Source organism: Ruegeria sp. HKCCA4008 (assembly GCF_013033125.1).
GTDB lineage: Bacteria > Pseudomonadota > Alphaproteobacteria > Rhodobacterales > Rhodobacteraceae > Ruegeria.
This window is the reverse complement of the sequence record NZ_WQDM01000002.1, coordinates 570,032-625,659: the sequence shown is the minus strand read 5'-3', so window position 1 is coordinate 625,659 and position 55,628 is coordinate 570,032. Positions and strand designations below refer to the sequence as shown.

Annotated in this window: 59 protein-coding genes and 1 tRNA gene (2 of these 60 running past the window's edge); 27 read left to right on the top strand and 33 right to left on the bottom strand. The window is 57.7% G+C overall.

Annotation, left to right across the window (positions count from 1 at the left end; translation table 11 throughout):
- Positions 1-551, top strand: partial view of a cation diffusion facilitator family transporter gene (locus GOW60_RS07370; RefSeq protein ID WP_171228774.1) — the 3' portion only. Its footprint begins 340 nt before the window's first position; the window shows 551 of its 891 coding nt (coding positions 341-891); its start codon lies off the left edge, out of view; its stop codon occupies positions 549-551.
- Positions 552-707: 156 nt separating this feature from the next.
- Positions 708-1,550, top strand: a complete 843-nt coding sequence (locus GOW60_RS21005; RefSeq protein ID WP_217355495.1) for a hypothetical protein — start codon at positions 708-710, stop codon at positions 1,548-1,550.
- A gap of 256 nt (positions 1,551-1,806) precedes the next feature.
- Here GOW60_RS21005 and GOW60_RS07360 read toward each other — a convergent pair whose 3' ends face one another.
- Genes GOW60_RS07360 through GOW60_RS07335 form a run of 6 tightly spaced genes read right to left on the bottom strand, consistent with a single transcriptional unit; the run spans position 1,807 to position 8,994 of the window.
- The gene (locus tag GOW60_RS07360; protein WP_171228773.1) at positions 1,807-2,748 is read right to left on the bottom strand and encodes an ABC transporter permease; all 942 of its coding nucleotides are present in this window, start codon (positions 2,746-2,748) and stop codon (positions 1,807-1,809) included.
- Complete coding sequence (locus GOW60_RS07355; RefSeq protein ID WP_171228772.1) at positions 2,745-3,788, bottom strand: ABC transporter permease; 1,044 nt, start codon at positions 3,786-3,788, stop codon at positions 2,745-2,747. The genes GOW60_RS07360 and GOW60_RS07355 overlap by 4 nt, the downstream gene beginning before the upstream one ends.
- A complete protein-coding gene (locus GOW60_RS07350) occupies positions 3,778-5,298 on the bottom strand; it encodes an ABC transporter ATP-binding protein (RefSeq protein WP_171228771.1) in 1,521 nt (506 codons plus the stop codon). Before GOW60_RS07350 ends, GOW60_RS07355 begins: the two co-directional genes overlap by 11 nt.
- The gene (locus tag GOW60_RS07345; RefSeq protein WP_171228770.1) at positions 5,295-6,653 is read right to left on the bottom strand and encodes an amidase; all 1,359 of its coding nucleotides are present in this window, start codon (positions 6,651-6,653) and stop codon (positions 5,295-5,297) included. The genes GOW60_RS07350 and GOW60_RS07345 overlap by 4 nt, the downstream gene beginning before the upstream one ends.
- 16 nt (positions 6,654-6,669) lie before the next feature.
- A complete protein-coding gene (locus GOW60_RS07340) occupies positions 6,670-7,653 on the bottom strand; it encodes a BMP family protein (protein ID WP_171228769.1) in 984 nt (327 codons plus the stop codon).
- Between the two features lie 27 nt (positions 7,654-7,680).
- Entirely contained in the window at positions 7,681-8,994 is a 1,314-nt protein-coding gene (locus GOW60_RS07335; RefSeq protein WP_171228768.1) for an amidohydrolase family protein, read from the bottom strand.
- Between the two features lie 24 nt (positions 8,995-9,018).
- Here GOW60_RS07335 and GOW60_RS07330 point away from each other — a divergent pair, with 24 nt between their 5' ends.
- From GOW60_RS07330 to GOW60_RS07320, 3 genes are all read left to right on the top strand, one after another.
- Positions 9,019-9,375 carry a hypothetical protein gene (locus GOW60_RS07330; protein ID WP_171228767.1) on the top strand — a complete coding sequence of 119 codons (357 nt, stop codon included), beginning with the start codon at positions 9,019-9,021 and terminating at the stop codon, positions 9,373-9,375.
- A gap of 16 nt (positions 9,376-9,391) precedes the next feature.
- Positions 9,392-10,411 (top strand): AraC family transcriptional regulator, encoded by a 1,020-nt coding sequence (locus tag GOW60_RS07325; RefSeq protein ID WP_171228886.1) that lies wholly within the window; start codon positions 9,392-9,394, stop codon positions 10,409-10,411.
- Between the two features lie 194 nt (positions 10,412-10,605).
- Entirely contained in the window at positions 10,606-11,784 is a 1,179-nt protein-coding gene (locus GOW60_RS07320) for an acyl-CoA dehydrogenase family protein (RefSeq protein ID WP_171228766.1), read from the top strand.
- Positions 11,785-12,219: 435 nt separating this feature from the next.
- On the opposite strand, the gene GOW60_RS07315 is transcribed toward GOW60_RS07320, so the two are convergent.
- Entirely contained in the window at positions 12,220-13,245 is a 1,026-nt protein-coding gene (locus GOW60_RS07315; protein WP_171228765.1) for an IS30 family transposase, read from the bottom strand.
- A 184-nt stretch (positions 13,246-13,429) separates the two neighbouring features.
- Here GOW60_RS07315 and GOW60_RS07310 point away from each other — a divergent pair, with 184 nt between their 5' ends.
- Positions 13,430-14,197 carry an SDR family oxidoreductase gene (locus GOW60_RS07310; protein ID WP_171228764.1) on the top strand — a complete coding sequence of 256 codons (768 nt, stop codon included), beginning with the start codon at positions 13,430-13,432 and terminating at the stop codon, positions 14,195-14,197.
- Here GOW60_RS07310 and GOW60_RS07305 read toward each other — a convergent pair.
- Positions 14,194-15,063, bottom strand: coding sequence for an acyl-CoA thioesterase II (locus tag GOW60_RS07305; protein WP_171228763.1), 870 nt, complete (start codon positions 15,061-15,063; stop codon positions 14,194-14,196). The genes GOW60_RS07310 and GOW60_RS07305 overlap by 4 nt on opposite strands.
- Positions 15,064-15,114: 51 nt before the next feature.
- Positions 15,115-16,347: a serine hydrolase gene (locus GOW60_RS07300; RefSeq protein ID WP_171228762.1), complete on the bottom strand. Its 1,233-nt coding sequence runs from the start codon at positions 16,345-16,347 to the stop codon at positions 15,115-15,117.
- Between the two features lie 197 nt (positions 16,348-16,544).
- Between GOW60_RS07300 and GOW60_RS07295 the strand changes: the two genes are divergently transcribed.
- Positions 16,545-17,174: a 2-hydroxychromene-2-carboxylate isomerase gene (locus GOW60_RS07295; RefSeq protein ID WP_171228761.1), complete on the top strand. Its 630-nt coding sequence runs from the start codon at positions 16,545-16,547 to the stop codon at positions 17,172-17,174.
- A 28-nt stretch (positions 17,175-17,202) separates the two neighbouring features.
- Here the strand turns inward: GOW60_RS07295 and GOW60_RS07290 are convergent, their stop codons facing one another.
- Positions 17,203-18,021: an SDR family oxidoreductase gene (locus tag GOW60_RS07290; protein WP_171228760.1), complete on the bottom strand. Its 819-nt coding sequence runs from the start codon at positions 18,019-18,021 to the stop codon at positions 17,203-17,205.
- A 456-nt stretch (positions 18,022-18,477) separates the two neighbouring features.
- Between GOW60_RS07290 and aroQ the strand changes: the two genes are divergently transcribed.
- Complete coding sequence (gene aroQ / locus GOW60_RS07285; protein ID WP_171228759.1) at positions 18,478-18,927, top strand: type II 3-dehydroquinate dehydratase; 450 nt, start codon at positions 18,478-18,480, stop codon at positions 18,925-18,927.
- The gene (locus GOW60_RS07280) at positions 18,924-19,679 is read left to right on the top strand and encodes an autoinducer binding domain-containing protein (protein WP_152457973.1); all 756 of its coding nucleotides are present in this window, start codon (positions 18,924-18,926) and stop codon (positions 19,677-19,679) included. Before aroQ ends, GOW60_RS07280 begins: the two co-directional genes overlap by 4 nt.
- A 367-nt stretch (positions 19,680-20,046) precedes the next feature.
- Here the strand turns inward: GOW60_RS07280 and tsf are convergent, their stop codons facing one another.
- The 5 genes from tsf to GOW60_RS07255 all read right to left on the bottom strand — a co-directional run bounded on the left by tsf (position 20,047) and on the right by GOW60_RS07255 (position 23,853).
- Positions 20,047-20,922 (bottom strand): translation elongation factor Ts, encoded by an 876-nt coding sequence (tsf, locus tag GOW60_RS07275; protein WP_171228758.1) that lies wholly within the window; start codon positions 20,920-20,922, stop codon positions 20,047-20,049.
- Positions 20,923-20,998: 76 nt separating this feature from the next.
- Positions 20,999-21,799, bottom strand: a complete 801-nt coding sequence (gene rpsB, locus GOW60_RS07270; protein WP_152457971.1) for a 30S ribosomal protein S2 — start codon at positions 21,797-21,799, stop codon at positions 20,999-21,001.
- A 166-nt stretch (positions 21,800-21,965) separates the two neighbouring features.
- Positions 21,966-22,820, bottom strand: a complete 855-nt coding sequence (locus GOW60_RS07265; protein WP_171228757.1) for a 1-acyl-sn-glycerol-3-phosphate acyltransferase — start codon at positions 22,818-22,820, stop codon at positions 21,966-21,968.
- Positions 22,807-23,562 carry a GNAT family N-acetyltransferase gene (locus tag GOW60_RS07260; protein ID WP_171228756.1) on the bottom strand — a complete coding sequence of 252 codons (756 nt, stop codon included), beginning with the start codon at positions 23,560-23,562 and terminating at the stop codon, positions 22,807-22,809. The genes GOW60_RS07265 and GOW60_RS07260 overlap by 14 nt, the downstream gene beginning before the upstream one ends.
- Positions 23,563-23,670: 108 nt before the next feature.
- Positions 23,671-23,853 carry a DUF3553 domain-containing protein gene (locus GOW60_RS07255; RefSeq protein ID WP_050602459.1) on the bottom strand — a complete coding sequence of 61 codons (183 nt, stop codon included), beginning with the start codon at positions 23,851-23,853 and terminating at the stop codon, positions 23,671-23,673.
- 43 nt (positions 23,854-23,896) lie between these two features.
- Between GOW60_RS07255 and GOW60_RS07250 the strand changes: the two genes are divergently transcribed.
- Positions 23,897-24,493 carry a histidine phosphotransferase family protein gene (locus GOW60_RS07250; protein ID WP_171228755.1) on the top strand — a complete coding sequence of 199 codons (597 nt, stop codon included), beginning with the start codon at positions 23,897-23,899 and terminating at the stop codon, positions 24,491-24,493.
- Here the strand turns inward: GOW60_RS07250 and GOW60_RS07245 are convergent.
- From GOW60_RS07245 to GOW60_RS07205, 9 genes are all read right to left on the bottom strand, one after another.
- Complete coding sequence (locus tag GOW60_RS07245; protein WP_171228754.1) at positions 24,490-25,752, bottom strand: glutamate-5-semialdehyde dehydrogenase; 1,263 nt, start codon at positions 25,750-25,752, stop codon at positions 24,490-24,492. The two genes, GOW60_RS07250 and GOW60_RS07245, sit on opposite strands and share 4 nt — an antisense overlap.
- A 33-nt stretch (positions 25,753-25,785) precedes the next feature.
- Positions 25,786-26,892: a glutamate 5-kinase gene (gene proB, locus GOW60_RS07240; RefSeq protein WP_171228753.1), complete on the bottom strand. Its 1,107-nt coding sequence runs from the start codon at positions 26,890-26,892 to the stop codon at positions 25,786-25,788.
- Positions 26,880-27,914 carry a GTPase ObgE gene (gene obgE / locus GOW60_RS07235; protein ID WP_171228752.1) on the bottom strand — a complete coding sequence of 345 codons (1,035 nt, stop codon included), beginning with the start codon at positions 27,912-27,914 and terminating at the stop codon, positions 26,880-26,882. The genes proB and obgE overlap by 13 nt, the downstream gene beginning before the upstream one ends.
- 38 nt (positions 27,915-27,952) lie before the next feature.
- Positions 27,953-28,489, bottom strand: coding sequence for a GNAT family N-acetyltransferase (locus tag GOW60_RS07230; RefSeq protein WP_171228751.1), 537 nt, complete (start codon positions 28,487-28,489; stop codon positions 27,953-27,955).
- Entirely contained in the window at positions 28,486-29,094 is a 609-nt protein-coding gene (locus tag GOW60_RS07225; protein ID WP_171228750.1) for a LysE family translocator, read from the bottom strand. The genes GOW60_RS07230 and GOW60_RS07225 overlap by 4 nt, the downstream gene beginning before the upstream one ends.
- Positions 29,095-29,189: 95 nt before the next feature.
- Complete coding sequence (gene rpmA / locus GOW60_RS07220; protein ID WP_171228749.1) at positions 29,190-29,459, bottom strand: 50S ribosomal protein L27; 270 nt, start codon at positions 29,457-29,459, stop codon at positions 29,190-29,192.
- An 11-nt stretch (positions 29,460-29,470) separates the two neighbouring features.
- Positions 29,471-30,082 (bottom strand): 50S ribosomal protein L21, encoded by a 612-nt coding sequence (locus GOW60_RS07215; RefSeq protein WP_152457962.1) that lies wholly within the window; start codon positions 30,080-30,082, stop codon positions 29,471-29,473.
- Positions 30,083-30,301: 219 nt separating this feature from the next.
- Positions 30,302-31,102, bottom strand: coding sequence for a DUF2059 domain-containing protein (locus GOW60_RS07210; RefSeq protein WP_171228748.1), 801 nt, complete (start codon positions 31,100-31,102; stop codon positions 30,302-30,304).
- A complete protein-coding gene (locus tag GOW60_RS07205) occupies positions 31,102-31,944 on the bottom strand; it encodes a DUF2059 domain-containing protein (protein WP_171168195.1) in 843 nt (280 codons plus the stop codon). The genes GOW60_RS07210 and GOW60_RS07205 overlap by 1 nt, the downstream gene beginning before the upstream one ends.
- Positions 31,945-32,067: 123 nt before the next feature.
- Here GOW60_RS07205 and GOW60_RS07200 point away from each other — a divergent pair.
- The 9 genes from GOW60_RS07200 (at position 32,068) to GOW60_RS07160 (ending at position 40,865) form a co-directional block, all read left to right on the top strand.
- Positions 32,068-32,157: transfer RNA gene (locus GOW60_RS07200), tRNA-Ser, on the top strand.
- 260 nt (positions 32,158-32,417) lie between these two features.
- Positions 32,418-32,975: a hypothetical protein gene (locus GOW60_RS07195; protein ID WP_171228747.1), complete on the top strand. Its 558-nt coding sequence runs from the start codon at positions 32,418-32,420 to the stop codon at positions 32,973-32,975.
- Positions 32,976-33,175: 200 nt separating this feature from the next.
- Positions 33,176-34,204 carry an alcohol dehydrogenase catalytic domain-containing protein gene (locus tag GOW60_RS07190; protein ID WP_171228746.1) on the top strand — a complete coding sequence of 343 codons (1,029 nt, stop codon included), beginning with the start codon at positions 33,176-33,178 and terminating at the stop codon, positions 34,202-34,204.
- Between the two features lie 75 nt (positions 34,205-34,279).
- Positions 34,280-35,155 carry a branched-chain amino acid ABC transporter permease gene (locus GOW60_RS07185; protein ID WP_171168199.1) on the top strand — a complete coding sequence of 292 codons (876 nt, stop codon included), beginning with the start codon at positions 34,280-34,282 and terminating at the stop codon, positions 35,153-35,155.
- 3 nt (positions 35,156-35,158) lie between these two features.
- On the top strand, positions 35,159-36,256 hold the full coding sequence (locus GOW60_RS07180) for a branched-chain amino acid ABC transporter permease (protein ID WP_171228745.1): 1,098 nt from the start codon (positions 35,159-35,161) through the stop codon (positions 36,254-36,256).
- Positions 36,253-37,017: an ABC transporter ATP-binding protein gene (locus GOW60_RS07175; protein ID WP_171228744.1), complete on the top strand. Its 765-nt coding sequence runs from the start codon at positions 36,253-36,255 to the stop codon at positions 37,015-37,017. Before GOW60_RS07180 ends, GOW60_RS07175 begins: the two co-directional genes overlap by 4 nt.
- Positions 37,014-37,787: an ABC transporter ATP-binding protein gene (locus GOW60_RS07170; protein WP_152457954.1), complete on the top strand. Its 774-nt coding sequence runs from the start codon at positions 37,014-37,016 to the stop codon at positions 37,785-37,787. The genes GOW60_RS07175 and GOW60_RS07170 overlap by 4 nt, the downstream gene beginning before the upstream one ends.
- A gap of 5 nt (positions 37,788-37,792) precedes the next feature.
- A complete protein-coding gene (locus GOW60_RS07165) occupies positions 37,793-39,679 on the top strand; it encodes a long-chain fatty acid--CoA ligase (protein WP_171228885.1) in 1,887 nt (628 codons plus the stop codon).
- A gap of 25 nt (positions 39,680-39,704) precedes the next feature.
- On the top strand, positions 39,705-40,865 hold the full coding sequence (locus tag GOW60_RS07160; RefSeq protein WP_152457952.1) for an ABC transporter substrate-binding protein: 1,161 nt from the start codon (positions 39,705-39,707) through the stop codon (positions 40,863-40,865).
- Positions 40,866-40,935: 70 nt separating this feature from the next.
- Here the strand turns inward: GOW60_RS07160 and rpsI are convergent, their stop codons facing one another.
- Together rpsI and rplM are read right to left on the bottom strand one after the other, a co-directional pair.
- Positions 40,936-41,421: a 30S ribosomal protein S9 gene (gene rpsI / locus GOW60_RS07155; RefSeq protein ID WP_171228743.1), complete on the bottom strand. Its 486-nt coding sequence runs from the start codon at positions 41,419-41,421 to the stop codon at positions 40,936-40,938.
- Between the two features lie 6 nt (positions 41,422-41,427).
- Entirely contained in the window at positions 41,428-41,886 is a 459-nt protein-coding gene (gene rplM / locus GOW60_RS07150) for a 50S ribosomal protein L13 (protein ID WP_170354147.1), read from the bottom strand.
- A 243-nt stretch (positions 41,887-42,129) separates the two neighbouring features.
- On the opposite strand from rplM, the gene GOW60_RS07145 reads away from it, so the two are divergent.
- Positions 42,130-42,495: a nuclear transport factor 2 family protein gene (locus GOW60_RS07145; protein WP_171228742.1), complete on the top strand. Its 366-nt coding sequence runs from the start codon at positions 42,130-42,132 to the stop codon at positions 42,493-42,495.
- A gap of 3 nt (positions 42,496-42,498) precedes the next feature.
- On the opposite strand, the gene GOW60_RS07140 is transcribed toward GOW60_RS07145, so the two are convergent.
- Complete coding sequence (locus GOW60_RS07140) at positions 42,499-43,902, bottom strand: PLP-dependent aminotransferase family protein (protein ID WP_171228741.1); 1,404 nt, start codon at positions 43,900-43,902, stop codon at positions 42,499-42,501.
- A 99-nt stretch (positions 43,903-44,001) separates the two neighbouring features.
- On the opposite strand from GOW60_RS07140, the gene GOW60_RS07135 reads away from it, so the two are divergent.
- On the top strand, positions 44,002-44,229 hold the full coding sequence (locus GOW60_RS07135; protein ID WP_171115969.1) for a DUF1127 domain-containing protein: 228 nt from the start codon (positions 44,002-44,004) through the stop codon (positions 44,227-44,229).
- Positions 44,230-44,290: 61 nt separating this feature from the next.
- Here the strand turns inward: GOW60_RS07135 and GOW60_RS07130 are convergent, their stop codons facing one another.
- Positions 44,291-44,734, bottom strand: coding sequence for a PaaI family thioesterase (locus tag GOW60_RS07130; protein WP_171228740.1), 444 nt, complete (start codon positions 44,732-44,734; stop codon positions 44,291-44,293).
- A gap of 58 nt (positions 44,735-44,792) precedes the next feature.
- On the opposite strand from GOW60_RS07130, the gene GOW60_RS07125 reads away from it, so the two are divergent.
- The 4 genes from GOW60_RS07125 (at position 44,793) to gluQRS (ending at position 48,702) form a co-directional block, all read left to right on the top strand.
- Positions 44,793-45,578, top strand: a complete 786-nt coding sequence (locus tag GOW60_RS07125; RefSeq protein ID WP_171228739.1) for an enoyl-CoA hydratase — start codon at positions 44,793-44,795, stop codon at positions 45,576-45,578.
- A 253-nt stretch (positions 45,579-45,831) separates the two neighbouring features.
- Entirely contained in the window at positions 45,832-47,172 is a 1,341-nt protein-coding gene (trmFO, locus tag GOW60_RS07120; RefSeq protein ID WP_171228738.1) for a methylenetetrahydrofolate--tRNA-(uracil(54)-C(5))-methyltransferase (FADH(2)-oxidizing) TrmFO, read from the top strand.
- Between the two features lie 37 nt (positions 47,173-47,209).
- Complete coding sequence (locus tag GOW60_RS07115) at positions 47,210-47,824, top strand: class I SAM-dependent methyltransferase (RefSeq protein WP_171228737.1); 615 nt, start codon at positions 47,210-47,212, stop codon at positions 47,822-47,824.
- Positions 47,821-48,702 carry a tRNA glutamyl-Q(34) synthetase GluQRS gene (gene gluQRS, locus GOW60_RS07110; RefSeq protein ID WP_171228736.1) on the top strand — a complete coding sequence of 294 codons (882 nt, stop codon included), beginning with the start codon at positions 47,821-47,823 and terminating at the stop codon, positions 48,700-48,702. The genes GOW60_RS07115 and gluQRS overlap by 4 nt, the downstream gene beginning before the upstream one ends.
- Positions 48,703-48,712: 10 nt before the next feature.
- On the opposite strand, the gene hisI is transcribed toward gluQRS, so the two are convergent.
- Complete coding sequence (hisI, locus tag GOW60_RS07105; RefSeq protein ID WP_171228735.1) at positions 48,713-49,102, bottom strand: phosphoribosyl-AMP cyclohydrolase; 390 nt, start codon at positions 49,100-49,102, stop codon at positions 48,713-48,715.
- 48 nt (positions 49,103-49,150) lie between these two features.
- Between hisI and GOW60_RS07100 the strand changes: the two genes are divergently transcribed.
- Together GOW60_RS07100 and GOW60_RS07095 are read left to right on the top strand one after the other, a co-directional pair.
- Positions 49,151-49,603 (top strand): iron-sulfur cluster assembly scaffold protein, encoded by a 453-nt coding sequence (locus GOW60_RS07100; RefSeq protein WP_171228734.1) that lies wholly within the window; start codon positions 49,151-49,153, stop codon positions 49,601-49,603.
- Between the two features lie 59 nt (positions 49,604-49,662).
- Positions 49,663-50,301 carry a MarC family protein gene (locus GOW60_RS07095; RefSeq protein ID WP_152457939.1) on the top strand — a complete coding sequence of 213 codons (639 nt, stop codon included), beginning with the start codon at positions 49,663-49,665 and terminating at the stop codon, positions 50,299-50,301.
- A gap of 183 nt (positions 50,302-50,484) precedes the next feature.
- On the opposite strand, the gene GOW60_RS21315 is transcribed toward GOW60_RS07095, so the two are convergent.
- The 4 genes from GOW60_RS21315 to ctrA form a co-directional block, all read right to left on the bottom strand.
- Positions 50,485-50,607: a hypothetical protein gene (locus GOW60_RS21315; RefSeq protein WP_256367496.1), complete on the bottom strand. Its 123-nt coding sequence runs from the start codon at positions 50,605-50,607 to the stop codon at positions 50,485-50,487.
- Positions 50,608-50,719: 112 nt separating this feature from the next.
- Complete coding sequence (recG, locus tag GOW60_RS07090; RefSeq protein WP_171228733.1) at positions 50,720-52,810, bottom strand: ATP-dependent DNA helicase RecG; 2,091 nt, start codon at positions 52,808-52,810, stop codon at positions 50,720-50,722.
- On the bottom strand, positions 52,807-55,059 hold the full coding sequence (gene ligA / locus GOW60_RS07085; protein ID WP_171228732.1) for an NAD-dependent DNA ligase LigA: 2,253 nt from the start codon (positions 55,057-55,059) through the stop codon (positions 52,807-52,809). The genes recG and ligA overlap by 4 nt, the downstream gene beginning before the upstream one ends.
- 123 nt (positions 55,060-55,182) lie before the next feature.
- Positions 55,183-55,628 carry the 3' portion of a response regulator transcription factor CtrA gene (gene ctrA / locus GOW60_RS07080; RefSeq protein WP_152457936.1) on the bottom strand. 271 nt of this gene lie beyond the right edge of the window, so the window shows 446 of its 717 coding nt (coding positions 272-717); its start codon lies off the right edge, out of view; it ends in the stop codon at positions 55,183-55,185.

Genomic DNA, 55,628 nt, shown 5'->3' with positions numbered 1-55,628 from the left:
ATGTCATTGCAACGGGTGTGAATGGCGCATGGGCCTACTTGTTGCTCAAAATCGGCAGGCGCGAAGGTTCACCTGCATTGGAGGCAAGCTCGCGGCACATATTTACAGATGTCATGACGTCAGCGGGTGTCATCGCGGGGCTCATACTTGCACTTGTCACAGGCTGGCTGATCCTTGACCCGATCCTAGCGATACTGGTCGCGCTGAACATCCTGTGGGAAGGTTGGAAAGTCATTCGTGCGTCCGTTGACGGGCTGATGGATGTAAGCCTTTCTGACCATGACTTGCAGGTAGTTTCCAGCACCATTGAAAGCAACCTAGGTGCTGCGCTGGAATATCACGACCTCAAGGGGCGCAGATCCGCGAATGTCATCTTCGTCGAGTTTCACCTCGTTGTGGACGGCGCAATGTCGGTCAGCGCAGCCCATGACATCTGCAATGAAATCGAACACGCATTGGAACGTCTTTATCCGGGCTCTGTCTTTTTCATTCATCTCGAACCCGATGACGAGTTGAAGGGCAACGGAGCAAAACCCAGCCAGGTTTCTTAAACCACTCGGTGCAATCGAATGCGACGCAAGTCGTGGTCATGGATGGGACGTTCGGCCCGCAATTCATCAGACTTAAGCCCGATGTCGGGACGCAAAGCCCCGGATAATCTGTCACCGACACCATGAATTGGGTCGAACAGAACTGGAGGCGAAAAAATGAAACTTCAAGGAAAACTGGGCCAGCTTCTCAGCACAGCAGCACTGGCTTCGTTGATTGCCGCGACGCCTTACGTGCCGAAGTTTGACACGGAAGGTCGCTTGACCCTTGAACCAGCCTATGCCTTTGCCAAAAGTGGCAGCGGAAAAGATGGAGATGGTGGCGATGATGACCGGGGGGATGATCGTGGCGGCGAACGGGACGACAACTCGGGGTCGGGCAACAGTGGTCGCGGTGGTGATCGCGACGACGACAGGGACGGTGATAGGGACGACGACAGGGATGATGACCGTGACGATGATCGGGACGACAATTCCGGATCCGGCAAAGGTGGTCGCGACGACGATGACGATGACGACGATGATGATGACTCGAAGCGTTCAAATCGAGGCAGCGGCAAAAAGGATCAATCCCGGTCAGGCGGCGGATCATCACGCTCTGCCGGCATAACGAAGGTTGAGACGAACGCCAACGGCATCGAAGTGCGCTATGCCGATGGAACCAAGGAAGAAATCGAAAACGGTCGGTATGAAAGAAAGAATGCTCAGAACCGCACTGTGGAAGAACGGCTGGCGACAGGCGCCGATGTCTCAAGGCTCCGGTCATTGGCTAATGGTATCTCCATCGACAACGTGCGCTCTTCAGGGCAAGGCGGCACTGCTGGAAGTCGACCCACAAAAATCGAACGCCAGGGCAACAACATCGAAGTAAACTATGCCAATGGCTGGAAAGAAGAGATCGAGTTTGGCCGGTATGAGTTGAAAGACCCATACAACCGGACTGTCGTTGAGAGAAATGCAACCGCCGCTGACCGTCGGAGATTGCAGTCGGCAGGCAACTAGGCAACTGCGTCAGAACGAAAGACAAAGGGCGGCTTCTCATCGTCAGAAGCCGCCTTTCATTTACGTCATTGCCAGCGGTTATTGGCGTACTGCATTGGGATCAATGGCTTCTTGCCCAAGGTGTTGGCTCAAAGTCCCCCCAACATGAAAGGGACGGGCACCAACTCCGCAAACCGGCATGAGCGATGTGTTATGTAAGTCCTGCCCCCTTTCTCGCTTGCAACGACCAGTCATCCACTGGTTGTGAACCCTGATCCTAACGTTCACCGCGCCGATAGGGTGCCATCAGCGCGGCAGGCACCTCGGCCCTGCGGGCGACGAGAACGAGCGCGACGATGGAAAGCACATAGGGCGCCATCAGGAAGAGTTGATATGGCACGCCTTCAATCGACGTTTGCAGCCGCAGCTGGTATGCATCGAAAAATGCAAACAGCACGGCACCGATCAACGCCTTGCCCGGTCGCCAACTTGCGAACACAACCAGCGCGATGCAGATCCAACCGCGTCCTTGAACCATGCCCGGGAAGAAACTGTTGAACGCCGTTGTCGTCAGGAACGCGCCGCCCACTGCCATCAACGCTGATCCGACGACCACTGCACCAATGCGAATGCGAATGGGGTTCAGCCCCTGCGCCTCAACCGCGTGCGGGTTTTCACCGGTCATGCGAATGGCCAGCCCCAGCGGTGTCCGGGCAAGGACGTAGGCCATCACAGCCACCGCAAACAGAGCGAGGTAGGTCGGCAGAGCGTGGGAAAACAGGATCGGACCCAGAATGGGGATATCGGAAACACCCGGAACATCGAGTGGTTGGAAAGGTTCTATCGTCGGGGGCAAATCGCCCACTTCGACAAGCAACCGGTAAAGGTAGTAGGCCAGCGCGGATGCAAACAGCGTGATGCCAAGCCCCGAGACATGTTGCGACAATCCAAGCGGGACCGTCAGCATGGCGTGCAGCAATCCCAACATCGCGCCGCAAAGTGCCGCGATCATCAGGCCAACCAGCAAGGGCGCGCCCATGTAGACGGCAAGCCAACCGCTCATCGCGCCCATGGTCATGATCCCCTCGATCCCCAGATTGAGAACACCCGAACGTTCACAGAGCAACGCGCCGAGGACTCCGAAAATAAGCGGCGTTGCAATGCGCAGCACGGACGCCCAGAGGCTGGTGTTCAGCAGCAGTTCAATTGCATCACTCATCGACGCACCCGGTAAGTTGTGAAAAGAAGGGCCACGATCATGGTGAGCAGGCAGAGCGCCACGATCACGTCGGCAATGAAGCTGGGAACGCCGGTTGCGCGGCTCATGGCGTCGGCCCCGACAAAGACGGTGGCGACGAAAATCGCGGCGGCGACCACACCCGCCGGATGCAACGCGGCCAGCATTGCGACGACGATGCCGGCATATCCGAATCCGGGGCTCATGGTCGTGGTGACCCCGGCTGTGACGCCCATGACTTCGACGGATCCTGCCAGCCCTGCCAAAGCGCCTGAAAGCAGGGCCACACCCATGATCGTTCTGGGAAGGGAAATTCCGGCAAAGGCGGCGGCACCGGCGTTCAAGCCTGCGGCGCGTGTTTCAGCCCCAAAAACCGTGCGGGCCAGGATCAGCCAAACAACACCTGCTGCCGCGATGGCAAAAAGCAACCCGATATGAAGGCGCGTGCGGGGAATAAGATCCGGCAGGCGGTACTCTGCGCTCACGGGCACTGAGGAAGGCCAGCCAAAGGCCATCGGATCGCGCATCGGACCCTCGATCATGAGGCCGACGAAAAGGATCACAATGAAGTTGAGCAGCAGGGTCGTCACCACCTCATCCACCCCGAAACGCAGGCGCAAATAAGCGGGGCCCGCCAACAGGGCTGCACCCGCCGCCATGCCCGCCAGCATCAAAATCGGTATACCGATCCACCCGGGAACCCCGAGAGAATGCCCGATCCAGGCGGTAATCAGTGCGCCGACAAAGAACTGCCCCTCGCCGCCGATGTTCCAAAGACGCGCCCGAAAGGCGACGGCCGCGGCCAGCCCGGTAAATATCAGCGGCGTGGCGCGGGTCAGCATCTCGGTGATCGAAAGGCGCGAACCAAGGGCGCCGGTCAGCATTTCACCATAGGCAGTCAGCGGGTTCACACCTGCCGCTGCGATTAGACCCGAAGCCAATAACAGCGCGGTAAAGACCGCGGCCAGCGGCGCAACGACCACAAGGTACAGCGGTACATATGTGCGTCGTTCAAGCCGCATCATCATCTTCCTTCCAGACACCTGCCATCATCAGGCCAAGGCGTTGCGGGTCAGCCTCATCAGCGGATATCGGTTTCGACAATCGACCCTTTACGATGGCCTGAATCCGGTCTGAAAGAGCTACGGCTTCTTCAAGTTCTTCTGAAATAAGCAGGATCGCAGCACCCTCGGCCCGCGCGGCCAGAAGCTCGGCATGAACTGCGGCAATTGCCCCTTCATCAAGGCCCCGCGTCGGCTGGTTGGCCAGCACGAAACGCGGTCCGTTGGTCAGGACCCGCCCCAGGATCAGCTTTTGCATGTTGCCGCCAGACAGCAGCCGTGTGCGCGTGTCGGGACTGGCCCCTCGGATATCAAATCGTTCGATAAGCCCTGCGGTGTATTCTCGGGCGGCGCGTTGTCGGACAAAGCCTCGGCGCGAAAACTCCGGTGTGCGCAGACGTTCAAGAACTGCATTTTCCCACAGGCTCAATTCACCCACGACACCTTCTGCATGGCGGTCTTCCGGTACCCTGCCAGCGCCAGCCTGGATCATGCCGCGCGGGCCCAGATGGCCGATATCCTTGTTCAGCAGTGTCAACTGCCCGGCGCTGGGGTGGATCAATCCAGACAACAGCCCGCCAAGCGAGGCCTGACCATTGCCTGATACGCCGACGATACCAAGGATCTCGCCAGCGTGGACAGTGAATGACACGTCATCCAGCCGCAATTCACCGTCTTCTTCCACGCGCACGTCGTTTGCGACCAGAACCGGCGCGCCAATCTCGTGGTCTTGACGAACGGGTCGTTCCACTTTGCGGCCAACCATCAGTTCCGCCAACTCTCCGGGGGTGGTTTCCGAAGTCCTGCGTTCCGCGACCAACCTACCGCCACGAAGAACGGCCACACGGTCAGAGGCCGCCATGACCTCATGCAGTTTGTGACTGATGAAGATAAGCGACAGACCCTCTTTCGTCATGTCGCGCAGCGTCTCGAACAGGTGCATTGCCTCGGGCCGGGCCAGAACGGCCGTGGGTTCATCCAGGATCAGTATGCGCGCGTCTCGGTACAGCGCTTTCAGAATTTCGACGCGTTGACGTTCACCCACGGAAAGGGACTTGATCCTGTCGTCGGGGTTCACGGGCAGACCAAACCGATCCGCGATCTGCAACAACTTTGCACGCGCTTCGCCACGCACGGACCGTGCGCGTGTCAGGGGTTCTGAACCCAGCATGACGTTTTCAAGAACCGTTAGGTTGCCCGCAAGCGTAAAGTGCTGGTGTACCATGCCCACACCCACCTCGATCGCTGCGCGGGGCAGACCCGGAGGCAACGCTTTGCCAAACACCCTGACAGAGCCTTCGTCTGCCGCGTAATGGCCGAACAGGATGTTCATCAGCGTCGTTTTGCCTGCGCCATTTTCACCCAACAATGCAAGGATTTCACCCTGGGCCAATGACAGGGTCACATCATCATTGGCGGTAAGCGTTCCAAAACGCTTTGTTATGCCGTGAAGTTCCAGAACCTTGTTCATGTGGGCAGGCCTGCGATTGGAGACGGAAAGGTAAGTTCGGGCGCACGCGCCTCGATCAGAGCCCCAAGTTTCAGCAGCGCAACATCCGAGCCGGGTGGTCCCATCAGTTGCACACCGATTGGCAGGCCATTTGCCATACCAAAAGGCAATGCCAAAGCCGGCAAGCCTGCAACATTGGCAAGCGCTGCGTTCGGGGCAAAGGCCTCCAGCCGCGCCATGTGTTCATCTGCGGAGCCGCCAGACAGATCCAAACTGCCAATAACGGGCGGTGCAGACGATAGGACCGGCATCAGGACAGCATCGACAGAACTGAAAATCTTGCGAGCACGATATGTCAGACGAGCAAGCTGCCGTGTGGCCGCAAAAAGCGCGGTGGCAGATGTGGCACGGCCCTCGGCAGCCATGGCGGCGGCAAGCGGTGGAACCTGGTCATCAGATATCCTGAGTGCAATGAGCCACTCGGCCAGCGAAACAGCCAGTATCGTGCGTGCAATTGCATGAGCCTCGGCCCCCATCTCGTCCGGGGTACAAATGTCATACACCTCGCAGCCTGCATCGCGCAGAGTGTCAGCCGCATCCTTGGCGGCTTTGCACTGGTCAGTTCCGCAACGCTCGGGCAGTGCCAATGCAATGCGGGGGCGGTCCGCCGGATATACCGGGGCCATGGGCTGGGCTACGGCTTGAAAGGCGGTTTCCACATCGCGAACGGACCGTGCCAGAACCAGTTCTGACGCTATCCCCATCAGGTGATTGGTAAAATCAGGGCCTCCGGGCACCGCACCACGTGACGGCTTGAGCCCGGTCAAGCCGCAGCACGCGGCAGGTACTCTGATGGATCCGGCCGCGTCCGTGGCATGAGCAATGGCGACGATGCCGCCTGCAACCGCAGCCGCGGCGCCGCCAGATGAGCCACCGGGCGTCAACGCGGGATTCCACGGATTGCGGGCCGCAGCCATGCCATCTGGTTCACATGTCAGGGAAAGGCCGAATGGCGGTGTTGCCGACACGCCAAAAGGGATAAGGCCGGTCTGGCGCAATTCATGCAGCAGGCAGCTGTCAGTTTCGGGTTTTAGCCCTTGCGCGCGGATTGCTGCGGATCCGGCCGCAGCGGGTAGTCCTTTTGCGAAACCACCGAGGTCTTTCACCAAAAACGGAACCCCATGAAACGGACCCCGTTGGTCAGATGGCAATGCGTCTGCTGCCCTCGCCCCGGCGAGAGCCATGTCTTCGTCCAGAAATGCCACAGCCCCCAAATCCGCCTGCGCGTGGCAGGCAGAAAGACTTGCTTCCATCGCATCGGTGGCAGTGATCTGCCCCGCAGAAACGGCAGCAGCAAGAGCCGTGGCGTCGGTCACGTCAAAGCCGCCGGGATCAGGAGGGTTCGCTTTCGTCGATCGGAACGTCCCATTCGCCGGATTGGATCGCGGCCTGTTTGGCCTCCATCGCAGGGATGGCGTCGGCAGGCACTTCGTCGGCGACATAGATCAGCTCATTGCCGCCATGAGCCATGAAGGAATATTCGGTATAATTGCGCCCGGTGGGATTGCCGGCCTGAACATCCGCCACGATGGCTTCGATGGTTGGCCCATAGTTCCATATCGCGTTGGCAAAGACCGTGCCGGGATAGCGCGGCGTATAATCTATCAGTGAACCGATCGCCTTCACGCCGCGCGCCTGAGCGGCATCTGCGGTGCCAATGCGTTCACCAAACAGGATGTCCGCACCCGCATCGATCTGGGCAATCGCGGCTTCCTGCGCGCGAGCCGGATCAAACCATGCTCCGATGAAACCGTTAAGGAAAGTGGCGTCAGGGTTCACTTCACTGACGCCCATCCGGAAAGCATTGATCAGCAGGTTCACCTCGGGGATCGGATAACCGCCGACCGAACCATAGACATTGCTTTCCGACATTCGGCCGGCAAGCATTCCGGCCAAATAGGCCGCCTCGTGGTTGCGGGTGCCGAAGACACCAAAATTGTCGCCCTCCGGTCCGCCGGAGGACCCCATCAAAAACGCGGTATCGGGGTAGTCACCAGCCACTTCGCGTGCTTCGCGTTCCACCGCGTAGGACTCGCCCCAAATGATTTGAGCGCCGCCTTCGGCATATTCGCGCATCGCACGGGGATAGTCGGTCGGAGCCACACCCTCTGAAAACTCATATTCGATCAGACCAGCCTCGGCGGCTTCCTGCATCGCCACGTGGATCCGGCTGTTCCATGCATTTTCGACCGGAGACATATGCACGCCAGCGACGCGGATCGCAGATTGTGCATTGGCGCGGCGGATATAAGCCGGCAGGGCCAGCGTGGCCGCGGCGCCGACCATCAGTTGACGACGTGTAGTGGTGAGTTTCATCGGAGTATCCTCTTCTGTTGGTGGCAATTATTGTTGTTCTTGGTCTTCCTGAATATTGGGCCTCGGCGCGTAATCCGCGGGATCCAGGGTCGAGGGGCGACCGGGCAGGGAAAGCGCGGCCAGTCTTGGTTCGGTGCGCGCCAGCACCTTGCCGTTTTTGATGACGGCAAGACGTGTGGCTTTCATGCGAACAGCTTCAATCTGGTCACGCGCTTGCAGCACAACCATGTTGGCTGGGCCGCCTTTGCGAATTGTCGGGTCAGGCAGACCCATGGTCTTGGCACCGTTCTGGGTAACGGATGTGAAAGCCCATTCCATCGCTTCGCGGGATGTCATCGGCACCGCATGCACGCCCATATGGGCCACTTCCAGCATGTCGGCGGACCCAAGAGAATACCATGGATCCATGGTGCAATCCTGCCCGAAGGAAACGTTCACACCTGCTGCACGCAATTCTGGTACGCGTGTCAGGCCACGGCGGCGCGGATAAGTGTCCGAGCGGCCTTGCAGCGTGATATTGATAAGCGGGTTCGGCACGACGTTCATGCCGCTTTCCGCGATCAGCGGAACAAGCTTCGAGGCATAGTAATTGTCGTATGAATGCATCGCGGTGACGTGGCTTGCAGTCACACGTCCCCCGAGCCCGAGGCGCGTGGTCTCATAGGCGAGGGTTTCCACATGGCGCGACATCGGATCGTCGCTTTCATCACAGTGCAGGTCCAGCATCAGGCCGCGATCCGCGGCAATTTCGGCCAGCCTGGTGACCGATCGGGCGCCTTCCGACATCGTGCGTTCAAAATGCGGGATGCCGCCCACCACATCGACCCCCATATCGAGCGCCCGGATCAGATTTTTCTCTGCATTTTCCGCGCGATACAGTCCATCTTGCGGGAATGCCACCAATTGCAGGTCAATATAGGGGGCAACCTGCTTGCGCACTTCCAGCAAAGCTGCGACACCCACCAACGGAGTTGACGAAACATCCACATGCGAACGGATGGCCAGCAATCCCTGCGACACGGCCAGATCGCAATATCGCATGGCCCGCTCGATCACCGCTTCGGGCGTCAGAAGGGGCTTCAGTTCTCCCCAAAGCGCGATGCCCTCCAAAAGCGTGCCCGAAACATTCATACGTGGCAACCCGAGGCTCAGGGTGGCGTCCATATGGAAGTGCGGGTCGACGAACGGAGGTGAAACCAGGCGGCCCGTTGCATCAATTTCTTCGCGCGCCTCCCCCGTGATGTCAGCGGCAATCTCCGCAACACGGTCGTCCTTGATCGCAATATCCACCGGTTCGCGGCCATCCGGCAAGCTGGCCTTTCTGATGATGATGTCAAACATTCATCCGCCCCCTAATTTGACCACATGGTAAAAGTATTCAAAAAAATTGCTATTTATTTTTGCGGTGTTCTGGAATTGGTGCCTGTGCCAGCCTCTCAGCTGCTCATTATCAAAGCCCGACTGATTAAATTTTGGCCGTTTACAGCCCGGGATTTGGGGCATTGGACGCCCCGAGCCAAAAGAGAGCCCAGTACATCCGCAAGATTGCTTGCCGATGCAAACAAAAGCTCTGCACGCCACCGCACAGCAATATTCGATGACCGGTGCGGCGAACAGGGGCGACAGCCCACTGAAATAAGCTCAACCAGAGCGTTGTTTGGTGAAGACATTGACGATCCGCCATCTGAAAGTGCCGTGTTTCATCCCGACCGGAATTGGTGATACCTCCTTGCACGTCATGACCAATGTCGCGCCAACGATCCTGTCCACGGTTTCCAGCCAGTTTATCGATGACTGGTTGGCGGCATTGCGTACGCTATGCCCCGAGGCTCAGATGGCGTCGCTTCTCGGCCGGTCGGGTATGGTCGCGGATACGCGTCACCCACATGGTCGCGTCACGTTGGATCAAATCGTATGTCTCTATCAACTTGCCGCAGTTGAGACCGGTGATGAGATGATGGGGCTTTGGAGCCGCCCGATCCGGCCGAGAGCCCTGCAACATCTTTTGACGACAGTCCGGGAAGCTACGTCTCTTTCATCGGCACTTTATCGCTTTTCGACCTTCTGGAACTTGTTGCTGGATGACTATCGGTTTGATCTGGATGACGCCGACAACATGTTGGTGCTTACCCTGAAGCCACGGGGCGCGGCCCAGGTTCAGCGGTTCGGGCACATGCTGATACTCAAACTTGCCCACGGGCTCATGTCTTGGCTGGCGGGGCACGAAGTTCCGGTCAAGGCTGTCGATTTCGTGTTTGAGCGCCCCGACTTTGATCAGGATTACGCGGTCATCTTTCCGGCACCGCTGCGGTTCGGCCAAGGTGCCACAGCGATTTCGTTCGATCCGAATGCGCTGGGTCCGATGCAGGCGCGCAGCACAAATGACCTTGACAGATTTTTGCAAAACGCGCCCCGAGACTGGATCTTTACCAGTTCGCGAGAGCACACTCAATCGCTGCGGGTGCGCACCTATCTGGTCCAATCGGGATGGGATGCGGCAACCCTGACCCAGACGGCATCCGCAATGCACATGACCCCCCGCACCCTGATCCGCAGGCTGCATGCGGATGGTACATCGTTTCAGGCCATCAAGGATGCCCTGCGGCGTGACATCGCTATCCGTGATCTTCAGGCGGGGCGCAAAAGCGTTGAAGCCATCGCACATGATGTCGGTTTTTCGTCGGCGGCCAATTTCCACCGGGCCTTTCAGCGTTGGACGGGAAGCACGCCAAGCTCATACCGCAGGGTGCAAATGTAGGGTGCCCGATTTGTCACTTTTGGACAATGATCTGTCATTGCACGAGATGGTCCCCAGCGGGCAGGCTCGCTAGATCTTGTTGTAGATAAAACTTCTTATCGGAAGTTTTGCCCTCCAAAACTCATCATCCCGCTCATCCATGGCTTCCCGGTTGTGGCGCCATCTGAGAATGACCGTCGTGAAAGGATCCGCCAATGTCAGACAAACTCGCCACCATACTCCAAGCCGCACGCGGCCACGCCGAGCAGGTGATCCTGCCCAATGTGGATGCCTGGAACGCCGCGAAGAAGTGGCCGCGCGATGCTTCGGACAAGGCCGGGTCCGCTGGTCTGACGGGGCTCTACGCCCCCGAAGAGTTTGGCGGGCAGGCCTTGCCGCTGGCAGAAGGCATACAGGTTTATGAACAACTGGGACAGGGCGATGGCGCATATGCTTTTGCGCTGTCGATGCACAACATCTGTACCTTCGCGGGCTGCGGCTATGGCACGGATGCCTTCAAGGAAAAGTGGGCGCGGGACCTGACATCTGGACGCAAGCTGGCGAACTTTGCACTGACCGAACCACAATCCGGATCGGACGCAACAAACATGTATTCACGCGCCGTGGTCAATGACGACGGCACATGGACGATCAGCGGCGCGAAGGCATGGGTCAGCCTGGCGACCGAGGCGGATATCTATTTCACCGTGGTCAAGACCAGCGACGCACCCGGCCACAAGGACATGGCGATGATCGCCATTCCCGCCGGTGCACCGGGCCTCAGTTTTGGGCCGCTTTATGATACCCCGTCCTACAACTTCCTGCCCTTGGCCGAAATGTACATGGACAAGGTCGTGGTCGATGAAACCAACATCATCCTGCCCATTGGTCAGGGTTTACAGGGCGCGCTCATGGCCATCGACATTGCCCGTGTTTCGATTGCCTCGGGATGTTGTGGATTGATGCAATCCGCGCTGGATACGGCGTTGTCCTATTCCAAGAACCGCAAGATGTTTGGCGGCAGGAACCTTGATCTGGACGGGATCCAGTGGATGCTGGGCGAGGTTGCAACCGACCTTGAAGCCTCAAAGCTTCTCTACCGAAAGGCGGCAGACTCCCTTGGCACGCCCGAAGGCCCCTTGATGGCCGCCCATGCAAAAAGGTTCGTGCCCGATGCCGCCGTGAAAGCTGCAAACACCTGTACGCAGGTCCTGGGTGGTGCGGGGCTGTTGCAGCCCTACGGTCTGGATCGTTTGTCCCGCCTTGCGCAAATGCTGCGGATCGTGGACGGGACGACGGAAATCAGCCGTGTGGTCATCGGGCGGGCCTTGCAAAAACGTGCGGCAACTCTGCCTGATCTGCCGGTACAGAAAGGGTGTGGCGAGACCGACTGAATGTCCCGCACCGGTTCGATTGGCGCCAATTTGAGATTCTGCGCAGACATCAGCAAGATCAAAAGGCCGGCCGCATTATTGCGGCCGGTTGTGTGAATGGTTGACCGTGGTGCTAACTCGCCATGAACAAGGTCGCGCAAAGGCTATGAAGCTTTGCTTTCTGACGGCACTGACATGTGGGACGGTGACCAGCGAAGGGCAGGGGCACCGGGGTCGAGAACATCAATAATCCCGACCACTCAATCAACCCCCAAAACAAGCCAATCGCGGTTGCGGAACATTGCAGTCTGAGGAACCCGGGATCTGCCAAAGCAGGTATGCTCCATTGGGTATTGCAGTACCCCAGTCAATTGGGTCCACCGATATGTTTGGAAAACGAAGGGCTTGAAGGTGCCCACAATCTCTGAAGTGTGAGCGATACCTGAACTGCGACTCCTATTGCCTTTGAGGGTAGGGGGCTCGGCCCATTTCCTCCAACATCTTTTCCCGGAACACCTCGGCGGGCGTCTTCCACCCCAGGCATTTTCTGGGCGTTGCGTTGAGGCGGTCGCAGATCATTTTCAATTCATGATCTGAGACTGCCGTGATGTCGCGCTTGCGGGGAAGCCAGCGCCTCACCCTGCGGTTGGTGTTTTCGACGGTGCCTTTTTGCCATGGAGAGGATGGATCGCAAAACCACGTTTGCGTCCCGATCTCGGCCTGAAGGTGTGGCCAGCTGACGAACCCGGTGCCGCGGTCGAAGGTGATGGATTTCCGTGCCAGATGGGGCAGGTCGCGCACCGCCTTCATGATCTTGCCCATCACGGGCTTCGTGCGCTTGTTCGGGTTCTTCAGCATCACCGTGAACCGGCTGACGCGTTCGACCAGTGACGTGACATTTGACTGGCCAAAAGCCTGTTTGAACAGCATCAAATCACCTTCCCAATGACCGAACTGGCGTCTGTGTGCGACGTCATCCGGGCGAAACAGGATGCTCACATCACGGTCAAACTTGGGGGGCTGGCGCTTTCTGGCGCGGCGTGGCCGACGATACATTCGATGCTCGGGCAGATACCACCAGAGCTCGTCGGCCATGCCTTCTCTGGAATAGATGTAGCGGTAGATTGTTTCCTGACAGACGCGCAGCTTTGCGCCTTCATAGATCATTCGGTTGCCGATCTGCTCAGGCGTCCAGCCATTTTTCAGCCGCTCGACGACACGCCTGCGCAACTCGGGATGGCGGATCAGTTTACGTTGCCGGGCGCGCCGATCCGCAGCTTTCCGATGCGCAGACGCGCCGTAGTAGCCATCGCATTTCGGCAGACAAGGATCCGAGAAGAAGTTCCGCTTGATCTCTCTGTGAATAGTGGCTTTCGAGCGCTTCAACACACGTGCCATCTCTCGAACAGGGACTTCCGCGTGCCTCCAGCGCTCAATTCTACGGCGCTCTTCGATGCTGAGTTGCGAATACACTGTCCCCATGCCATGATCTCCTCATTAGATAACCCATTGGTTTCTAATAGGAGTCGCACTTGGAAGTAGCGCGCACCCCGGGCGGTAATCTGTATTCGTATAATCGGTATTATGGTAAATACCGATCACTTGTAACTTGGCCGCAAAGTGAACACTCTGCCCGGAACACGCAAAACTTGATTTGGAATGCGCCATGGAGCTCAGAGATAAAACTGTCATCGTGACCGGTGCAGCAGATGGCATTGGCCGGGGTCTGGCGGAACGTTTTGCTCAGGAAGGTGCGCGCGTCATCTGTTCGGATATTGACGAAGCCGGAGCCCGTGAAGTCGCAACCCAAACTGGCGGTGTTGCGTTCACATGTGACGTTTCGGATGAGGAACAGATCAAGGCGTTGATTGATTTCACCGAAGATACTGTTGGCCCAATTGATCTGTTCTGCGCAAATGCCGGCATCCTGACGCTTGGCGGTCTGGATGTTCCCGATGATCAATGGGAAAAAATTTGGAAAATCAACGTGATGTCGCACGTGTGGACCGCGCGCCATTTGGTGCCTCGTATGATCGGTCGCGGCGGCGGATATATTCTGACGACGGCCTCTGCGGCGGGTTTACTGAACCAACCGGGTGCGGCGCCATACGGTGTCACGAAACACGCGGCAGTTGGATTTGCCGAGTGGCTGTCGCTGACATATGGCGCCAAAGGTCTGCGGGTTTCGGTTCTTTGTCCTCAGGCGGTTCGGTCAAAAATGACTGAAGGACATGAGGTTTCAGTGGCATCGATCGACGGAATGCTGGAGCCCGATGACGTCGCTGAAACCTGCGTACAAGCCATCCGGGAAGAACGATTTCTGGTTCTTCCGCATCCGCAGGTTTTGGATTATCTGCAACTCAAAGCGGCTGACTACGATCGCTGGCTGGGCGGGATGCGAAAGTTGAATCAACAGTTTACGCCAGATACTTAACGTTTTCTCTGAACCTTCCTCATAAGACCTTCCTGAGCCACCGACGCGACCAGGGTTCCGTCTTCTGAATAGATCGATCCGCGATTGAAGCTGCGTCCCTGCCCCGTCCACGGAGAATCCATCACATACAGATGCCAGTTCTGAAATTTCACGGGTGCATGAAACCACAAGGCATGGTCCAGACTGGCGCCGTTGAACTCTCCGGAAAACCAGCTCAGCCCGTGCGGTCGCAAACCTGACGACATCAGGTTCATATCTGACGCATAGGCCAAAAGCAGATGTTGAGTTTTCGCGTCTGCAGACACGGCAGCCGCCATGCGAAACCAGGTTTTATTGCGGTCGTCCGACACTTCGGGGTTGAACGGATCCAGATGGTCCACCTCGCGGACTTCGATCGGGCGTTCACGCAGAAGCTCACCGCGAGAACCTTCGGGCACGCGATCCATATATGCGTGTCGAAGCTCGGAACGTGATGGGTATGTCTGCGGAGGATTCACGGTTGGCATCGGATGCTGATGATCCCAACCTTCATCCTGAACGTGAAAGGAAGCTGACATATTCAGGATCTGCTTGCCATTTTGAATGGCAACAACGCGACGGGTTGTGAACGACCCCCCGTCACGCGCCCTATCCACCTGATAAATAACAGGTTTATCTGGATCCCCGGGTCGGATGAAATAGGCGTGCAGGGAATGGCACAACCGGTCTTCCACGGTTCTGTATGCCGCGGCCAGGGCCTGCGCAATGACCTGACCGCCGAAAATTCGGGTCGGTGTTTCTCCACCCGATCCTGTGCCGCGGAAAAGATCGACTTCAAGCCGTTCGATATCCAGAAGGTCCAGTAAGATGCGTTCCGCTTCGGTCATTGTCTGCTCATGGGCTAATTGATCGAAACCCGGGTATCAGCCTAGGCAAAATCATTCAATCATGGCGGCGTGCACCAAGGCCTTGAGTTCAGCCCGGGATGGATAGGAACTGGACGGCGACAATTGCGTGAAGAACACAGCCGTCAGATCGTTCTGCCAGTCGATCCAGAAATAGGTCGAGGCCATGCCACCCCAGCTGAAATCACCAACGGATCCGGGCACGCGCACCCGACCCGGATTCAGGACAATAGATCCTGCAAGGCCAAATCCCATGCCTTCCATGGGCTGTTCCGCAAAGCTCTTTGGTCCCATCGAAGCGATATCGCCCGGCAAGTGGTTGCGCATCATGAAGTCCACCGTTTTCGGGCCAAGCAGTTGATGCCCGTTGCCGGACCCGCGATTGCTAAGCATGTCGACGAATTTGACATAGTCATCGATTGTGGAAACCAGCCCGCCGCCGCCCGAGAACGTTGTCGCATTCGCAAATGGTGAACCTTCGTGGGCATCCACCAGCCGCAAGGTATCGCCTCCCTGATCCGCGGAATTCAACGCCATCGCATCGCCGGCCAGCGGCGTATAAAGCGAGGCGAACCGGTCCCCTGCCCCGTCGGGCACGGAAAACCCGGTTTCGCGCATCTCGAGGGGCGCCAAGATTTCCTGCCGGAAGAATTGTTCCAGGGTCTGTCCCGAGACGACCTCGACAACGCGCCCAAGCACATCGGTTCCAACCGAATATTCCCACCGTGTTCCGGGCTGGAAAGCCAAGGGTAACTCTGCCAGTTCACGTACGCGATCGTTCAGAAGGCCCTGATTTGGTTTGAATATAAGGTCCTTTTCATCCATCGCCTCCGGCAGTATCCCGGGGTTGAATGGATAGCTGAAACCGCTGGTATGGGTCAGCAACTGATGAAGGGTCGGGCTTGCCGCGTCCTCGGTTTGATCCAGCTTGTCCGCGCCGGGTACCAGAGCCTGCATCTGTTTGTACTCGGGAAGGAAATCCGACAGCGGCGCGTCGAGGTGAAACAGCCCACGTTCCGCCAGCATCATCAAGGCAACAGACGTGACGGGTTTGGTCATCGAGTAGATGCGCACCAGCGTGTCGCGTTGGAACGGCAAGTCCTGTTCAAGATTTCGCAGGCCGCTGGAGTGGAAAAAGACCTCATCCCCCTTGTGCTTCAGCAAAAAGGACGAACCCGCGTATTTGCGCTGCTCAACATAGCGGTCCATCCAGATGCGAATCCGGTTCAGGCGCATTTCATCGAATATGACTTGTTTTCGAAGCATTTTTGAGTTCCACCAGAAGTTGACTAACATCGTGTACGCGTAGGGCCTGAAACAACAGCAAAACCCGGGCTGAAATGAATGGTTATACAAGCAGAGCCAAGAGGCACGCCTTAAACCCAAGTGATACAGTGAAACCGTCACAGATTCGCTTGTAAATTGCTGGACGGCGACGTGCCGAATTGGCCTGGAGGAATAGCATGACGCAAAGCATAGATTTCGTTTACGATTTTTGCAGCCCAAATGCCTTTCTGGCCCACAAGATGCTGCCAGAGCTGGCCGCGCGGCATAATGCCAAGATCACGTATTCCCCTGTCCTACTGCCTGTTGTTTTCAAGGCAACGCACAACCAGAGCCCGTTTCAGGCGTTTTCCGAAAACCGCCAGAAAACCGCCTATCTTACTCATGACTTGCATCGGTTCGCGCGGCGTCGCGGGCTGAGCTTTCACATGAGTCCGCATTTTCCGATCAATACGAAATTCGCGATGCGCGGCGCTCGGTTCGCCAGTGGTAAATCATGGGAAATCAAATACATAAACGCCATCTTTGATGCCATATGGGTGCATGGGCAAAAGGCGGATGAACTGGCCGTTCTGATTGACATTCTACAGGAAAATGAACTGCCCGTTCGCAAGCTGCGCGAGGCCATGACAAGCCCTGAAATCAAACAGGACCTGAAGGATCAGACCAAATCGTTCGTGCGCCGCGGCGTTTTTGGCGTTCCCAGCCTGTTTTACGGATCTGAAATGTTCTTTGGCAAGAACAGCTTGCCGAACCTGGAAATTGAACTGTCGAAAAACAAGAAACGACACAAATCCAACACGTTGTGAACAGGATCGGTTTTGATCGCAGCGCGTCTCAGAACGCTTCGGCAAAGATATTGCCCGACGTTACAACGTTGATCCCACCAGAAACCGGGATGATCGAACCGGTTACATAACTGCCGCCGCGTCCACACAGAAACAGCACGCACCCCGCTATGTCTTCATCACAGCCGACGCGCCCAAGAGGCACTGACTTGCCGACCTTTTCACGCTTGTCCTCATCCGCCGTAGCAAAGGCTGTCATCCGCGATACGAACGGCCCCGGAGCCAGCGCGTTGACCGTCACGTGGTAAGGCGACAGTTCCTTGGCCATGATTTTTGTCAAATGCAGAACCGCAGCTTTCGAGGCTGAATAGCTATAGGCGCCATCCCCCATGGGAACCTCTCCCATCACGGATCCAACATTCACGACCCTGGCCGGATCGTCTGCGGTTCCGGATTGCATCAACATCGGCAGCAGCCTCTGAGTAAGCTCGAATACCCCGGCCACGTTGACCGACATCACCTTGTCCCACGCGTCATACGGAAACTGGCCCAAGGGTGCCCCCCAGGTCACGCCAGAGTTATTCATAAGAATATCAATCCCTTCCGTCCGTTCCTGAATGTCCGAAACCAGTTTAGCGATACTTGCCTCGCTGCTGATGTCTCCGGCAAACCCTTCGGCACTTCCCGGTGCCTCCAGTGCATTCAGCTCAGCGGCGGCCGCGACACAGGCGTCCCCGTTTCGAGAAGCAATCAACACGCGCGCGCCGGCCCTGACCAACGCCTCTGCGGCCATCCGACCGATACCCGTGGCGCCTCCGGTGACCAATGCGGTTTTGCCGGGCAGCGAGAAAAGGGTATCGGGGGTCATTGTCGTGTTCCTCTGCTAAATCTGATTTCGGTTGCATTCCGAACCGGTTCAAAGCCTCGTTGTCTTTAAGGCAATCAACCGCCCGCCGCGTTGGCACGAAACCGGGTTGCACCAAAATTCCACATGACAATCTTCAATCGCATCAGAAACGGTTTGCAAGGATTACTCAGCGTCGCAAAGGGCCAGCCGATAAGCCCGGATAGTTTCAATGTTCCGATACTGAAACCGACGACAATGCGCCCGAAAACCTGTTTTCCCGCAATCGAAAAACGGACGTAAATGTACGGCCCAAGTCCAAACGGACGCGCTGTGTCGTCATGTCGAATGACTGAACTTGGTTTCCTCTTCCATCTCAAGGACTGTTTTCAGGGCAACTGTCTGTATTCAATCCACCAAAGTCAGGTAGACAACCCGGCCTTTTCGCGTCTATGAACCAAGTATGGGGATCGTGAAAACATGCATAACGTTTTGGTATTGAATGGCCCAAACCTCAACCTGCTTGGAACACGGCAGCCCGAGGTTTACGGCAGCACGACACTACATATGATCGAGGATCGTTGCGTTCAGCATGGCGCCTCCATCGGGCTGGACGTCACCCACCTGCAATCCAATCACGAAGGTGTGTTGCTTGACGCCATTCACGCGGCCCGCGGTGTTCAAAGCGGGCTGATACTGAACGCGGGCGCGTTCACGCATACGTCGATTGCCCTTATGGATGCGATTGCATCGGTGGAACTGCCGGTTGTCGAAGTGCACCTTTCCAACATTCATGCCCGGGAAGCCTTTCGGCACAGGTCCTACATAGCCCCTGTCGCACTGGGTCAGATCTGTGGATTCGGTGCCCACAGCTATATCCTCGCGCTGGATGCGCTCGCGGCTCATCTGAAAGCAGGCAGCACGACATGAAGCTCAAGGAATATCTTCGGTTTGTCAGCTACGCCAAAACCCTGGAAGACCTGTGGGATGCACATTGCCGCCAAATGGCTGAATTTGGTTTTACCCGCCTGATCTATGGGTACACGCAATTCCGGACGGCCACGTCTCTGGGTGATCCAGAAGATTTCGTAATCCTGACGAACCACAAGCGGGCCTATGTGGACGGATTCATCAAGGATGGTCTGTATTTTCACGCTCCGATGTTGAAGTGGGCCTTGGACAACGAAGGCGCCGCCAGCTGGAAAATGTTGCAGGACATGAACTCGGGCGGGACGATGACCGCGAAGGAACGCGAAGTATTCGAGTTCAACAAATCCATGGGCGTGGTTTCCGGTTATACCGTCAGCTTCAACTCGGTTTCCATGCGCTCAAAAGGGGCGATTTCCCTGTCGGCCAATAATGGGTTGAGCCAGGAAGATGTGGATGCGGTCTGGGAAGAGCATGGTGACGACATTCTGCTCATGAACAATGTCGCCCACCTGAAAATCCTGACATTGCCGTTCCATCCGCCGAACCGGGCACTTACCAAACGCCAACGCGAAGCTTTGCAGTGGGTTGGTGACGGGAAAACCACTCAGGATATCGCGCTGTTGATGGGACTGACATCTGCAACGGTGGAAAAGCACCTGCGACTCGCGCGCGAGGCGCTTTCGGTCGAAACGACGGCGCAAGCGGTTCTCAAGGCGTCACTGCACAACCAGATGTTCATTATGGAAGCATAACCGCAATATTTTGACGCTATCTCGCGTCAGTTTACCCTAGGTAAGGAAATCACTACTTTTCAAACCAATCCTAAAAGTTGCAAAGTGAGAGTGTTCCGTGAGTGGTGGCTTTAGCCAGGGAACATTGGATTGGATCTTTGCAATAACAAAGCTCTCCGATCACTCTGACAAGGGGGCGCCTATTTGTCCGCGTACCGGTGTCGGAATTTTGGGGGGCCTCGACCATCCCCATCATGCGGGGCCCTCCAATTCTTCTCTACATTTCAGAATTTTGAAATCCGCCGATGGCAGAAAAAAAGGGTTACGCAGTGCGTAACCCTTTAAATTTGTTGGGAAAGGCCGTTGCCGGTTCTTTCCCTGTGCCCTTTTAGCCTTGCGCGGCTTTGGCGACTTCGGCGGCGAAATCTTCTTTTTCAACCACGATACCTTCGCCAACTTCCAGACGGATGAAGCCGGTGATGGTCGCGCCTGCTTCCTTGGCCGCTGCTTCGACGGTCAGGTCAGGGTTCACGACAAATTGCTGGTTCAGCAGAGTCGATTCCGCGACGAATTTCTTCATGCGGCCTTCGATCATCTTTTCGATCACCTGCTCCGGCTTGCCGGATTCGCGGGCGATGTCCATCTGGACCTGTTTTTCCTTCTCGACAACTGCCGGGTCCATGTCTGCTTCGGACAGGGCCGCCGGGTTCACGGCCGCGATGTGCATTGCAACCTGCTTGCCGATCGCTTCGTCGCCACCGGTCAAAGCAACCAGAACGCCGATTTTGCCCATGCCGTTGGTGGCCGCATTGTGGACATAGGACACAACGGTGTCGCCCGACAGTTTCGCCATGCGACGCACCGACATGTTTTCACCGATGGTGGCGATTTTGTCGGTCAGGGTGTCCGCGACGGACTTGCCGCCCAGATCCGCTGCCAGCAGCTGCTCTACGTTGTCGACGCCTTCAGCCGCATATGCAATCTTGCCGACCATTTCCTGGAACTCGGCGTTTTTCGCGACAAAGTCGGTTTCCGAGTTCACCTCAACAGCAACACCGTTGCCGCCATCGACATGCACTGCAACCAGACCTTCAGCTGCGGTACGGCCCGATTTCTTGGCCGCCTTTGCCAGACCTTTGGTGCGCAGCCAGTCAACGGCTTCATCCATGTTGCCGCCGGTTTCAGTCAGCGCTTTTTTCGCGTCCATCATGCCTGCGCCGGTCGAGTCGCGCAGTTCTTTAACCATTGCTGCTGTGATTGCCATCTTTAGGCTCTCCTCAATTCAAATGGAATTGGGGCAGGTCTACCCTGCCCCATATGTCATTTACGTGACGGGCAGCTTACGCTTCGGCTTTGGCTTCCGGAGCAGCTTCTTCAGCGGGTGCTTCTTCCGCAACGGCTTCTTCAACCGGCGCTTCTTCGAATTCACCCAAATCAACGCCAGCGGCACCCAGCTGAGCGGTCATACCGTCCAGAGCGGCACGTGCGGCCAGATCGCAGTACAGCGAGATCGCGCGGGCTGCGTCATCGTTGCCAGGGATGATGTAATCAACACCGTCGGGCGAGCAGTTGGTGTCTACAACAGCCACAACCGGGATACCCAGCTTGTTGGCTTCGGCGATGGCCAGTGCTTCTTTCTTGACGTCGATGACGAACAGCAGATCAGGTACGCCGCCCATCTCGCGGATACCGCCCAGCGAAGCCTGCAGCTTGGCCTGGTCACGCTCCATGCCCAGACGCTCTTTCTTGGTCAGGCCTTCGGCGCCCGATTCCATCGCTTCGTCGATCTGGTTCAGACGGTTGATCGACTGGGAAACGGTTTTCCAGTTGGTCAGCGTGCCGCCCAGCCAGCGGTGGTTCATGTAGTACTGAGCCGACTTTTCAGCCGCTTCTGCGATCGGGCCAGCAGCCTGACGCTTGGTACCAACGAACAAAACGCGGCCACCTTTGGCAACGGTGTCACGAACGGCCTGCAAAGCCTGGTCCAGCATCGGAACGGTCTGGGTCAGGTCCATGATGTGGATGCCATTGCGCGAGCCGTAGATGAACGGGCCCATGCGGGGATTCCAACGCTGTGTCTGGTGGCCGAAGTGAACGCCAGCTTCCAGCAGCTGACGCATGGTGAACTCGGGAAGAGCCATGCTGTGTTTTCCTTTTCCGGTTTACGCCTCGGCGGGGGTGAAAGAAGCAAATGCTCCAACCGGCGGGCCAGATAGGGATGTCTCCCCTACAAGGCCCAAACCCCGCCTGCGGGTTTGAATGGCGCGCGTATACGGCAGGTTTGAAGGCAGTGCAAGGGTCAAAGCCTTATTTTTCAAGTCGCGCCAATGCATGCGCGTGGCGCACTGCCGCCTCGCAATGGGCCGCCAGTTCCTTGCGGTTGGCGAAATCCCTGACCCGGGCGGGAGAGTGATAGATCAGTTCAACGGCCCCCTGCCTGCGCGCGCCCAATGTCTTGAGCAGATGAGGCGCGAAATCCATATCGCCCCACCAGCCATAGAACCGGTCAGGCTGACCTTTCGGCGCGTGAAACACCACCGAGACCGGTTGAACATACATGAAATCCCGCAGCTCGTCTGCGAAGAAAGAGGCAAAGAGCGTTGTTTTAAATGGCAAAACACGCAATCCGTCGGTCGAGGTGCCCTCGGGGAAAAACAACAGCTTATGTCCGGCCTTCAGACGTTCTTCGAAGATCGCCGTCTGCTCGCGCGCCTTTTTGCGATCCCTTTCGATGAATACGGTCCCGGTGGCCCGTGCCAACCATCCGATACCCGGCCAGTTCGCAACTTCTGCCTTGGACACGAAGTAGACCCTTTTGCGGGCGTTCAGGGCAAAGATATCCAGCCAGGATGTGTGATTGGCGACAACGGCACCGTGTTCCTTCATCAACGCGCCCGAGCAGCGAAATCCGATTCCCAGGATTCGGAACGCGTTTCGGCACACGAACTGGCTGATGAACGGTGTAACGGGGCGACGAACACCACAAAGTGGCAACTCGATCAGTCGAATGGCCAACAGAACAAGCAGTCCACCGAACACAAGGATGGCCAAGGGCAAGCCCCTCAGGATCACCAGAAGCCAGCCGACAAAACCCAGTTCGATCGGATCCGGTGCATCCTCACTGTTCCAAAGCGGGTCATTCACCGGATCAAGCTCCGCCATAGATGCGCTTCTGCCGCTCGTTCATACGGCTCGTATCCAGGATCAGGCACACATCGGTGGTGTTGAAGGAATGATCGATGAACGCCCCCTCACCCACAAACCCGCCAAGCCTCAGATAGGCTTTGATCAGGGCCGGAACCTGTACCATGGCACGGCGACGATCCAGCGCGTCCGGTGCGACAAGATCCATGGTCTGAAACACGCTCGGCTGGGCGCGCACCCGCAGGTCTGGCGGCGCCAGATGATTGTGATGCAGCATCGACAGCGGCTGGGCCAGTTCCTGAACATCCGTGCCGTGAAAGCTGGCGACGCCGAACAGAACTTCGATCTGGCGTTCGGCCACATAGCGAGAGAGACCATTCCAGAGATGAAACATGGCCGTACCGCCCCGGTAGTCCCTGTGCACGCACGACCGGCCCAGTTCCAGCAACTTGCGGCCACTTTGCTTGAGAACGCTCAGATCGTATTCATCCTCGGAATAAAACTGCCCCAATTCAGCAGCGCGATCACCCGGTAACAGCCTGTAAACGCCGACAACTTCTCCGGTCGCATCATCAATGGCCAGCATGTGATCGAAATAGGGATCAAACCGGTCCCGTTCCAGCCCGGCCACATGATCGACCAGCGCCCCTCCGCCGCCGAGTTCGCGCACAAATACGTCATAACGCAACCGCTGCGCTGCGCGCAGTTCGTCCTGGGTTTCCGCCAGTTTGATCGTGAACGAGGGGCCAGCGTCCGGCATGTCAAACTTATCAATCCTGTATTTTAAACTGGGCTGATACCTCAGTTCTTCGGGGGAAGGCAACAAGTGGAGATCTGGTCTTTTCCGTTAACTCTTCTTAAACCAGTTTCACGGATCAAAGACCGGCATCAGGGCGATGCGTGTTCCGTCGATTACCACTTTCCCCTGCTCGCGAAAGTTTACGGTGATCTTGCCTGCGATGTTGGACTGAACCTGTCCGACACCCCATTCGGGGAAATCCGGGTGGCGAACAAACATGCCCGGTGCAAGAATAGCATTCATGTCTGTCATTTGGGGCTTCCAGTTCCTGCGGCAGATACCGCAGGAGGTACGCATGGGCAACACGAACGTCAACCTGGCTGAATTGATCGGCTCACGGATCTGCCACGATTTGATCAGCCCAATCGGGGCAATCACCAACGGGCTGGAACTGTTGGGCATGGTTGGCGCTGTCCAGGGCCCCGAGATGGAGTTGATCTCGGGCAGCGTCGGCAGTGCGGGCGCGCGTATCCGGTTTTTTCGGGTTGCCTTCGGATCAGCAGGAGAACAGCCGCTGGGCCGGGCCGAAGTGGCCGAACTGCTCAAGGACATCGAACGCACCGGACGGGTGCGGGTAAACTGGTATATGACCGAGCGCATGCCGCGCAACCAAATCAAGCTGGCGTTCCTTGCGCTCATGTGCTGCGAAAGTGCCATGCCGATGGGCGGAGAGGTTGAGATCGAGAACCAAGGCACCAATTGGACAGTGACCGGAACTGCCGACAAGTTGAACGTAGACAATACCTTATGGAAACACGTCGCAACCGGCCGGTTTCCCAACAAGATTACCCCCGCGCAGGTCCAGTTCGCTCTGCTGCCGGAAACGGCAAACGCGATGGGTCGACGCATTTCCGTTGAAACCGCCGCGACCCGCCTTGTGCTGCGTTTTTAATCCCGAATCGTTCCGTTCCCGCGCACCAGATATTTGAAACTGGTCAACTGTGCGGCCCCCACCGGGCCGCGGGCATGCATTTTGCCCGTGGCGATACCGATCTCGGCGCCCATCCCGAACTCGCCACCATCGGCGAACTGAGTCGAAGCGTTGTGCATCAGGATCGCGCTATCCAAACGCTCAAAGAAACGGGCCACGGCCGTGTCATCCTCGGTCATGATGCAATCGGTATGGTTCGACCCGTAATGCTGGATATGCGCAATGGCTGCATCGATATCGGCGACGGGTTTGGCCGCGATCACGCTGTCCAGAAACTCTTTTCCCCAATCCTCCTCCGTCGCGGAAATTGTACCCTCGACCGCAAGTGCGCCTTCGGCGTGAACCTCGACCCCTGCTTTCAGCAGCGCGGCGATCACGTCACGCCCCAGCGTTTCGGCGATGTCCTGGTGGATCAGCAAGCATTCGGCAGCGCCGCAGATCCCGGTACGGCGTGTCTTGGCGTTCAACACCACGTCCAGCGTTTTCTGCGGATCAGCGGCCTTGTCGACATAGATGTGCACGATGCCTTCAAGATGGGCAAAAACAGGCACACGGGCCTCCCGCTGAACCAGCCCGACCAACCCCTTGCCGCCGCGCGGAACGATGACGTCGACATAGTCGGTCATGGTCAGCAATTCCTGAACCGCCGCACGGTCACGTGTCGGCACCAGTTGAATCGCATCTTCCGGCAGATCGGCGGCCTTCAGCCCCTCGACCAGGCAGGCATGAATCGCGGTCGAAGAATGAAAGCTCTCGGAGCCGCCACGCAGAATGACGGCATTTCCGGATTTCAGACACAGCGCACCTGCGTCGGCCGTGACATTGGGGCGGCTTTCATAGATCACGCCGATCACACCCAGCGGGGTGCGTACGCGTTGGATCTTCAATCCGGTCGGGCGGTCCCATTCGGCCAGCACTTCGCCCACCGGATCGGTCTGTTCAGCCACCGCGCGCAGACCATCGACCATGCCCTGAACACGCGCCTCATCCAGCATCAGCCGATCCATCATCGCCGGGCTCAGACCTTTCTCGCGGCCGAACTCCAGATCCTTCCGGTTGGCTTCGATGATCTGCGCCCGATTGGCCCAAACCGCGTCGGCCGCTGAAATCAGGGCGGCATGTTTGCGTTCTGGGCTTGCAAAAGCCAGATCGCGCGATGCCGCTTTGGCACGTTTCCCAAGATCAGCCATCAGAGCGGGAATGCTGTCGAAACCTTTCATGTCGCGTGCCTTTCAGGTCATCTTTTTCAGTATTTACAGGGCCAGGTCATCCCGGTGAATCAAGGCCGCACGGCCGGGATATCCAAGTGTCGCCTCGATCTCGGACGACTTGCGCCCCTTGATCGCGTCAGCCTCCTGCGCGGTGTAACGGCTGATCCCCTGCGCCAGCCGGCGGGCTTTGGGGTCAAGGATCGCGACGGGGTCGCCGCGCCCGAAATCGCCGGTCACTTCGACAATACCCGCTGGCAACAGGCTTTTGCCATTTGCCAGCGCGTTGGCAGCCCCTTCATCGATGGTGATTTCGCCACGCGGTTTCATGGCTGAAATCCAACGTTTGCGCGCAGCATGCGGGTCCAGCGTTGCGATAAACCATGTCGAGTTCGCGCCATTTTCCAGCGTTTTCAGAGGGTTCAGAACCGATCCTTCCGTGATCGCCATCGCGCATCCGCCCGCGGTGGCCATCTTGGCGGCCAGCAGCTTTGTCTTCATTCCGCCCTTTGACAGGCCAGAGCCCGCATCGCCCGCCATGGCTTCGATCTCGGGCGTGATCTTGTCGATCGTTTCGAAACGCGTGGCCGAGGCGTCCTCGTTGGGGTTGCCCGAATAGAAGCCATCGACATCCGACAGCAGGATCAACTGATCCGCCCCCACGGTCACGGCAATTTGCGCGGCCAGACGATCATTGTCGCCATACCGGATCTCATCCGTTGCCACGGTATCGTTTTCGTTGACGATCGGCACGACACCCAAACCCAGCAGCGTTTCCAGGGTCGCGCGTGAATTCAGATAGCGGCGGCGATCCTCGCTGTCTTCCAATGTCACCAAAACCTGCGCCGTGGTGATCCCATGAGGGGTCAACGCCTCTTCATATGCGCGCGCCAGACGAATTTGCCCGACGGCAGCGGCAGCTTGCGACTTTTCCAACGGCAATGTCGCCATGGGCAGACCCAAAACGCCGCGGCCCAGTGCAATCGACCCGGACGAGACGAGGATTACATCTGTCCCCTGCCCCTTGAGCCATGCGACATCCTGCGCCAACGAAAACAACCATTCCTTGCGCAACAGGCCGGTTTCGCGATCAACCAGCAAAGCTGACCCGATTTTGACAACCAATCGGCGCGCTGAAGTCAGGGTTGCCAAGGCTGCGCCTCCTCAGCGGGTTTCTGACGCACACGATTGTCATCGATCTGGCCGCGCAACGCGCGCAAAACCTCGGTTACACCTTGATGAGCAACACCGGACATCATCATCACCGGGCCGCCAACGGCCTCTTCAAGCTCGGCTTTGGCCAAATCACGTTCTTCGTCATCCAGAGCATCGACCTTGTTCAGGACGGTGATCCGGGGTTTCTGGGCCAGCTCGCCGCCATAGGCCTCAAGCTCGTGGATAATCGTGCGGTAGTCATCGGCAACCGTTTCCGAGGTACCATCGACAAGATGCAGCAGCACGGCGCAGCGTTCAACATGACCAAGAAAGCGGTCTCCGATCCCGCGTCCTTCATGCGCGCCTTCGATCAGGCCGGGGATGTCGGCCACGACGAATTCCACGTTGTCGACCCCCACGACACCCAGATTTGGGTGCAGCGTGGTAAACGGATAATCCGCGATCTTGGGTCGCGCGTTTGACGTGGCTGCAAGAAAGGTCGATTTGCCTGCATTTGGCATGCCCAGCAGACCCACATCGGCGATCAGCTTCAGACGCAGCCAGATCGTGCGGTCAATGCCCGCCTGCCCCGGATTTGCACGCCGGGGGGCCTGGTTGGTGGCCGATTTGAAGTGCAGATTGCCGAAACCGCCATTGCCCCCTTTGGCCAGCAGAACGCGCTGACCCACCTCGGTCAGATCGCAGATAACGGTTTCTTCATCCTCATCCAGGATCTCGGTACCGACAGGCACACGCAGGACAATGTCATCGCCATCCTTGCCGGTACGTTGCTGGCCCCTGCCCGGCTGGCCGTTCTTGGCAAAGAAATGCTGCTGATACCGGAAGTCGATCAGGGTGTTCAGCCCGTCCACGACCTCGGCCCAGACAGACCCGCCCTTACCGCCGTCCCCGCCATCAGGGCCGCCGTATTCGATGTATTTTTCGCGTCGGAAGCTGACGCAGCCGCTACCGCCGGCCCCGGACCGGATGTAGACCTTTGCAAGATCGAGAAATTTCATGGTCTGTCCCCTACTGCAAAGGCCCCATCGGCCACAAGTCAGAGTTTTTTGCTGTATGTCCAGGTGGGCACATTCGCATCACGCGCCACCGAATAGCTTTCTGCATCACCAAGATACTGGAACCCGCAATGGGTCAGGACCCGGGCCGAGGCCGGATTGTCCTGAAACACGCTGGCAAACATCGTCGCGTTTTCCAGCGGGTTGGCATTTACCAGTGCTTCGACAGCCATCGACGCAATGCCGGTGTTCCAGTAGATCGGCGCCACCCAATAGCCGACTTCGGACTGGTTCCGATCCAGCCGCTTCAGCGTGATCAGACCAATCAGTTCCGGACCGCCGTCCTTGGTGGCATCCATGACCCAGACGTCCTCGTCCCGGTCCTCGGCCATCGAGCGCGTGACAAAGGCCTCGGTCGAGCCGGGGGCCAAAGGATGCGCGATACTCGTCGTCATGCGCGCCACACGCTCATCACCGGCATAGTGCTCGATCAGCCCCATATCCGACCGACGCAGAGGGCGCAGATCGAACCGCTCGGTTTCTATGACCGGCTGATTTATTATTGTTTCAAGTTTCATGGGTGTGTTCCTCCTCCGAACAACACGAAAAGTACGGACGCAACCGTAAGGCCTGCCAACGTCCACATCAGATATTTTTCAACGGGTCGTCCTTCAACCGCATGGGCAATTCTATCGCCCGCAAAAGTCCAGATCGGATGAAGAACCACCTGGCAAAACAACAAACACAGAGCAATCGTAACCGTCGCTTCGAAACTGGGGGTACCCGCAGCCACGAACCCGGTGAACCCGGCAATGATCATGGCCCAGGCCTTGGGGTTGAGCGGATGAACAATCAGCCCGGCCAGAAAGCCGGGGGCGTTCCCTTCCGCCTGTTGTCGCGACAAACGCGTGTTGGCGATCTTCCACGCCAGCCAAAAAATATAGGCCGCTGACGCGTATTTAAGCGCCGTAAACACCGCCGGTGCCTGATCCGCGAGATGCAGCAATCCAAAGCCGACCGGCCAAATGATCAGCTGCTTTCCAAGGATAACACCCCCGACAAAAGGCAACGCGGCGCGAAATCCAAAACGCGCACCAGTACCCAGCAGGACCATGTTGGCCGGTCCCGGCGTGCCGACCTGGCTGGCGGCAAAGATCAGGAAACTGGTGGTTGCGACTGTCATCGGTTTGTTTGATCACGACTGCATTAAAACGAAAAAGGGACCGGCACTTTGTGCCGGTCCCCCATGAATTTTTCTTAAACCTTCTGGGTTTCGGCTTACTCTGCGGCCTCCGCCACTGGCAGGACCGAAATGAAGGTGCGGTTTTTGATTCCCTTGTGGAACTTCACGGCGCCATCAGTGGTTGCAAAGATGGTGTGATCTTTGCCCATACCGACGCCTTCGCCCGGCCAGAACTTGGTGCCGCGCTGACGCACGATGATGTTGCCTGCGATGGCAGCCTGGCCACCATACAGTTTGACGCCAAGGCGACGACCCGCTGAGTCGCGGCCGTTACGGGAGGAACCGCCAGCTTTTTTATGTGCCATTCTCTCTCTCCTTAGCCTTTGGCCAGCTCTTTGGCCTGCTCAACCCATTCGGGTTTCACTTTGACCGTTTCGATAGCAGCAATCTGCTCGTCCGACAAGGCGGCCAGAGCGGCAAAGCTCTCGATACCGGCTTCGGCAAGCTTCTTGGCAGCGGCAGGGCCGACGCCGTTCAGCTTGGTCAGATCGTCCGCAGCAGCAGCGGCAGGTGCCTCTGCCTTGGCTTCGGCTTTCTTGGCAGGCTTTGCAGCAGGTGCCGCTTCGCCAGCCGGAGCCGAACCGGTTGCGGCCTTGATGCCCGACTTGTCAGCGCCCGACGACAGGATGTCGGTGATCTTGACCAGAGTCAGCTTCTGACGGTGGCCAACGGTACGCTTCGAGCTGTGCTTACGACGACGCTTGACGAACTTGATGACCTTGTCACCTTTGATCTGTTCGATAACTTCGGCCTGAACGCCTGCGCCTTCGATGAACGGTGCGCCAACCACCGGAGCGTCGCCACCCAGCATCAGAACATCGTTGAATTGAACTTTTTCACCTGCGTCGGCAGCCAGCTTTTCAACGCGGAGGATATCACCCGCCTGAACCTTGTACTGCTTGCCGCCAGTCTTGAGGACCGCAAACATGCGTCTTTCCTTTGTCTAACCGCGTTCTGTGGTCCCCTTTCGGGAGTTTCCGGCTCCAAGACACTTGAAAGCCACCTCGAACAGCGCGCCCTTTTCGGGCTGTGTGAATGACCATCAGGACAACCCAAGGGTCAAATAATAACGATACCCGGCACGGAAAACCGGCCGGGATGCGCGCTTATCCATAGATCGGCGAGAAAAGTCAACACCAAAGCGTCGTCAGAGATCAGACGCCCTGAGTGTCTGTGCGACCGCCCGCCCCAACCGGAAAGAGATATCGTTGAACATGCGGTCAAAGCCGTCGAACAGCGCCTCATTCAGGGCGCGCCCGGTTTCGGTTCTGGAGAACGCAATATTCTCACGCATCTGGGTCTCGTCCAACGGCCGATAGGCCATCAGAAGAAAGGAATAAAGCCACGCCTCGGTTTCCGCTGCGCGGCTTTCTTTCTGTGACAGAAGTTCGGCCAGCAATTCCTGATCGTCGCCTTGCGCGTCGACATCAAGCCCCTGAAAGAAGCTGTAGTCGGAACTCAGCGCCCCATGAACGTTCTTTTCGACAAGGTCATTTGCCTGGATGTACTCATCGACCAACTCGAAACGAGTCGAATCGCGCTCAACGGACTCGTAAGCTTCGCGGGCCATGTCCTCGATGGCCGGGTCCGACATCGCCTGCCGGGCCGAGTTTTCCAGCGACACGATCGTCTGACCAAGATCGCTTTCAAAAAACAGGATCGCTTGATCAAGCTGCGCAACGGACAGACCCGCCCCAAAGGCATCCGTCAGAAATCTCTGCATCAAGACCGGGTCGTAAATGTCTTTAACCTGTGCTTCAAAATACGCGCCGCCGGTATTGTCCAACAGCGTTTCGTCAAGTTCCTCGCGGTGCCCTTGACCTTCCTGTACGAGAATTTCCATCACATGCGAAAGATGCATGGCCTGCGCCAGCCGGTCGACCCTTTGATCGGCCAGCAATTGTGCGCCCCACAGAACAAACGCAATCGCCAGAAAAATGCGGTGCATCAAATATCCTGCGCGGGGTGCAATTCGGCCATTCGGGCCGCAAGTACTTCGAACCGCATGGCCATGATTTCGTATTGAATCGCGTTCAGCAGTTCATACACTTCCTGCATCAGGGGTTGTTCCAGCGCCTCGACATACGAGTCGACATCCGCATCGGAAAAGTCCTGATAGGTATAGGCTGCCCCCGCAAGGCTGGACAGTTGCAGCGACTGGCGCATACCGGCTTCGTTCCGCTTCATCAGCGCACGCAATTCATCCGCATCAAGTTGCAGGTCAATGACACCTGATGCGCTGGCTGCCAGAAGAAAACGCACCTGAATTTCTTGCAGGGCCCGTACTGCGGTACCGGTCGAATCGATCGCCTTGTTCATACGCTTGAAACTTTCGACCCGTTGCGATCCGTCCTTGATCAGGTCTGCGATGATTTTTTGGCCTTCCAGCTGCTTGGCCTCATCGTCCTCGAGCATATGCGAGGCGTTTTCGGCCTCAACCAGGCGCTGACCCAGATCCGATGCATAAAAGTCAACCGCGTGTGTCAGAGCCTCATCACTCAGGGTTTGTTCGAGGATGGAAACCGCGGTCTCGTGCATGGCGCCGACGTCAAAGACTTCGTCTGCCAGACGCGTCCAGTCCGATCCGAATCCATCGGGATCAATCCCCAGCATCTGAGGGGCAGACCTCGAGCTCAGCGCGATGCTTTCCAGGGCAACATCAAACCCGGTTGTGGTAAGAAAGGCCTCTATCCGATCACGGCTGGCGGCGGAAAGTTCCAAAGGGATCAGAACAAGCGCAAAGAGCGGGGCCAGAAACCAAAAGGCGGAGCGGCGTACAAACTGTATCATGGATATCAGACTAGGAGTTTTGCGCTGGCAGGCAACGGAAAATCCCGGGTTTCTTCAATTCCCGAATTTTCTGCTTGCACCCCTGCCCGTTCCTCACTAAATCCCCCCCTCACAGACCCCCGCGGAGAGGTGCCGGAGTGGTCGAACGGGGCGGTCTCGAAAACCGTTGTGGGTGCAAGCCCACCCAGGGTTCGAATCCCTGTCTCTCCGCCACTATCCCAATGCAGGCTCAATGCTGTCTTTTGGCCCACAAGAAGCGCCCGAAAATTGGTTGCGTCTGCGGGTCATTCCCGGCGGATCGCCGCCAAAACAGGGCGCGACATCTTTGTGCCGGCGTGTTCTTGCCGCGTTTCAAAGGACAATGAGCATAGCCCGGCTTATACTCTATTCTGCTGAGAATTATCGGGAATTCCCCTTTGTACCTGAGTTATTTTTAGCGCATCCCGGCGACACAATTTCCAAAGGAGACACACATGTCGCGTACTCTAATTCTTGCCATCGTCATCGCCGCAATTGGCGCCGGCGGATACTATTACCTGACTCAACCCGAACCCACACCCGCCGAGCGTTTGGAAACCGCGGCAGAAGAAGCCGCCGAAGCGGTGACAGACGCAGCTTCATCTGTACAGGACGCGGCCTCTGACGCTGTCGATGCAGCGACCGAACAAGCCGCCGAAGCAGCTTCGTCGCTGACGGACCAAGCGACAGAAGCGGCGTCATCGGTTGCAGATCAGGCAAGCGAAGCGGCGTCATCGGTTGCAGATCAGGCCTCTGACGCTGCTCAGGAGGCCAGCGATCAGGTGGCCGCGCTGGCCGGTCAGGGGCAGGAGTTGCTGAACTCATGGATTCAGGAAGGCAAGCTGGACCCGACCAACTTCGACTATGATGGCATTATGACATCTCTTCAGGACAGCAATCTGGCCACCGACCTGAAGGATCAGGCGATCAAGATTGTGAATGATATCAAGGATTCGCCTGAAATGATCGTTCAGAAAATTCAGGAACTGACCAACCTGCTGACCCAACAGTAAAGTGTTGAAGGCCGGTCCACGGGTCGGCCTTTGCCCCGGGGCGCATCTGCGCTGCCCCTACGTTACGGTGTCGTTGAATTGACCTCCTGCGCGGCTTTTGATTGGCTGTGCCTGACAAAAAACCCGCGCCCTGCCCGACTGGTCTGACGCTTTTCAGACAAGGGGCGCGCTTTGATTCAGCCAAATTCGAGGATCAACCGATGACCGACCTGCCACAGACTATGTTCGCCGCAATCCTTAAGCATGACGGGTATTCCGGTACGGCCACCGGACCGGCCATTGAAAACGCCGCCGACTGGTTGGAAGGAGCCGAAGTTCCCACGCCGGAACCCGGCCCGGGCCAGGTGCTGATCCGTTTGCGCGCGGCTTCGGTCAATCCGTCCGATCTGCATTTCATCAAAGGTGAATACGGGCAGCCAAGGGTCAAGGGATCCCCCGCCGGATTTGAAGGATGCGGAGACGTCGTGGTCGCAGGAAAGGGCGCCGAGGCCCTGCAAGGGCAACGCGTCGCGTTCGTCGCCGCCGGATCGGGGGCCTGGGCGGAGTATGTCGTCACGCAGATGCAGATGTGCATCCCTCTGCGCCCTGATATCTCGGACGATGACGGGGCCGCCCAGATCGTCAATCCAATGACGGCGATGGCCATGGTGGATATGGCCAAGGCCGACGGCGATGCCTTTGTCGTATCAGCCGCGACCAGCCAGTTGGGCAAGCTGATGTGCAGCCTTGGTCGGGACCTGGGTTTGAAGCCGATCGCTTTGGTGCGTCGGGCCGAGACGGCAGAGATGTTGAAAGACCTTGGCGCGGCCGAAGTGCTTGTGACAACCGACGAAGACATTGTCGCAAAGTTTGCGGACATGAGCGCGCAGCTGAAACCGCGCGTGTTTCTGGATGCCGTGACGGACCAATTGTCCGAACAATTGTTCTGCGCCATGCCCAACCGGGCGCGCTGGATCAGTTATGGCAAGCTGTCTACCGAGGCACCGACGCTGACTCAGACAGGGCAGTTGATTTTCATGGGAAAGCGGATCGAAGGGTTCTGGCTGACAAGCTGGATGATGTCGACCCCGCCCGCCGATCAGATGCGAGTTGTGGCCGAGGTTCAGGCCCGGTTTGCAGACGGGCGCTGGAAAACGGATGTTTCTGAACACCTTACACTCAGAAATCTTGTACCAAACCTGGCTGATGCGCTGAAAAAGAGTGACGGCAAGGTGATAATAACGCCATAGTAGAACAAACCCGCGTCACCGGAGGATGCGCGCGGGCGGAACGCGACACCGGCAAACCGGTCGAGGGAGGACAGTTTGGATAACGCGCAGCTGCTGATCAGCGGACTGGCAAACGGGTGTGTCTATGGCCTGATCGCGCTTGGCTTTGTTCTGATCTACAAGGCGACCGAAGCGGTAAATTTCGCGCAGGGCGATTTCATGATGCTGGGGGCCTTTGTCACCATCGGCCTGACCAATACCGAATATATGGGCCTGCCGTTCTGGCTGGCCCTGCCGATCTCGCTGGGGATCATGGGGGCATTGGGATATCTTCTGGATCGCCTGATCATCCGTCGCCTGTTTGGCGAAAGTCAGACCGCCGTCGTAATCCTGACCATCGCCCTGGGCTTCGTGATCCGTTTCGTGGCCGGATTGATCTGGGGGCACGAACCGCAAACGCTGCAAAACCCGCTTGCAGGGAAGGAGCTGCGCTTTGGCGGCCTTGTGCTGGGGCTGGAGGATGTCGCCGTGATCGTCGTCACCATCCTGCTGACATGGGGTCTTTACGTCTTTTTCAACCGTTCCAAACTCGGGCTGGCGATGCAGGGGGCGTCGCAAAACCAGTTGGCGGCGTATTATATGGGCGTGCCTGTCAAGCGGGTTCAGGGGTTCATCTGGGCGCTGGCCGGGATCGTAGCGGGGATTGCAGGCATTCTGTTCGCCGCCAAGGGCGCCGTGGATCCGACAACGGGATTGCTGGGCATCAAGGCATTTGCCGCCGCCGTCATCGGCGGGTTCGGAAGCTTGCCCGGGGCGCTGGCCGGTGGTCTTGTCGTCGGGGTGATCGAGCCTTTCGCCAGCCGCTATATCGCGGCGGGTTACAGCCAGATCGCGCCATACGCCCTGCTGCTTGCCGTGCTGATCTTTCGCCCCAATGGGTTGTTCAGTCAGGTTCGGGTCAAAAAGGTCTGAGCCATGCGGATCATCTTCAAAACCGACTACATGCAGGATATCCGCCCGTGGAAAGACCTTTACCAGCTTGTCCTGTATCTGATCCTTCTGACGGTGGTTGCCGCAGCCCCCTGGTGGCTGGATGAGTTCTATCTGGGCGAGCTGACCAACGTCCTGATCTGGGCCATTGCCGGATTGGGTCTGATGGTCCTGACCGGGCATACAGGGCAAGTCAGTCTGGGCCACGCGGCCTTTCTGGCCTTTGGCTGCTATGCCAACGTTGCCCTGATCGAAGCCGGGGTGCCCTTTCTGCTCGCCTTTCCGCTGGCGGGCATTCTGACCGGGATAGCGGGCGTGACGGTCGCGATCCCTGCCCTGCGCCTGCATGGCATCTATCTGGCCATCTTCACCATGGCGCTTTCGATCCTGATGGACGACATCATCGTTCTGTCCGAACCCATCACCGGCGGTGTTGCGGGCAAGTATGTTGGCGGGGTCGAAATCTTCGGCCATCTGGTTGACCGCTGGGGAACGCCCGATCAGTTTTTCTGGCTGGTCCTGACCGTCGCCGTGCTGGTCACACTGGGATATATCAACCTGCTGCGCGCGCCTTTGGGGCGCAGCTTCATAGCGGTGCGCGACTCTGAGGTTTCGGCCCAGGCGATGGGCATCGACATCGCGCGGACAAAGATGATCTCGTTCGCGTTATCCTGCGCAGTAACCGGCTGGGCCGGGGCGCTGATGGGGTTGTTCGCCGGAGCGTTCAACAACGAAACCTTCAGTGTTCTGATCTCGATCCAACTGCTTATGATGATCGTCATCGGCGGGCTTGGGTCGATCCACGGCGCGTTTCTGGGCGCGATCGTGATCGGGTTCCTGCCGCAGTTTCTGTCGATCTCAAAAGAATATGCCGGCGCCCTGTTCGGCGGCAATACAGTCGCCATTCCGGGATTGGAGTTCGGCATCTTCGGCATGATCCTGATCGCCTTCATCCTGTTCGAACCCATGGGCATCTATGGCCGCTGGCTGAAAATCCGCACGTGGTTCGAGCTGTTCCCCTTCTATCGAAAAGACATGTTCAAACGGCAGAAATCCTATCTCAAGACGGAGCGTCTTAGATGAGTTTGCTGGAGTTCGAAAATGTCACCCTCAAGTTCGGCGGCCTGACGGCGGTGGATGACCTGTCATTCGACGTTCGGGAAGGTGAAGTCTTTGCCATCGTCGGTCCAAACGGAGCGGGCAAGTCCACTGTTTTCAACCTGATTTCCCGGTTCTACGATCCCGTTGACGGGGCGATCCGGTATGACGGTCATGATTTGCTTCGGGTCAAACCGTCCGGTGTCGCCGCTTATGGCGTGGCACGGACATTTCAGAACATCGAGCTGTTCGAACACGCAACCGTCCTGCAAAACCTGCTGGTCGGACGGCATCGCCACCGCAGGACAAACCTGATTTCCGAGATTCTGTTCACCCCGTCGGCAAAGCGACAGGAACTGGAAAACCGCGAGAAGGTCGAACGGATCATCGACTTTCTCGACCTGCAAGCCTATCGCGACAAGATGATATCGGGGCTGCCCTACGGCGTGCGCAAAGTGGTCGAAGTTGCACGGGCTTTGGCGACTGACCCAAAACTCTTGCTGCTGGATGAGCCGGCCTCGGGGTTGTCCGTGGAAGAAACAACGGACATGCGTTGGTGGATCGATGATATCCGTCGGCAGATGGGCATCACCGTTTTGATGGTGGAACATGACATGGGCCTGGTCTCGGGCGTGTCAGACCGGGTTCTGGCCATGGCAGACGGCGCAAAACTGGCGCTTGGGACCCCGGCCGAAGTTCAATCGCACGCGGCAGTGATCGAAGCCTATCTTGGGAAAGCTTCATGAGCGCGCCAATCCTGAAAATCCGAAATGTCGAAAGCTTTTATGGCCCGATAATGGCCATTCGCGGTGTTTCGCTGGACGTTCACGAAGGCACGATAGTCTCGATCCTTGGCGCAAACGGTGCCGGCAAGACGACGTTGATGAAAACCGTCTCGGGGGTGATGGACCCGGAAAAAGGCACGATCACCTTTGATGGAGACGACATTCAGGGGGCCGAGCCGCATACCGTCGTCCAGCGCGGGATCGTGCATGTACCCGAAGGGCGCGAGGTGTTTCCTCTGCTCACCGTCGATGAAAACCTGAGCCTCGGCGCGTATACCCGAACGGACAAAGTGCAGATCGACCAGGATCGCGAGCTTGTTTTCAGTTACTTTCCCGTTCTGAAAGATCGTCGCACGCAAGAGGCCGGCACCCTTTCGGGCGGGCAGCAACAAATGCTGGCAATCGGACGGGGGCTGATGGCCCGTCCCCGCATCATGCTGCTGGATGAGCCGTCGCTGGGTCTGTCACCGCTTTTGGTGCAGGAAATATTCGCCATTCTGAAACGTCTGAACGAAGAACAGCATATGACGATGCTGCTGGTCGAACAGAACGCCAATGCGGCGTTGCGGCTGGCGCATCATGGATACGTGATGGAGGTAGGCCGCATCGTCATGGACGGCGCTGCGGATACGTTGCTGAAATCCGAAGACATCCAGAACTTCTATCTTGGCGTGCAGGAAGAAGGCGCACGCGAAAGCCGCCGTTGGAAACGCAAGAAGACGTGGAGGTAAGCAAGATGGATGCCACGCCCCTCGCCTCGCAGGTCAAGATCAACGGCGTTGAACTGAATGCAACCCCCGGACAACGCCCGTTGCGCGTGGATGGGTGCACCACCATCAGCATGCTGTTTCAACAACGTTGCGCAGAACTGGGGGATCGTACAGCCCATCGCGAAAAGGATTTGGGCATCTGGAAGTCATATTCCTGGGCCGACTACTGGCAGCACGCCAAGTGGATCGGGCTTGCCCTGCGCAAGCTGGGCCTGGAACGCGGTGACGTTGTTTCAATCCTGTCCGAGGACCGCAAGGAATGGATGTGGTTCGATATGGGCATTCAGTGCGTCGGGGGCATTTCTTCTGGCGTCTACACCACGGATTCGGCCAATCAACTGCAATATCTGGTCAACGACAGTGGCAGCAAGTTCCTCATCGTCGAGGACGAAGAGCATCTGGACAAGTTTCTGGAAGTCGAAAATCAAGTTCCGGATCTGATCAAGGTGATCATTCTGGAAGACGAAGGCTTGCACGACCTGACCCATCCGCGCTGCATGATGATCGACGATCTTTACGCTTTGGGCCAGCAGGCCGAACAGGAAGATCCGGGACGGTTCGAAGCCGAAATCGCATTGGCCAAACCTCAGGATACAGCTTTGCTGGTTTATACATCCGGCACCACCGGCCAGCCCAAGGGTGCGATGTTGAGCCATGAAAACATCCTGGCCGGCATTGAGGCCGGTGCCTGGTCATTGCCAACGCAGGCCAGTGACGAACAACTGTGTTTCCTGCCCCTCTGCCATATCCTGGAACGCGACGTATCCGTCTATTTCCCACTGGCCGCCCGCTGCACCGTGAATTTCGCGGAAAGCCCCGAGACGGTCTTTGCAAATCTGCAAGAGGTCTCGCCTTCGACCTTCACGGCAGTGCCGAGAGTTTGGGAAAAGATCTATGCGCATGTGCAAATCCTGGCGCAGGATGCAACGCCGTTGGGTCGAATGGCATACGGTCTTGCCCTGAAGGCCGGTGCACGGCGGGCCGGGTACGTGAGTTCGGGAAAACCCGTTCCCGCCGCCATCGCGGCCCGGTTCTGGGTTTGGGATCAGTTGGTTCTGAAGAATTTGCGCCGGATGCTCGGTTTGGACAAACTGCGCCGGGGTGGCACGGGTGCTGCGCCTATCTCGGCGGATTTGTTGAAATGGTACTGGGCCATCGGTGTGCCGATCGTCGAGGGCTTCGGCATGACCGAAACGTCCGGCCTTGCCACACTCAACACCGTGGAAAGCAACAAGATCGGAACCATCGGCAAGGTCGTCCCGGGGTGCGATATCCGCATCTCGGACGAGGGTGAAATTCAGCTCAAAGGCATGAACATCTTTCAAGGCTATTGGCGCAACAACGCAAAGACGGCGGAAAGCTTTACCGCCGATGGCTGGCTGCGCACCGGCGATATGGGGCGTATCGACAAGGACGGGTACGTTACCATCACCGGCAGGTTGAAAGACATCATCATCACCGCCGGTGGCAAGAACATCACCCCGGCCGAAATCGAAAGCCGGCTGAAGTTCAGCCATTACATCTCGGACGCGGTGATCATTGGCGACCGGCGCAAATACCTCACGGCGCTGATCATGATCGATCAGGAAAACGTCGAAAAATATGCTCAGGACCAGAAAATCCCGTTTTCGAACTTTGCCTCGCTTTGCGCCGCGGCCGAAGTCAAGGAGCTGATCGGCGCCGAAGTGGCCGCGGTGAACAAGGAATTCGCACGGGTCGAACAGATCAAGGATTTTCGCCTGATCGACGTTCTGTTGACCGCCGAGGATGACGAGCTTACCGCCACGATGAAGCTGAAACGCGGCCTGGTCGAAAAGAAACACGGACACCTGATTGAAGACATGTACACTTAGCCAAAGAGTTTTCGGGAGGAGAAAGATGAAGAAGTCATTCAAATGGCTGGCCGCCGCCACGGCGTTGACCGCCTCGGCAAGCATCGGTTGGGCTCAGACGCAGGGCGTGACGGATGACGAGATTGTCATCGGGTCCGTCAACGACCTGAGCGGCATCTTCGCCGCGGTGGGTGTCCCGGCGACCAAAGGTGCGAATGTGGTATTCGACCGGGTGAACGAAGCCGGTGGCATACACGGGCGCAAAATCCGCTATGTGGTCGAGGACAACGGATACCAGATGCCGCGTGCGATGCAGGGCTACAACAAACTGCTGAACCGCGACAAGGTGTTCGCCATGCTGCAATCGCTTGGCACGCCGATGAACATGGCCGGGTTCAAGCTGTTGGATCCCAAGGGCATTCCCAACGTGGCACCTCTGACCGCTGCGCGTCAGATGTTGCAAGAGCCGATGCGAAACAAGTTCACGTCTTTCTCGACCTACTATGATCAGGCGCGTGTCGGTGTGAAATACCTGGCCGGCGAATTTGGATCAAAGACGGTCTGCACCATGTATCTGCCGACAGATTTCGGTGAGGAAATTCTTGAAGGCAGCAAGGCCGGCGCCGAAGAAGCCGGGATCGCTTTTGGATCTGAAACGACCCACAAGCCGGATGAGACGGATTTTGTCGGGTCGCTCAGCAAGCTCAAGGAAGAAGGCTGCGATATCGTCACCATGGCGCTTGGCGTGCGGCAAGCGATCACCGTAGTTGGCACCGCCAAGAAGATGGGCCTGACGGACATGAAGTTCCTCGGCACTTCGGCCAGTTTCCTGACTGTCGTGGCGCAGGTTCCCGGTGGGGTGACTGACGGGTTCTATGCAGCAGCCTCGTGGCAGGATCTTTGGGCGCGTGCGGACCAACCTGCCCCGGCGGCGTTTATCGAAGAATACAAGGCCGCGACCGGCGAAGATCCGGTTGGATTTGCCATGCTGGGCTATTCCGCTGCCGAAATGATGGTCAAGGCGCTTGAGGCCGCGGGCCCTGACCTGACGCATGACAGCTTTATCGAAGCGATGGAGTCACTGGACTATCAGGATGACCTGGTCGGCAACCACATTACCTATGGCCCGGATGATCACCAGGGGGCGGATACGGTTTTCGTCAATGTCGTTGAAAACGGCGCGTGGAAGCTCGTCTACGAAGAATAAGATTTCCCGCAACACAATGCAAAAGGGCTCGCAATTGCGAGCCCTTTCTTTGTTGGGTGTCCCCGGCGATTTAACGCTTCGAGAACTGGAACGAACGGCGGGCTTTGCGCTTACCGAATTTCTTACGTTCCACAACGCGGCTGTCGCGGGTCAGGAAGCCAGCAGCTTTCAGAGCACCACGCAGGTTCGGATCGTACAGTTGCAGCGCCTTCGAGATGCCGTGCTTGACCGCACCGGCCTGACCGGTCAGGCCACCACCTTTGACCGTGGCGACAACGTCGAACTCGCCTTCGACACCAGCAACCTGAAACGGCTGGCGCAGGATCAGTTGCAGAACGGGGCGTGCAAAATAGACGTCTTGATCCTTGCCGTTCACGGTGACCTTGCCGGAACCCGGCTTGATCCAAACGCGGGCAACAGCGTCTTTACGCTTGCCGGTAGCATACGAACGGCCCAGCTCGTCACGTACGGGTTCACGCACGATGACTTCTTCGGCCACGGTTTCAACGCCTACGACGGCGCTCAGCTCTTCGAGAGTATTGATCTGATCAGCCATCGGTCATTAGCTCCGGGTGTTTTTCTTGTTCATGGACTTGACGTCCAGAACTTCGGGCGCTTGCGCCTCGTGGGGATGCTCGGCACCGGCATAAACGCGCAGGTTGGTCATCTGCTTGCGCGCCAGACGATTGCCCGGCAGCATGCGCTTGACCGCCTGGGTCACGACGCGCTCGGGGTGTGCACCTTCCAGGATCTGCTGTTTGGTGCGCGACTTGATGCCGCCCGGGTGGCCAGTGTGCCAGTAGAAGTTTTCTTCGCGCTTCTTGCCGGTCATCTGGATCTTGTCAGCGTTGATCACGATGACGTTGTCGCCCATGTCCATGTTCGGGGTGAACGACGCTTTGTGCTTGCCACGCAGGCGCATGGCGACGATCGACGCAAGACGGCCCAGAACAACGCCCTCGGCGTCGATCAGGATCCATTTCTTGTCGATGTCTGCAGGTGTTGCAGAAAAGGTTTTCATGGCAGGATAGTCCTGTTTGATGTGAAAGACCGCCCCAAGCGAGGCGGCCCGAATTCGATGGATGCGTATCTAGACACCCATGACCGGCACGTCAAGCGACCAAACGCCATTTAAAATGTTTTAAAACAATGGCTTGTTAAATAGGTATCATTTTACCCCACATTATCAGCACGGAAATCGCCCCAATTTCGACACTCTGATACACTCGGTTGGAATTGATCATGCTCAACCACGGAGGGTCACATGCAGGAATTGATGCGCACGATTGAAAACTATGGCGCGGCCTGGCAGGAAAAGTCCGCCGATAAACGGCTTGCGCTTCTGACCCGGTGCTTTGCGGAAAACGGTCGGTACGTGGATCCGACAGCCGATGTTTCAGGCCGAGAGCAGTTGAGTACACATATCGGCGAAGTCCTTTTGACTTCGAATGGGCGTGTCGAAATCACCAGCAGTCCTGTGTCGCACCATGATGTCGTCCACTTCACGTGGCATATGGTGGCCCCCGATGGCGCAATCATGGTGGCCGGGCATGACTTCATTCGATTGGACGAGGACGGAAAAATTGCCCATCTGGCCGGATTCTTTGGCGACCCGCCGCCGCTGAGTTGAATGCTAGACGCTGATCTGTTCAGGCGGATTGTCCAGCAAAGCGCGCAATCTCAGCATTGCGTCCTCGAACCGTTCCAACGACACGTGGCCATTCATTGCGATGCGTACGGCGTTTGGGGCGCGCCCGTCGCGCAGGGCGAACTCATCCGCTGATCTGAGCTGAATGCCTTCCCGCTCTGCCGCGCGGCTGAACGCGGCAGAGCGCCACCCCGATGGCAGGTTCAGCCAGACAAAAGGCACATCCGGTGCCCAGTTCAGATCGAACCCACCCAGCGCGTTGACGGTGATCCGAACATAATCGCCCATCCGTTTGCGTACATCCTGGGCAATCTGGCGGGTACGCGGATCCGACAGCAGCAGCCGGGTCAGTTCGGCCAAGGGTTGAGCCAGGCCAAAATACCCATATTCGGCGGATCGGCGCAGATCGACGCTGCGATCCTTTGGGGCAATGGCAAAGCCCACGCGCAAAGCCGGTGTGAGTATCTTTGAAATGGACGACACGTGCCAGCCCCGCTCGGGCGCGAGCGCGCGATAACTGGGTTCACGCGCCTCCCCCATGCGATAGCAATCGTCTTCCACGATCTGAAGGTCGAAGCGCCGGGCGACGTCCACGACCTCTTTCCTGCGTTCCAGCGGTGTGTGGATGCCGGTGGGGTTCTGAACTTCTGGCGAGACGCAAACGGCCTGAGCATTGGTTTGCCGCAAAACATGCTCCATCGACGCCGGATCGATGCCCCATTTGTCCATCTTGACGCCAATGACTTCGGCGCGCATCAACTCTCCGGCCCGACGAAACCCGGCGTAAGAGAGGTCTTCAACCAACACGATTGGTTTGGGTCCGCGCAGGATGGTCTGGAACACCAGACACAATCCGTTCTGCCCGCCATGGGTCAAGACGATGTCATCATGGGTCAGCGGGCCCAGCGGCAAATCCGACAGCCAATCCACGACCGATTGCCTCATGGGTATATACGCGTCCCGCGTGGGGTAATTCAGAAACAGCCCGGGATCAGCTTGCGAAACCTTTTGCAGGCATTCCCGGATAAGCGCGACCTGCCCCGCATCCGGCAAACGCGGGCTGAACAGGCTGACATTGGCGTTGTACTTGTCTTCCCTCAGATGCAGTTGCCTGGCCCAGACATCATCCAAAATCGGTGATTTCGGCGGGGCCACAAATGTACCACGTCCAACTTCGGCGTGGAGCAAGCCCTCGTCGGTCAGGATCGTATAGGCACGTGCGACTGTACCAGGTGTGATTTGCAGGCGATACGCCAGTTCACGAACCGGCGGAAGCTTGGCGCCAACATCTAATTTCTTGTCACCAATAGCTTTTCTTATTGCGTCAGCAACCAATGTGTATTTCGGACCCTTGGATTTTGGCAGAGCGTCCGGCCAAATTGTATCCATTACAATTCTTCCTTTGCCTTTGACACAATTTCGAATGTATCAAACCCATGTACCAAGCAATACAGTTTTGTGTCAATACAATTTGAAAGGATTTCCGAGATGACACGCACAATGCACACCACCGCCCTTCTGCTGCTGAACGACAGCCCACGGCTGCCTCTGCTCGCGGCTCTGGCCGTGCGGTTTGCGGCGGCGGTCACTCAATGGGAACGCCGTCGCCGCAGTCGCGTCAATCTGAGCTATCTGGATGACCGTCTGCTTCAGGACGTCGGGCTGACCCGCCATCAGGCTGGCCGGGAAACAAAGCGCTTTTTCTGGCAGCCCTGACTGATCCCCAGTCCCAATTATTGGGACCTCTTCCTGGGCCGGGGCCTGTCCCCGGCCTTTTTTATCCGAAATTCGCGGCAGCGGACCCTGCTGGTGGAAGGGAATAGGTCATCGTTGCCCGCGCAACCGGAAGATCACTGCCTTCCGAGTACAAAAGCACATCCCCAACGGCCAGTGTTTTTCCCAGCTTCAACAAACGACAGGCCGCAATCATGTCGGCGCCGCCTTCCGGCTTGCGCAGGAAATCAAAGGAACTGTTGGTGGTGACGGCCAGTGACTGACGCCCTTTTCGTGCCAGAACCATCGCATAGACACTGACATCGGCAAGCCCGAACATCGACGGGCCGGAAACCGTGCCCCCGGGCCGCAGATGTTGATCCTGAACAACAAGGCGCATGGTGATCGTGTCTTCGGTCAAATCTTCAACGACGAAATCCTTGTGCACCTGCGGGAACACCTCTTTGAGGTATTGTGACAGTTCGTCCCGATTCATTGCCAAAGCCATACTTCCCCTCCTGCTCTTGCCGACCTAGAGTTGGCCCAACTTGGGAACGGAGGGCAAGATGGCAATTCTGGAACGTTACGACACGGGCGCGGTGGCACGGCTGACACTGAACGCCCCGGACCGGCTGAACGCACTAAGTGATGAGATGCTGGCTGCGCTGCAAGCCGAATTTGATGCGCTGCGCGACGACGGCTCGATCCGGGCCGTGGTCCTGTCGGGGGCGGGAAAGGCATTTTGCGCCGGGCATGACCTGAAGCAGATGACGGCCGGACGTCAATCCGAAGATGGCGGCAAGGCCTACTTTCAGGATCTCTTTTCCCGTTGCGCCCGGATGATGATGTCGATCCAGTCCCTGCCGCAACCCGTTATCGCGCAAGTCCATGGCATTGCGACTGCCGCCGGATGTCAACTGGTTGCAACCTGCGACATGGCGGTGGCGGCAGAAGGAACACGGTTTGGTGTCAACGGGGTCAATATCGGCCTGTTCTGTTCCACGCCGATGGTTGCTCTCAGCCGCAACATCCCCAGAAAGCAGGCCTTTGAAATGCTGACCACCGGCGAATTCATTTCAGCAGAGCGCGCCGCCGAATTGGGGCTGGTAAATCGCGTCGTTCCTCAAGCGCTGCTGGAACAAGAAGCCAACGGGCTTGCGGAACTGGTCGCATCCAAGCTTGGCGTCGCCGTGAAGATCGGCAAAGAAGCGTTCTATCAACAGCTGCAAATGCCTTTGGATCAGGCTTATGCCTATACCGGAGACGCAATGGCGCAGAATATGTTGTACCGCGATACAGAAGAAGGCATTTCCGCCTTTATTGAAAAGCGCCCCCCGAATTGGACCCAATGACGCAATTGTTTTGAACATTTTTTGCCACTGTCTTCATTTTTGCACTTTTCAAAAGGGCAACTCTGTGGCAAAGCTGGGTCGAGGCCAAGGCCTCAAGACACTTTTGGGTCGCCGTGGGCGGAAGGTCCCTCCAGCTGGTCTCTCTCACCAGCGCTGACATTCCCGCAGCGGCGACCCCAAGACCCCTCCAGCAAATCAGTCAGATACAATACGGCAGTTGCGCCTGTGTGTGCGGTGCCCTATGTGGCTGCACATGACACAAGTTTTGCATATCGTCGGCGGTGGAATGGCCGGGTCCGAAGCCGCCTGGCAAGCCGCTGAAATGGGCGTTGACGTGATCATTCATGAAATGCGCCCCACCGTTGGCACCTTCGCACATCAGACAGGAAACCTGGCGGAAATGGTGTGTTCAAACTCGTTCCGATCGGATGATGATGAACAGAACGCCGTCGGTCTGCTGCACTGGGAAATGCGGGCAGCCAATGGACTGATCATGACAACCGCCGACGCACACAGGCTTCCTGCCGGGGGGGCTCTGGCCGTGGATCGCGACCCGTTTGCCGAAACGGTCACCGCGAAACTCCGCGCCCACCCACGCGTGAGCGTCACCGATCAAGAAGTCACCTCGCTGCCTGATGAAGGCCATTGGATATTTGCGACCGGCCCGTTGACCTCACCCGCATTGGGGGAAGCCATCCGGGCGGAAACGGGATCGGACGCGCTGGCGTTCTTCGATGCAATCGCACCCATTGTCTATGCCGACAGCATCGACATGAGCAAAGCGTGGATGCAATCCCGGTATGACAAAGGCGAGACCGAGGAAGAACGCACGGCTTACCTGAACTGCCCGATGGACCGTGATCAGTACGAGGCTTTAATCGACGCCCTTCTGGCAGCGGAAAAAACCGAGTTTCACGAAGGTGAGACCGCAGGCTATTTTGATGCCTGCCTTCCCATTGAAGTCATGGCCGAACGCGGGCGCGAAACCTTGCGCCATGGTCCGATGAAGCCTGTTGGGCTGACAAACCCTCATGCGCCTGACGTCAAACCCCATGCCGTGGTTCAGTTGCGGCGCGATAACGCGTTGGGCACATTGTTCAACATCGTGGGGTTTCAGACCAAGATGAAATACGGCGCCCAGACCGACGTGTTCCGCATGATCCCCGGCCTGGAAAACGCCAGCTTTGCCCGGCTGGGCGGCATCCACCGCAACACGTTCATCAACTCTCCTACCCTGCTCGATGCACAGATGCGCTTGAAATCCAAGCCCAACATCCGCTTTGCCGGCCAGATTACGGGTGTCGAAGGCTATGTTGAAAGCGCCGCGATGGGATTGCTTGCCGGTCGCATGGCCGCCGCCGAAATACTGGGGCGTGATTTGCCCGAAGTGCCCAAAGACAGTGCAATGGGTGCGTTGATCCATCACATTACCGGCGGGGCCGAAGCCAAGACGTTTCAGCCGATGAACGTAAACTTTGGCCTGTTCCGCCCCGTGGACGGCCTGAAAGGCGGGCGGCGCGGCCGAAAAGACCGGTACAAGGCCTATACCGATCGCGCCAAGACCGAATGGCAAACCTGGTTGGATCAATGCTGACTGGACGCGCGGCGTGATCTCGGCCTAGCATGACGGGATGAGCGACAAGTTCCTAGACAGCACCTACAATCTCGACACGCCTGAAGACACTGAAACGCATTATCAGAACTGGGCCGCGACCTATGAAAAAGAGGTCGCGGAACAGGGATATGCAACCCCAGGACGGGTGGCCGCGGCTTTGTGGCAGTTCCACCCTCACCCCCAAACGCCGATTCTGGACTTCGGCTGCGGAACGGGGCTTTCTGGTCTCGCCTTGCGGGCGGCGGGATTTGAGGTCATCGATGGCATCGACCCCACCCCCAAAATGCTGGAAGAGGCTGAGGCCAAGGGTGTTTACAGAGCCCTGACCGGGTTTGACATCACCAAACCGGCCCCGCTCAGGCGCGGCGCGTATTCGGTGATCACCGCCATCGGTGTTATCGGTCAGGGCGCGGCCCCGCCCGAGACATTCGACCAGTTGATGCACGCCTTGCCCAAAGGTGGGTTGCTGGCGTTTTCCCTGAACGACCATGCGCTGTCAGATCACAAATTCACCTGCCGACTGACGGATTGGGTCGACATGGGTGCCGCACGTTTGCTATTTCGTGAACACGGGCCGCACTTGCCCGGTATCAACCTTAACTCTGACGTGTATGTTATAGAAAAAGCGTGACTTTCGTAACGCGTTTCGCGCCATCCCCGACTGGCCCGCTTCACCTTGGTCACGCGTATTCTGCGATGATCGCCAGTGATATGGCCAGATCTGAACGCGGCCGGTTCTTGCTTCGCATCGAAGATATCGATCGGTCCCGCTCGCGACCGCATTGGGAGGATCAAATCTATGATGACCTCAATTGGTTGGGGCTGACATGGCCGGAACCGGTGCTGCGTCAATCAGATCGGCTGAGTATCTATGATCGCGCGTTGGAGCGGTTGTGGATGAAAGGTCTTCTGTATCCCTGCCGGTGCAATCGCAAAGATATTACCGCCGCCGCAAGCGCGCCCCAGGAAGGCGCGCCCTTGCTTGGTCCAGACGGAATTATCTATCCCGGAACGTGTCGAAAAATTAACCAGGGCATAGACTTAAGTCAAAATCCTCACCCAAGGGACCAGGTGTTGCGACTGGATGTTGCCAAGGCCTGTCGAACAATCCACGATCCGGCCAGATTCCAATTCTTGGAACTGGGCTCCGGCCCCGGTGGCGAAACAGGAACAATTGCTTTCACCCCGGAAGAGTTGGAAACCAGTGTCGGCGATATCGTTCTGGCCCGCCGCGACATGGGCACGTCCTACCATTTATCCGTCGTTCTTGACGACGCGGCCCAGGGGATCACCCATGTGGTCCGAGGTCAGGATCTGTTCGAAGCCACACGCATCCATGTGCTGCTTCAGGTGCTGTTGGATTTGCCGACGCCTGTGTATTATCATCACGATCTGATCCGCGATGACGCCGGCAAACGGCTGGCGAAACGCGACGATGCGCGTGCCATCGCGAAATACCGGGCCGATGGTGCCAGCCCGGCAGACATCCGGCATATGGTGGGGCTTTGATCTGACTCGGTTACTCCATCGGGGCCATCAGTTCGGTCTCGGCTCCGTCCCGCACCGCAGTATAAAAGCACGTCCGGCGGTTGGTGTGACAGGCAGCACCGGTTTGACGCACCAGAACCAACAGGCAATCGCGGTCACAGTCGATGCGGAAATCCACCAGTTCCTGCACATGGCCCGAGGTTTCGCCCTTGATCCAGAAAGACTGGCGCGAGCGCGACCAATAGGTCACCCTACCCGTTTCCAGCGTCTTTTCAATGGCCTGTGCGTTCATCCATGCCATCATCAGCACTTCGCCCGACACCTCATCCTGCGCAATTGCCGGAATCAGTCCCGCCTCGTTATATTTCAGAGTTGATGGATCAAACGCGACGGGGTGAGACATGACAAAAACCTTTTGCATCCGTTGGGCTGGCCACTATGTATGAGGAACACACGACGAGGGAAAGCCATGAGCGGCGAGAACGACTTGATCAAGCTGTATTCCGGACGCATTCTGGCGTTGGCGGCCGACATCCCGCATCTGGATCGGTTGGAAAACCCGGATGCAACGGTCAAGAAACGCTCGCCTCTTTGCGGCTCTACCGTGACGGTTGATTTGAAGGTTCAGGATGGACGTGTCAGCGCCTTCGGGCAGGATGTCAAAGCCTGCGCGCTGGGACAGGCCTCTGCTTCGGTGGTTGGCGACGCGATCATTGGTGCCACGCGCGCGCAGATCGAAGCAGCGCGCGATCAGCTTGCGGCCATGTTGAAAAAGGACGGCGCCGCCCCGGATGCGCCGTTTGACGGTCTTGAGGTCCTGATGCCGGCGCGGGATTACAAGAACCGCCACGCGTCAATTCTGCTGGCGCTGGATGCAGCCGCCGAAGCCATGGCGCAGGCCGAACAGGCAGATTGTGCCTGATCATAGCTATTTGATGTAAACCCGTTTACCTTCCGCTTAAATTTAAGGAGGGATGGGTTTTGGAAAATCTACTCGAGCATTTTGTAACTCTTTGGGTCGTGATTGACCCGATTGGAACTATTCCCGTTTTCATTGCCGTCACTGCGGGGCTAGAGGCCGCCGCGCGTCGCAAAACAGCCTTGTTGGCATCGATAATAAGCGCCGGTGTCCTTTTGTTCTTTCTCGTGTTTGGGCAATTGCTGATCGAAGCGCTGGATATTGGACTGAATTCATTTCAGGTCGCAGGTGGAATCATCCTGTTTCTGTTCGCTCTGACCATGATCTTTGGCGAAAGCAAACAAGACATAGAACAGCGTCAGGCCGAAGAGGATCAGGAAGATAAGTATCACAAGCAGAATCCCGCGATATTTCCTCTTGCTGTTCCATCTCTGGCCTCGCCCGGCGCGATGCTTGCAGTGGTGATCCTGACGGACAACCATCGATACAGTGCAGCCGACCAGGGGATTACCGCATTGGTCATGCTGTCGGTTTTGGTGGTAGCCTTCGTTCTCATGCTTCTGGCCGAACCGATCATCCGCCTGATTGGCCATTCAGGAGCGGCGATCATCAGCCGTATCATGGGGATGATCCTGGCCTCGGTCGCGGTCAATTCGGTCCTATCCGCATTGCTTGAGATTTTCAAAACCGGCCAGTTGTAAAAAAACCGCCGCACCTTCCGGGCGAAAGGGCGGCGGCAGGCATTGCGTGTCTCGCGTGGGGTCCGGATTGCCGCACGGGGCCGAGGCATGGCCCCTCAAGGGGTTTGGGACAGGCAGGTCACCCTTGACTGAAATGGGGATGACAGCGCGGTTTTTTCGGCACGAGATCGCAGGCAGAAAGGTTCAGAAGCCAACCGGCAGGTGCAAGGCGACCATCAGGATCACGACCAGAGACATCACGCCCACGGCATCCTGTAGGATCGTCGATTGCGAGCGGCTGAATACGGTCTTGATCTGGGTCAGCATAGGGTCACCTCCGGTCAGAGCTTTAATCCTTTGTTGACCTTTTGTTCTCATATTTACCCGAGTCGGTAAAGAACTTTTTGAGAACATTTGTGAACTTTCTGGAACTTTTTTCCTAACCCACTGAAATCAAACGGATCGCCTGATCCTGCTTCATCAGCCACAAAAGCACGCGCGCCGCGCGTCCCCGGTCCGAGGTCAGCTTGGGATCCGCATTCAGCAATGCCCGAGCATCGGATTGGGCTACGGCCATCAAGCCGGCCTGACGCTCGAGATCCGCAATGCGGAACTTTGGGAGGCCGGACTGTGCAGTTCCGATCAGATCCCCGGCGCCGCGCATCTCCAGATCGGTTTCCGAAATACGGAATCCGTCTTCGGTTTCACGCAGGACCTCCAGCCTTTTGCGCCCCCCCTCGCTGAGCGGCGGTTGGTACATCAACAAACACGTCGATTCGGCATCACCCCGGCCCACGCGGCCGCGCAATTGATGCAGTTGGGCCAGACCAAAGATTTCGGCCCGTTCGATGACCATGATCGTGGCATTGGGCACATTGACCCCCACTTCTATGACGGTCGTGGCCACAAGAACCTTGGTGTCCCCGTTCTGGAATGCCGACATGGCCGCGTCTTTTTCCGACGGCGGCATTTGCCCGTGAACCAGCCCGACCACACCTTCGCCCAATATGGCACGCAAGCGTTTGAACCGTTCTTCAGCGGCTGTCAGGTCTGAAACCTCGGATTCATCGACCAAGGGGCAGACCCAATAGCATTGCCGCCCCTCATCAATCGCCCGACGCAGATGCGACACGACCTCGTCCATGCGCTGCGTACTGACAATCGCTGTCTTGATCGGTTTGCGCCCCGGCGGCTTTTCGTCCAGCACCGAGACATCCATATCGCCGTATTGCGCCAGCGCCAGGCTGCGTGGAATCGGGGTGGCGGTCATCACCAGAACATCCGCGCCCTGCCCTTTTTCCGACAACTCCATCCTCTGGCGCACGCCAAACCGGTGCTGTTCATCAACGATGGCCAAGCGCAGCGCTTTGAATTCAACATCACTCTGAAACACGGCATGGGTACCGACCAGAATTTGGATATTGCCCTTTTTCAAAGCCTCAAGCTTAGCGCGCCGCTCTGCGCCCTTGTCACGCCCGGTGAGCAATTCCAGCACCACTCCGGCCTCTTCCGCCAGCGGCCGCAACCCTTCCAGGTGCTGGCGGGCGAGTATCTCGGTCGGGGCCATCATCACGCCCTGCCCTTTGGCCTCGACTGCAATCAGAAGGGCCATGAAGGCCACCAATGTCTTGCCGGCCCCCACGTCACCCTGCAACAATCGGTTCATGCGGGAATCCGATGCCATATCGGCCGCGATTTCCTCGATCGCGCGGCTTTGTGCGCTGGTCGGACGATAAGGAAGACTGGCCAACACCCTGGATTGCAACGCGCCCGTTCCTACGCTGACGACACCACGGGATTTCCGCTCTCGCTGACGCGCCAGAGCCAGCGTCATCTGATGCGCAAACAGCTCGTCATAGGCCAGACGCTGACGCGCGGGCGCAAATGGTGAAACATCATCAGCCCCCTGAGGATTGTGGCCGGCACGAATTGCAGAGATCCAATCCGGCCAGTTTTGCTGTGCCATCTGCGCCGGGTCGATCCATTCCGCCAGCTCTGGCGCCCGCGCCAATGCGCTGCGGGTGGCCTTGAACGCCGTCTTTTGAGTCAGCCCCTGTGTCAGATGGTATACCGGTTCAAACTCCGGAATTTCACTGGCTTGCTCGACCGGCAACATATGATCCGGATGCACCATCTGAGCCATGCCGTCGAACAGCTCCAGCTTGCCCGAGATCACACGGCGGGCGCCCTGAGGCAGCACTTTCTTCAGATAGTCCCCGCGCGCGTGGAAGAAAACAAGCTGAAAATCGGCCTGGCTGTCTTCGACATGCACGCGGTATGCGCCACCCTTGTTTCGAGGCGGCCTGTGTGGGCCGACCGTCACTTCGACCGTCAACGTCGCAGGCAGATCGACGCCCTGAATCGTCTCTCGCCGACGTCGGTCGACGACGGCATAAGGCAGGCCGAACAGAACGTCGCGTGGGCTCTCAACGCCGGCCTGTTGCAGGACCTGCGCGGTCTTGGGGCCGACGCCCTCGAGTGTCTCGAGCCCCGCAAACAGCGGGAACAGCTGTTCCGGCCTCCCGCTCATGCGCCTTCGATCAGCTGCAACCAGCCATCCTCATCCAGGGTTTCGATACCCAGCTCTGCCGCTTTCCTGGCTTTCGAACCCGCTCCGGGTCCGGCGACCAGAATATCGGTTTTCTTGCTGACGGAACCGGAAACCTTCGCTCCCAACGCCTCGGCCCGTGCCTTTGCCTCGGCGCGGGTCATCTTTTCCAGAGTACCGGTGAACACAACCGTCTTGCCAGCCACCGGGCTGTCTGAGGCGGGCGCATCAGGTGCGACGATTGTCAGTTCCTTGCGCAACGTATCGAACGCGCGCCTCTCTTCCACGTTCGAAAACGCATCGGACAGGGACAGACCCAGCGTTGCGCCGATCCCGTCTATTCCGATCAACTCAGCCCAGGCGGCATTGGCATCCGGCGGAACACGCGCCGCGGTTATGGCCGCATCCCGCACTTCCTTGACACGTGCCCGACGACCTTCTGCCAGCGCGGCCGCCCGTTCGGCATCCTCGGCCTCATCCGCTTGCCGCTGCGCCAGAGCTGCCGGGCGGGCGGTGTCCAGGGCCTGCGTCATGGTCTCCCAATCGCGGTAAAACAGCGCCAGATCGCGCGCTCCGACCTCGCCGACATGTCGAATACCCAAAGCGAACAACAGGCGCGCAAACGGAATGGTCCGCTTTTCGTCGATCGCGGCAAACAGGTTTCTGGCCGAGGTTTCCCCCCACCCGTCCCGGTTTTTCAGCCGTGCCAGATTGGCCTTGTCACGCTGTTCCAATGTAAAGATATCCGCCGGAGTCTTTATCGGAAGGATCGGATCATCATAGAACATCTCGATCTGTTTTGCGCCAAGGCCTTCTATGTCAAACGCCTTGCGCGAGACGAAATGTTTCAGTTTTTCAACGGCCTGCGCGGGGCAAATCAAGCCACCGGTGCAGCGGCGGACTGCATCGCCTTCTTCACGGATCGCCTCGCTTTGACATTCCGGACAGCGCGTCGGAAAGATAAACGGCTGCGAACCGGCCGGGCGCTTGGACAGATCAACATCTGACAGTTTCGGAATCACATCCCCGGCGCGATATACCTGAACCCAATCGCCGACACGAATATCCTTGCCATCGCGGATCGTGCCGCCCTTGGCATCGCGCCCCGCGATATAATCTTCGTTGTGCAATGTGGCGTTGGACACAACAACACCGCCCACCGTCACCGGATGCAACCGGGCAACCGGGCTAAGCGCGCCTGTACGACCGACCTGAATGTCGATCGCCTCCAGCCTCGTCCAGGCCAGTTCGGCCGGGAACTTGTGAGCAATCGCCCATCGCGGCGTGGTTGAGCGGAACCCCAAACGCGCCTGAAGCGACAGATCATTCACCTTGTAGACGACCCCGTCGATGTCATAGCCCAAGGTGGAACGTTGCGCTTCGATATCCCGGTAATGTTCCAGCATCTCTGGCGTCGTTTTGCACAGGCGGGTCAGGGGATTCGTCGAAAACCCAAGTGATTTCAACCGCTCGATCGCCCCAATCTGCGAGTCCGACAATGGCTCTGAAACCTCTCCCCAGGCGTAAGCAAAGAAACGCAACGGGCGCGCGCGCGTGATTTCCGGATCCAGTTGCCGCAAAGACCCCGCCGCCGCGTTTCTTGGATTGGCAAAGGGTTTGCCGCCGCGCTCTGCCTGCCGCGCGTTCAACGCCTCGAAATCCGCGTGAGACATGTAAACCTCACCCCTGACTTCCAGAACCACTGGTGCGTTTTTCAGGTGCTGCGGGATATCGGATACCGTGCGGGCATTGGCCGTTACGTTTTCACCAACTTCACCATCTCCGCGCGTGGCAGCCTGAACAAGCTGTCCGTTTACATACCGCAATGACAGCGACAGGCCATCTATCTTGGGTTCGGCGGTGTAGGCCAGGCTTTCACCCGCCCCAAGGCCCAGGTATTTCCGGATCGACCTGTCGAAATCGGCCACGTCGTCATCATCGAAAGCGTTGCCCAGCGACATCATGCGCACGGCGTGCGTGACTTTCGAAAAACCATCGGCAGGCTTTGCACCCACTTGATCCGTCGGGCTGTCGGGACGCTTGAGATGAGGGAAGCGCGCTTCTATCTCGGCATTGCGCCGTTTGAGAGCGTCATAGTCGGCATCCGACATGTCAGGCGCATCAGCCGTGTGATACAGCGTGTTTGCTTCCGACAATAGTTCGGCCAGACGTGCAAGCTCGGCACGCGCCTCATCTTCCGTTAGCTCGGATATGGAAATTGGTTTGCTCATGGCCTCGCCCTGTCACGCGTACTTGGACCTCAGTGATAGGGCGAGGCCATGGCCAGGTCCAGACGTGCTGAGCCGTGAGTGCAATGTGCCGCCCTGGACCACCGGCGGCACGGGTGTTTCAAATCAAAGCCCGACTGCCATCCGTGTTTCGTCCAGCGTGTTGCTTTGCGGATCTCGCAGCACATAGCCACGGCCCCAGACGGTTTCGATATAGTTCTCTCCGCCGGTCGCATTGCTGAGCTTTTTGCGTAGTTTGCAGATGAACACATCGATGATTTTCAGTTCAGGTTCATCCATGCCGCCATACAGGTGGTTCAAAAACATTTCCTTGGTCAAAGTCGTCCCCTTGCGCAGGCTGAGCAGCTCGAGCATCTGGTATTCCTTGCCGGTCAAATGAACCGTCTTGCCATCCACTTCCACGGTTTTTGCATCAAGGTTCACCGCAATTCGCCCTGTATGAATGATCGATTGCGAATGCCCTTTGGAACGGCGGATGATAGCATGGATGCGTGCCACCAGTTCTTCGCGATGGAAGGGCTTGGTCAGATAATCATCGGCGCCAAAGCCGA

Bases quoted from the DNA above. Each gene is read 5' to 3' on its own strand.
- GOW60_RS21315 (WP_256367496.1), bottom strand. From the start codon at position 50,607: ATGCTGACCCAGATCAAGACCGTATTCAGCCGCTCGCAATCGACGATC.
- GOW60_RS07355 (WP_171228772.1), bottom strand. From the start codon at position 3,788: ATGCGGCTTGAACGACGCACATATGTACCGCTGTACCTTGTGGTCGTT.
- GOW60_RS07320 (WP_171228766.1), top strand. From the start codon at position 10,606: ATGTCAGACAAACTCGCCACCATACTCCAAGCCGCACGCGGCCACGCC.
- recG (WP_171228733.1), bottom strand. From the start codon at position 52,810: ATGAGCGGGAGGCCGGAACAGCTGTTCCCGCTGTTTGCGGGGCTCGAG.
- ligA (WP_171228732.1), bottom strand. From the start codon at position 55,059: ATGAGCAAACCAATTTCCATATCCGAGCTAACGGAAGATGAGGCGCGT.
- GOW60_RS07310 (WP_171228764.1), top strand. From the start codon at position 13,430: ATGGAGCTCAGAGATAAAACTGTCATCGTGACCGGTGCAGCAGATGGC.
- obgE (WP_171228752.1), bottom strand. From the start codon at position 27,914: ATGAAATTTCTCGATCTTGCAAAGGTCTACATCCGGTCCGGGGCCGGC.
- trmFO (WP_171228738.1), top strand. From the start codon at position 45,832: ATGACACAAGTTTTGCATATCGTCGGCGGTGGAATGGCCGGGTCCGAA.
- tsf (WP_171228758.1), bottom strand. From the start codon at position 20,922: ATGGCAATCACAGCAGCAATGGTTAAAGAACTGCGCGACTCGACCGGC.
- GOW60_RS07280 (WP_152457973.1), top strand. From the start codon at position 18,924: ATGAAGCTCAAGGAATATCTTCGGTTTGTCAGCTACGCCAAAACCCTG.
- GOW60_RS07295 (WP_171228761.1), top strand. From the start codon at position 16,545: ATGACGCAAAGCATAGATTTCGTTTACGATTTTTGCAGCCCAAATGCC.
- GOW60_RS07360 (WP_171228773.1), bottom strand. From the start codon at position 2,748: ATGAGTGATGCAATTGAACTGCTGCTGAACACCAGCCTCTGGGCGTCC.
- GOW60_RS07205 (WP_171168195.1), bottom strand. From the start codon at position 31,944: ATGATACAGTTTGTACGCCGCTCCGCCTTTTGGTTTCTGGCCCCGCTC.
- GOW60_RS07255 (WP_050602459.1), bottom strand. From the start codon at position 23,853: ATGACAGACATGAATGCTATTCTTGCACCGGGCATGTTTGTTCGCCAC.
- GOW60_RS07125 (WP_171228739.1), top strand. From the start codon at position 44,793: ATGGCAATTCTGGAACGTTACGACACGGGCGCGGTGGCACGGCTGACA.
- rplM (WP_170354147.1), bottom strand. From the start codon at position 41,886: ATGAAAACCTTTTCTGCAACACCTGCAGACATCGACAAGAAATGGATC.
- GOW60_RS07315 (WP_171228765.1), bottom strand. From the start codon at position 13,245: ATGGGGACAGTGTATTCGCAACTCAGCATCGAAGAGCGCCGTAGAATT.
- GOW60_RS07170 (WP_152457954.1), top strand. From the start codon at position 37,014: ATGAGCGCGCCAATCCTGAAAATCCGAAATGTCGAAAGCTTTTATGGC.
- GOW60_RS07330 (WP_171228767.1), top strand. From the start codon at position 9,019: ATGGTAAAAGTATTCAAAAAAATTGCTATTTATTTTTGCGGTGTTCTG.
- GOW60_RS07100 (WP_171228734.1), top strand. From the start codon at position 49,151: ATGAGCGGCGAGAACGACTTGATCAAGCTGTATTCCGGACGCATTCTG.
- GOW60_RS07215 (WP_152457962.1), bottom strand. From the start codon at position 30,082: ATGTTTGCGGTCCTCAAGACTGGCGGCAAGCAGTACAAGGTTCAGGCG.
- GOW60_RS07260 (WP_171228756.1), bottom strand. From the start codon at position 23,562: ATGCCGGACGCTGGCCCCTCGTTCACGATCAAACTGGCGGAAACCCAG.
- GOW60_RS07290 (WP_171228760.1), bottom strand. From the start codon at position 18,021: ATGACCCCCGATACCCTTTTCTCGCTGCCCGGCAAAACCGCATTGGTC.
- rpsI (WP_171228743.1), bottom strand. From the start codon at position 41,421: ATGGCTGATCAGATCAATACTCTCGAAGAGCTGAGCGCCGTCGTAGGC.
- GOW60_RS07325 (WP_171228886.1), top strand. From the start codon at position 9,392: ATGACCAATGTCGCGCCAACGATCCTGTCCACGGTTTCCAGCCAGTTT.
- GOW60_RS07245 (WP_171228754.1), bottom strand. From the start codon at position 25,752: ATGAAAGGTTTCGACAGCATTCCCGCTCTGATGGCTGATCTTGGGAAA.
- GOW60_RS07135 (WP_171115969.1), top strand. From the start codon at position 44,002: ATGACACGCACAATGCACACCACCGCCCTTCTGCTGCTGAACGACAGC.
- GOW60_RS07145 (WP_171228742.1), top strand. From the start codon at position 42,130: ATGCAGGAATTGATGCGCACGATTGAAAACTATGGCGCGGCCTGGCAG.
- rpmA (WP_171228749.1), bottom strand. From the start codon at position 29,459: ATGGCACATAAAAAAGCTGGCGGTTCCTCCCGTAACGGCCGCGACTCA.
- GOW60_RS07230 (WP_171228751.1), bottom strand. From the start codon at position 28,489: ATGAAACTTGAAACAATAATAAATCAGCCGGTCATAGAAACCGAGCGG.
- GOW60_RS07180 (WP_171228745.1), top strand. From the start codon at position 35,159: ATGCGGATCATCTTCAAAACCGACTACATGCAGGATATCCGCCCGTGG.
- GOW60_RS07210 (WP_171228748.1), bottom strand. From the start codon at position 31,102: ATGCACCGCATTTTTCTGGCGATTGCGTTTGTTCTGTGGGGCGCACAA.
- GOW60_RS07115 (WP_171228737.1), top strand. From the start codon at position 47,210: ATGAGCGACAAGTTCCTAGACAGCACCTACAATCTCGACACGCCTGAA.
- GOW60_RS07250 (WP_171228755.1), top strand. From the start codon at position 23,897: ATGGGCAACACGAACGTCAACCTGGCTGAATTGATCGGCTCACGGATC.
- GOW60_RS07160 (WP_152457952.1), top strand. From the start codon at position 39,705: ATGAAGAAGTCATTCAAATGGCTGGCCGCCGCCACGGCGTTGACCGCC.
- GOW60_RS07175 (WP_171228744.1), top strand. From the start codon at position 36,253: ATGAGTTTGCTGGAGTTCGAAAATGTCACCCTCAAGTTCGGCGGCCTG.
- aroQ (WP_171228759.1), top strand. From the start codon at position 18,478: ATGCATAACGTTTTGGTATTGAATGGCCCAAACCTCAACCTGCTTGGA.
- GOW60_RS07190 (WP_171228746.1), top strand. From the start codon at position 33,176: ATGACCGACCTGCCACAGACTATGTTCGCCGCAATCCTTAAGCATGAC.
- GOW60_RS07195 (WP_171228747.1), top strand. From the start codon at position 32,418: ATGTCGCGTACTCTAATTCTTGCCATCGTCATCGCCGCAATTGGCGCC.
- GOW60_RS07335 (WP_171228768.1), bottom strand. From the start codon at position 8,994: ATGTTTGACATCATCATCAGAAAGGCCAGCTTGCCGGATGGCCGCGAA.
- GOW60_RS07350 (WP_171228771.1), bottom strand. From the start codon at position 5,298: ATGAACAAGGTTCTGGAACTTCACGGCATAACAAAGCGTTTTGGAACG.
- GOW60_RS07225 (WP_171228750.1), bottom strand. From the start codon at position 29,094: ATGACAGTCGCAACCACCAGTTTCCTGATCTTTGCCGCCAGCCAGGTC.
- GOW60_RS07165 (WP_171228885.1), top strand. From the start codon at position 37,793: ATGGATGCCACGCCCCTCGCCTCGCAGGTCAAGATCAACGGCGTTGAA.
- GOW60_RS07140 (WP_171228741.1), bottom strand. From the start codon at position 43,902: ATGGATACAATTTGGCCGGACGCTCTGCCAAAATCCAAGGGTCCGAAA.
- GOW60_RS21005 (WP_217355495.1), top strand. From the start codon at position 708: ATGAAACTTCAAGGAAAACTGGGCCAGCTTCTCAGCACAGCAGCACTG.
- hisI (WP_171228735.1), bottom strand. From the start codon at position 49,102: ATGCAAAAGGTTTTTGTCATGTCTCACCCCGTCGCGTTTGATCCATCA.
- GOW60_RS07130 (WP_171228740.1), bottom strand. From the start codon at position 44,734: ATGGCTTTGGCAATGAATCGGGACGAACTGTCACAATACCTCAAAGAG.
- rpsB (WP_152457971.1), bottom strand. From the start codon at position 21,799: ATGGCTCTTCCCGAGTTCACCATGCGTCAGCTGCTGGAAGCTGGCGTT.
- GOW60_RS07265 (WP_171228757.1), bottom strand. From the start codon at position 22,820: ATGGCGGAGCTTGATCCGGTGAATGACCCGCTTTGGAACAGTGAGGAT.
- GOW60_RS07340 (WP_171228769.1), bottom strand. From the start codon at position 7,653: ATGAAACTCACCACTACACGTCGTCAACTGATGGTCGGCGCCGCGGCC.
- GOW60_RS07300 (WP_171228762.1), bottom strand. From the start codon at position 16,347: ATGCTTCGAAAACAAGTCATATTCGATGAAATGCGCCTGAACCGGATT.
- GOW60_RS07305 (WP_171228763.1), bottom strand. From the start codon at position 15,063: ATGACCGAAGCGGAACGCATCTTACTGGACCTTCTGGATATCGAACGG.